Below are 40,399 nucleotides of genomic sequence, written 5' to 3'. Positions count from 1 at the left end.
GCGATCGCGAGGGGATGACCCCTACCCCCGTGCCCCGAGCCCCGAGCCCCGAGTGCAATGAGCGAACTACGACCGCGCCGGCCGCAGCACCCGCGGCAGTGCGAACACGATGGTCTCGGCTGCGGTGGTGACTTCCTCGACATCCCCGTAACCGCGCTCGGCGAGGTATGTCAGAACGTCCTGCACAAGGATCTCCGGAACAGACGCGCCGGAGGAGATGCCAACGGTCGAGACACCTTCCAGCCAGGCGTCGTCGATCTGGTGCGCGAAATCGACGAGGTGGCCGGCATCCGCCCCTGCTTCCAGCGCGACCTCAACGAGGCGTTTGGAGTTCGAGGAGTTCTGGGAACCGACGACGATCATGAGGTCGCATTTCGGGGCGATGGCCTTGACCGCTACCTGGCGGTTCTGGGTGGCGTAGCAGATGTCGTCGGACGGCGGATCCTGCAGATCCGGGAAACGGCGCTTGAGGGCGGCGACGATCTCCAGGGTCTCGTCGACCGACAGGGTGGTCTGGGACAGCCAGATGAGCGGCTGATCGGCCGGGAAGTCCGGCAACAGGTCGACTCCTTCCACCCCGTCGACGAGGTGGGTGTGATCCGGGGCCTCACCCATGGTGCCCTCGACTTCCTCGTGGCCTTCGTGGCCGATGAAGAGGATCTGGTAGCCGTCGCGAACGAAGCGTTTGACCTCGTTGTGCACTTTGGTCACCAGGGGGCAGGTGGCGTCGAGGGTCTGCAGGTTGAGGCGGGAGGCCTCCTCGTGGACGGCCGGGGACACGCCGTGAGCGGAGAACACCAGGTGGGCGCCCTCGGGGACTTCGTCGGTCTCGTCGACGAAGACGGCACCGCGCTCGGCGAGGGAGTCGACGACGTACCGGTTGTGCACGATCTCCTTGCGCACGTAGACGGGCGCGCCGTATTTCTCTAGGGCCTTCTCGACGGTCTCGACGGCCCGGTCGACGCCGGCACAGTAGCCGCGGGGGGCCGCGAGGAGGATCTTCTTAGCTGCTTCGCTCATGGCACCCACCCTAACCAACGTCGGCAATTAAGCCTAGACTTGGGACTCGTCACTGTCCCGGGAACCGATTGTCAGGAGTGTCACATGGCGGGTGGGAAGTCCACGTCCGAGGCCCCGTGGCCGGTTCGTCGACTGAACGCCGAGGTCAAGGGGTGGATCCAGCGCCTGGGCTCGGTGTGGGTGGAGGGCCAGCTCACACAGGTCAACGTTAAGCCCTCGTGGAAGCTGTCCTACCTCACGCTGCGTGATACCGAGTCCGAGACCTCCGTCCAGCTCACCGCGTCAACGTCGCTGATCCAGGGGCTGGCCTCACCGCTGCGTGACGGCGACCGCGTCGTCATCCATGGGCGCCCCGCCTTCTACGAGGGGCGCGGCTCCTTCTCCCTGTGGGTGACGGAGATCCGCCCCGTCGGCCTCGGCGAACTCCTGGCCCGTATTGAGCGCCTGCGCACCCAGCTTGCCGCCGAGGGCCTGTTCGACCCGTCGCGGAAGAAGACGCTGCCCTACCTGCCGCGCCGCGTCGGCCTGATCACCGGCCGTGGCTCGGCTGCTGAGCGTGATGTGCTCTCGGTGGCGCAGGATCGCTGGTCAGCGGTGGATTTCCACGTGATTAACACCCCTGTACAGGGTGCGACGGCGGTGCCGGAGATCATTAACGCGCTACAGATACTTGACGACGACCCTTCCGTCGACGTCATCATCATCGCCCGCGGTGGTGGGTCCGTCGAGGACCTGCTGCCATTTTCCGAGGAGGCTTTGCAGCGCGCCGTCGCCGCGGCGCGAACTCCGGTGGTGTCTGCCATTGGGCATGAGCCGGATAACCCGGTGCTGGATAATGTCGCGGACCTGCGTGCCGCCACCCCGACTGATGCCGCGAAGCGGGTGGTCCCGGATGTGGCGCAGGAACGCGCGATCCTCGCCGAGGCACGCTCCCGGATGGCCGCTGCCTTGCGCGGCTGGGTGCAGCGAGAGAGGCAGGGGTTGGCGTCGATACGCTCACGGCCGGTGTTGGCGGACCCGATGACGCCGATTACGCGGCGTCGCGAAGAAGTCACCCGTGCGGTCGCGCTCATCCGCCGGGACGTGCAGTATCTCCTGCAGACCGAAACCGCGCAGGTGTCCTCGCTGCGCGCCCAGGTCGCGGCCCTGGGACCCTCGGCGACCTTGGCCCGCGGCTATTCGGTCGTGCAGGTCATCCCACGCGACGGCACCCCACCGGAAGTGGTCATGAGCATCGAGCAGGCCCCGCCCGGCAGCCAGCTGCGCATCCGCGTGGCGGACGGATCCATCACCGCGGCCAGCATGGCCGCCACCCCGGCAGACTAGAAGGAGAGACAATGAACGACAACGTGGTCGGCAGCGGTGAGGCGGGACAGGACGCCTTCCCCGACGTGGGCACCCTCAGTTACGAGCAGGCCCGCAACGAGCTCATCGAGACGGTGAAGATCCTCGAGCTCGGCCAGATGGGGCTTGACGAGTCACTGAAGTACTGGGAACGCGGCGAGGCTCTGGCCAAGCGCTGCGAGGAGCATCTCGACGGCGCCGCCCGCCGCGTCGAGGAAGCCTTGGGAAACGCTGTGAACGACTCCTAGGTGTTGCAGGCCACACTCGTCGGTGGGAAACTCGACTGATAATAGTTTCGCTATCCAACCTATAGACGGGATCACCTCATGCCGACACCGTTCAGCCGCCGCCTCCCCGGCCTACTCGGGGCGCTCGTTCTGGGGTCGGTGTCCGCCCCCGCCGCGCTCGCCCAGGATGCACCCCGCGCTCCCTCGACGATGGTGGTCCTCGACTCCTCCGGCTCGATGATCAACAACGACGCCGGCGGGCAGACGCGTATCGACGCCGCCAAAGACGCCGCCCGCACCTTCATCGACGAGGTCGGCGGCTCCGCCGACCTCGGGCTGGTCACCTACGGCGGCAACACCGGCGAAACCGACGCCGACCGCGCAGCCGGCTGCCGCGACATCACCCTCGTCACCCCACCCGGTGACGACACCGCCGAGGACATGCTCAACCACATCGACGCCCTCGAACCCCGCGGCTACACCCCCATCGGCGACTCCCTCATCGAGGCCGCTGACGCCCTGCCGTCCCAGGGCGGCACCATCGTGCTTGTCTCAGACGGCATCGACACCTGCGCCCCACCCCCGGTGTGCGAGGTGGCCGCCGACCTCGCCGACCGCGGCGTCGACATCATCATCAACACCGTCGGCTTCAACGTCGACGCCGCCGCCCGCGCCGAACTCCAATGCATCGCCGACGCCGCCGGCGGCACCTACGCCGACGCCTCCGACGCCGACACCCTCGCCGAAGAACTCAAGAAAGCCACCACCCGCACCTACCGCGCCTACGAATCCGACCTCGAGCGTATCGACGGCGGGGCGTCGGAAAGCGAGGCTGCCGAGGTGTCCCGCGGCGTGAAGGAATTCTCCACTGCTCTACCCGCCGCCGCAGACGACGACACTGAGTCAGTCGTGCACTTCACCACCCCGGTAACCGAGGGCGAGCGCGTCATCGTCTCCGCCACGACCACTCAGGCACCGAGCATCAACAACTGGGAGGCAGGCTCCTTCATTCTCAACGTGCGTGCCGAGGAACGAGCCTGCCAGCTCGACACCGACACCATCGGTGAAATCGCGGTGAGCAACTACCAGACGACCACCCTGTTCAGCCACGTCATCGGCGAGGGCTGCGACGTCGATGATCTCGGTTTCCACCTCACCCGCCAGGGGGGCTGGAATGCCGGCGAGGAGGTGAACGTCGACGTCACCGTCACCCGCCTGGGTGTACCCGACATGGAGGGGCAGCCTGCCCCGGTCGCGGAGACATCTGATCCTCCACAGGTAAGCGGCACCGGTGAGGGCACGGAAGTCACCCCCGGCACGTGGTTCGCCGATGCCGCCGAACTCACCCCCGGCGAGACCGTCCGCGTCGACATCGTCCCCGGTGAAACCCACTTCTACCGCCTGCCCGTCGAGCACGGACAGCGGCTGGTCGGCGCCGTGACCCCGGTGGAGGAATCCGAGGACTTCTCCGGCATGGGCCCGGGTGAGAATCTCAAGGTCACTGCATACAACGAGGCGGGCGCGATCGTGCCGTTGTCGAATGGCACTGCCCGCATCCTCGCCGATCGCACGACCGACTTCGGCTACGAGGCCCCGGTCCTGTTCGCCAACCGCTATGGCGGCACCGACGAGGAGGGCTCGGCTGACAGGGACGTACGGAGAATCTGGCTCGACGGTCAGCAGTTCCTCTCCGTGCGCTATGACCGCCTGTTCTCCAGGGAGGACATCGACGCGCAGTCCCAGCTGCCCGTGCTCACCTACACACTGGTGGCCGACGCCGTTGGGGATCCGGTGCCGGGTCCGACGTTCACGCCGGTGAATGCTACGACCACCTCAGAACCGCCGACCTCCGAGGCTGCCCCTGCGCCAGAGACCGAGTCAGCTGCTGCGGACAGTGACAGTGACAGCGGCGGCATGGGCCTGTGGCTCGGCTTCGGCGCTGTTGTCCTCGTGCTGCTGGGCGCCGGAGGCTTCGCCCTCAGTCGACGAAGCTAGAGCTACTCCCCCGCCGCCGGGAGGGGGGTGACGTTGACGGTGGCGTCGATAAGCTCCTCGAACTCCGCATCCTTGCCGGCACCGCTGAACAACAGGCGGGCATCGCCCATGTCAACGACCCACAGGTCACGGACATCCGACTCCTCGGAGGTATACACCTGCACCTCATGGCCGGCGACCTGGACGGTGCGGTCGAGATCACGCGGATCCGGGTCAATGCCGCGGACGGCGTCGTCGAGCGGCTGATCCGTCTGGGTGAGCTGGATGAAACCACGATCATCGGTGACCCAACCCACGATCGGGGCAGGGGTTTGATTCACCTGGCCACGGCGGGCGGAGTTGGTCACCCAACCCTCCGGATTCTCCGGCATGCGGACCGGGAAGTTGGTGGCGCGGGCCTCCATCCCCATGAAGGTGTGGGCATCGACCTCACGGACCGGCCCGCCCTCGGGGGCGCCGGGCTCATAGGTGCACAGGCCGGTGGCGCCGACGCTGACGACCATGAGGACGACGATGAGGGCCAAGGACAAGAACATGTCCCGCCCGTCCTGGAAGATCCGGGGCTTTTCCGCTGCAGACACGCGCCCAAGTATGTCAGATCCGTACCAGCTCCCCTCTTTTGGGTGGGCAAACCCACACGCAGGCCCGCAAGTGGTGGAACAATAATTGGGAGGTAGGTGGATTCCGCAACCGCGGTACTCCCCCGCCCTTAAAGAAGCACGCTGTCACACAACCAACCCGCCCGCAGGAGGCCGTTGACCATGAATGCACCCCGTACGGAAGCACCCGACCGTAACCTCGCGATGGAGCTCGTCCGTGTCACTGAGGCGGCGGCACTCGCTTCCGGACGCTGGGTCGGCCGTGGCATGAAGGAGGAGGGCGACGGTGCTGCCGTGGACGCGATGCGTCAGCTCATCAACTCCGTGAACATGAACGGTGTCGTCGTCATCGGTGAGGGCGAAAAGGATGAGGCCCCGATGCTGTACAACGGCGAGAACGTCGGCACCGGCGAGGGCCCCGAGGTAGACATCGCCGTCGACCCGGTGGACGGCACCACCCTCATGGCCGAGGGCCGTCCCAACGCCATCTCCGTCATCGCTGCCGCTGACCGCCACTCCATGTACGACCCGTCCGCTGTGTTCTACATGGACAAGATCGCCGTCGGCCCGGAGGCCGCCGGCACCGTCGACATCGAGGCCCCGGTCGCCCACAACATCAACGCCGTCGCCAAGGCCAAGGGCATCGCCTCCTCCGATGTGACCGTCATCGTGCTGGACCGCCCGCGCCACGTCGAGCTCATCGCCGACATCCGCCGCGCCGGCGCCAAGGTCCGCCTCATCCGCGATGGTGACGTCGCCGGCGCCATCGCCGCCGCCCAGGACACCAACTCCATTGACATCGCCATGGGCATCGGCGGCACCCCGGAGGGCATCATCACCGCCTGCGCCCTCAAGTGCATGGGCGGCGAGATCCAGGGCAAGCTGTGGCCGATCGACGATGCTGAGGCGGGCCGCGCCCGCGACGCCGGCCTCGACCTCGACGGCGTCCTGGGCATCAACGACCTGGTCTCCTCCGATAACTGCTTCTTCGCCGCCACCGGCGTCACCAACGGCGACATGCTGCGCGGTGTCTCCTACCGTGCCGCCGGCGCGACGACCCGTTCCCTGGTCATGCGTTCCAAGTCCGGTACCGTCCGCTTCGTGGAGTCCCGCCACCAGCTGGCCAAGCTGCAGGAGTACTCCGTGGTGGATTACTCCAAGGATCCTTCCGCCTAAGCCGGATTTTTCGGCCATACTGTGAGGGGGACTTCCCCGGCGCCCTCTCCGCAGTATTTTCACCCCGCCGGGCCAGTTTCCCACGTCCTAACTACAAGCAAAAGGTGGTTATTCATGACCGAGCAGGAATTCCGCATCGAACACGACACCATGGGTGAGGTCAAGGTCCCGGTGAACGCACTGTGGCAGGCCCAGACCCAGCGTGCCGTGGAGAACTTCCCGATCTCCGGCCGCGGCCTGGAGTCCGCGCAGATCCGCGCCATGGGCCTGCTCAAGGCCGCGTGCGCCATCGTCAACAAGGAGCGTGGCCTTCTTCCGGCGGAGCAGGCCGACGCCATCGTCGCCGCCGCCAAGGAGATCGCCGACGGCCAGCACGACGCCGAGTTCCCGATCGATGTCTTCCAGACCGGTTCCGGTACCTCGTCCAACATGAACACCAACGAGGTCATCGCGTCCATCGCGAAGAACAACGGCGTGGAGGTCCACCCGAACGACCACGTCAACATGGGTCAGTCCTCCAACGACACCTTCCCCACCGCCACCCACGTCGCCGCCACCGAGGCTGCCGTCAACGACCTCATCCCGGGCCTGAAGGTCCTCCACGAGTCGCTGGCCAAGAAGGCCGCCGAGTGGAAGTCCATCGTCAAATCCGGCCGTACCCACCTCATGGACGCTGTCCCGGTCACCCTGGGCCAGGAGTTCGGCGGTTACGCCCGTCAGATCGAGCTGGGCATTGAGCGTGTCGAGGCCTGCGTCGAGCGTCTCGGTGAGCTGCCGATCGGCGGTACCGCCGTGGGCACCGGCCTGAACACCCCGGCTGACTTCGGTGCGAAGGTCACCGAGGAGCTCAAGTCGCTCACCGGCGTGCAGGAGCTGTCCGAAGCTAAGAACCACTTCGAGGCGCAGGCCAACCGCGACGCCCTCGTCGAGTTCTCCGGCGCGATGCGCGTCGTGGCCGTGTCCCTGTACAAGATCGCCAACGACATCCGCCTCATGGGCTCCGGCCCGCTGACCGGTTTCGCTGAGATCCACCTGCCGGACCTGCAGCCGGGTTCCTCCATCATGCCGGGCAAGGTCAACCCGGTCCTGTGTGAGACCGCCACCCAGGTCTCTGCCCAGGTCATCGGCAACGACGCCGCCGTCGCTTTCGCCGGCACCCAGGGCCAGTTCGAGCTCAACGTCTTCATCCCGGTCATGGCCCGCAACGTGCTGGAGTCCTCCCGCCTGCTGGCCAACACCGCCCGCGTCTTCGCGGAGCGTCTCGTCGACGGCATCGAGCCGAACGAGGAGCGCATGAAGACCCTGGCTGAGTCCTCCCCGTCGATCGTCACCCCGCTGAACTCGGCGATCGGTTACGAAAACGCCGCCAAGGTGGCCAAGACCGCTCTGGCTGAGGGCAAGACCATCCGCCAGACCGTCATCGACATGGGCTTCGTCGACGGTGACAAGCTCACCGAGGAGGAGCTGGACAAGCGCCTCGACGTCCTCGCGATGGCTAACACCGACCGCGACTAGTCACAACTCTTACGGGCCCGTTGCGTACTTACCGGTGGTTCAAACCACCGGTAAGTACTCAACGGGCCCGTTACTTGTGTGGGGTACATGGATCGGTTGATTCCGGCCCCGCAGCTAGGAATCCGGGGCCGGTCCAACTTAGGGTGGATTTGTATTCATCCCCCCCCGAGTTGTGGACGTGATAGACGTGAAAACCCTGTACAACCTGGCACTGACGTGGCTGATTCTCGGCCTGGTGGCCGGTGTGTTCTACCGCGAGTGGACGAAGTTCGCCGGGTTCACCGGCGATACCCAGTTGTCGACGCTGCACACCCACATGCTCACCCTCGGTGTCATCGTGCATCTGGTGCTTCTGGCCCTGGACCGTGGTTTCGCGCTCACCGGGCACAAGCTGTTCACAACATCGATCTGGGTGTTTAATGCTGGGCTGGCGGTGACGATGGTTCTCATGACGGTGCGCGGCCTGCTGCAGGTCGACGGCGGGGAGCCGCTGATCCCGGATGCGGCGATCTCGGGCATGGCGGGCCTCGGCCACATCACGATGGCGGTGGGACTGGGCATGATCTTCAAGGTGCTGGGGGATCGCGTGAAGTTTGTCGCGCGTCAGTCGTCGCCGGCGGACATGAGCTCCAGCAAATAGGGGGTGGGGGTGATCTTGAGCTCGCGGGCCTCCTGGTCGAAGGAGGTCAGCGTGGTCACTTCCCCCTCGTGCCACATGTGCAGCAGCGGGGAGACCGCGTGCGCCCCGTCCACCGCGAGTTGGGCGGCGACGGGAGCGAGTCGCCCCAGCCCCTCCAGGAGATCCTCTCCGGTGGTGATTTCCCGGACCAGCAGGATGTGGCGGGTGGGCATGGCGAAGAGTATGCCGCGGGAGTGGTCGAGTTCGGGGGCCCAGGCTTCGAGAATGTCGGGGAAGAGGACGGGGGCGGTGGCCGTGTAGTAGCTGCCGGATTCGAAGGAGCGGAAGTGGGCGCCAGGGTGGTCCTCGGAGGCGGGGTGGATGTGGGTGTGGACGTCGGCGTCGAGAAGCTCGGTGCGCAGGTTGTTGCGGGCGGCGCGGACGAGCGTATCGACGTCGTCGTGATCCCGCAGCCGGTCAAGCGGCATCGTCTGGATGGTGCGTTCGGTGTCGAGGACCAGAGTGACGGCGGTGTCGTCGGTGAAGCCACGGAGCGTGGCGGCGGTGACGATGTCCTGTTCCTCCGGCACGAGGTGTGTGGTCGCGGCGATGCGCAGGCGCAGGCCAGCGTACAGGTCTGCGGTGGTCCATTCATGGCTGGGTTCGCTGTCGAGGACGGAGCTTAAGAAAGCGCGGGCCATGGAGCGCGGCGCCTTGGGGTGCTGGGAGGCGCCGACATCGCGGATGAGGTTCTCCAGGTTGACGGCGACCCGGCCCTGGCGGGGGTGATCGATGATCGCGTGGCGGCTGTCGAACCTGACGGTGGCACCCTTCTCGGCGAGGGTGCGGCGCAGTGCCGCGCGCAGCTCACCGGCCTGCCCTCGGGTGAGTCCGGGGAAGTGCAGGTCTGGGCGGTTCCGGTCCCGGAAGCGGCGGAGTCGGCGAAGCATCATTGTCCACGAGACTACCCCACCGCACATTCCTGCACTTGAGTGCAAACATGCACCGGGTGTAAAGTTGCACCTTGTGAATGATGACACCTCTTTGCGTGAGCGTAAACGACTGGCCACCCGCCGCCGGATCGAGGACGCGGCGACCGCGCTCGTCGAGAAGCACGGTTTCGACAACGTCACCGTCGAAGACATCTGCCGTGCCGCGGACATCTCGCGACGCACCTTCTTCAACTACATGGACTCGAAGGACGAAGCGATCCTCGGCGCACCGCCCCTGACGCTCTCCGCGGCCAGGCAGCAGGACTTCATCGACACCCCCTCCGACAACCTGGTGAAATCCGCCCTCCTGCTCATCGCCGCCACCCACGACGACAACATCAGCGAGGACCTCGAGGCGGGTATCGACGCCGCGCACATCACCACCGTCCGCGAGCGACGGCACCGCATCATCGCCGCCGACCCCTCCGTGGCGCTCATGTCGATCAACCGTTTTCGGGAACAGTCGACGTTGATGCACGGGCTCGTCGTCAAGCATCTCGAACGCCACCCCGGGGACCGGAAACTGCCCACACAGCCACTCCCCCTCGAAGCCGCCATGATCGCCGGACTCATCCGCGAAGCCGTATGGATGCACATGCACCGCCCCCACCACGACGCCACCCTGGCCGGAACCGGCGAAATCCTCACCACCTTGACTAAGGAGCTTTACTGGTGACCACCCAGGCGCCGCGCCTGCGGCTCATCTTCGCTGCCCTGCTCACCACCATGCTCATGAGCTCACTGGGGCAGATGATCTTTTCCACCGCCATGCCGACCATCGTCGGCGAACTCGGCGGCGTCAACCACATGAGCTGGCTGATCTCCGGGTTCATGGTCACCATGACCATCGCCATGCCGATCTTCGGCAAAGTCGGCGACATGGTGGGGCGCAAGTGGCTCTACCTCTTCGGCATCGCCACCTTCATCGTCGGCTCCACCCTCGGCGGTTTCGCCCAGTCCATGGAGGTGCTCATCCTGGCGCGTGCCATTCAGGGCTTCGGCGCCGGAGGCATGATGGTCACCTCCCAGGCGATCGTCGCCGAGGTCGTCTCCGCCCGCGAACGCGGCAAATTCATGGGCATCATGGGTGCCACCTTCGGCCTCAGCTCCGTCCTCGGCCCCGTCCTCGGCGGCTGGTTCACCGACGGGCCCGGCTGGCGCTGGGGCCTGTGGATCAACATCCCCCTCGGCATCCTCGCCTTCACCATCTCCCTCCTCGTCCTGCGCCTGCGCACCGGCCAGTCCACCGGACGTTTCGACTGGCTGGGCACCCTGCTGCTCACCGTCACCACCGGATCGCTGGTGCTGTTCACCACCTGGGGCGGGCTGGAGTACCCGTGGGGTAGCCCCGTCATCCTGGGGCTGATCGCGGTGACGATCCTCGGTGCAATCGCATTCATCGTGGTCGAGCTCCGCGCCGCCAACCCGCTCATCCCGATGGAGTTGTTCCGCAACCGCAACATGGTGCTCACCACCGCCGCCGGCACCATCATGGGCCTGGCCATGATCGGCGCCCTGGGCTATCTGCCCACCTACCTGCAGATGGTGCACACGCTCACCCCCACCAATGCCGGCCTCATGATGATCCCCATGATGCTCGGCATGATCGGCACCTCCTCAGTCTCCGGAGCCCTGATCTCCCGATACGGCAACTACAAGTGGTACCCCGTCGCCGGCATGGGAGTGATCTCCCTGGCACTGTTCCTGCTCTCCCGCCTCACCGTGGACACCGGCCTGGTGGCACTCGGCGTACTCTTCTTCGTCTTCGGCTTCGGCCTCGGACTGGTCATGCAGGTGCTGGTGCTCATCGTGCAGAACTCCTTCCCCATCGCCATGGTCGGCACCGCCACCGCCTCCAATAACTTCTTCCGCCAGATCGGCTCCTCCCTCGGCGCCTCACTGGTCGGATCCATGTTCATCCACAACCTGCAGGGCCACCTGGCCGAGCGCCTGCCGGACGCTTTCGCCGCCATGGGCGCAGAGGGGGCGGGCTATGCCGATGCCTTCTCCGAGGGCGGCGGGGCCGCGAACTCGCTCACCCCAGCGTCCGTGGTGCAGCTGCCCGCCCCCATCCGAGATGTTGTCCTGGCAAGTTACAATGACGGTCTCACCCCCGTCTTCCTGCTCATGGTGCCACTCACGGTCTTCGCCCTGCTCCTGCTGGTGCCCGTGCGGGAGGACAAACTCAAGGAGACGATCGACTAAGCCATGCGGCCCAAGGTCCTGCTGGCTATCTTTAGCGTCGTACTGCTCATCGCCGCGCTGCTACTCGTTCCGCGCGCCACTCGCGAGATCACCTACGTCGGCTCATCCGGGGTCTCCCACGACGGGGCCGACGGCCTCACGGTGCACATCAACACCTGCGGGGAGCAAATCACCCGGGTGGATGTGGAACAGGGGGACCTCGAGGCGTCCCGGACCGCCGACGAACCCTTTTCAGGAGTCGTCGCCTTCGCCCTCGGGCACGCGGCACCGGAGGGCTGGACGCTGGAGGACAACGGGAAGGACGGGGACGCCGACAAGCGGATCGAGGTGGCAGCCACGCTGCACAACCGGGCCGCCACGCACCACTTCCGCCCCGCCGAGGTCGACGCCGCGGAAGTGCAGAACCTGGAACCGGGGCGCATCGCGACGGGGACGCCCACTGTCCACGGGGACCGGCTCATCTACCAGCCGGAGCAGTTCGCCACGGACTGCCTCGGCCCGGTCACCTACTCCCCCGGCTTGGGCAGCAGCTTCTCGTAGACGTCGGTGTCACGCCACTGGCCGGCGAGTTCACCGTAGGTCATCTTCGCCAGGTGGCGGAAGGTACCGACCTTCTCGAAGCCGCGGGACTTGTGCAGGCCCGCCGAACCCTCATTCTCCGGGAACACCCAGGCATGGATGCCCCACTTGTGCAGGGACTGGCACACCTCGATGAGCTTGTCCAGCAGCGCACCCGCCACGCCCCGCCCCGCGGCGTCGGGGTGGATGTAGATGGAGTTCTCCACCACTCCGTGGAAGACGGAACGCGAGGAGATGGGGGCGGCGGCGACCCAGCCGAGGAGCTTGTCCGGATCCTCGTTCTCGACGGCCACGAAGACGGTCTCGAGGATCTTCGCCCGGGAGAACTGCTCCCAGGTCGGCGCCTTTGTCTCATAGGTGGCGTGGCCGGATTCGAGACCCATCTCGTAGATGGCTCGCACCTGGGTGTAATCCTCAGGCCGGATGGGTCGGAGCGTGAAGGTCGCATCTGCCATGGGATGTATTGTCTCCCACGCCGCCGAGGGGCCGCAAACGGAAAGGCCCTCGGCAGTCGAGAACTACTGATCCTCGAGCAGATCGGTGACCAGTTCGGCGATGGCGGAACGCTCGGAGCGCTGGAGGGTGATGTGGGCGAACAGCTCGTGGTCCTTGAGCTTCTCGATCACCGCCTGCACCCCGTCGTGGCGCCCCACCCGCAGGTTGTCGCGCTGGGCGACGTCATGGGTGAGCACGACCCGCGAACCCCGTCCCAGGCGCGAGAGCACGGTGAGCAGCACGTTGCGCTCTAGTGACTGGGCCTCATCGACGATGACGAAGGAGTCGTGCAGCGAGCGGCCGCGGATGTGGGTGAGCGGGAGGACCTCGATGAGGTCGCGCGCCTGGATCTCCTCCATGACGTTGTCGGAGACCAGCCCGTCGAGGGTGTCAAACACGGCCTGGGCCCAGGGATTCATCTTCTCGGTCTCCGAGCCGGGGAGGTAGCCGAGGTTCTGCCCACCGACGGCGTAGAGGGGACGGAAGACGACGATGCGGCGGTGCTCATTGCGCTCCAGCACCGCCTCCAGGCCGGCGCACAGGGCGAGTGCCGACTTACCGGTGCCGGCACGGCCACCGATGGAGACGATGCCGACGTGGTTGTCCAGCAGCAGGTCGAGGGCGATGCGCTGCTCCGCGGAGCGTCCCTGCAGGCCGAAAGCGTGCTGGTCGCCGCGGACGAGGCGGATCGCGCCGTCGGCGGTGAGACGGCCGAGCGCCGACTGGGTAGAGGTGGTCAGCGTGATACCGCAGTGAACGGGCAGCTCGGCGACGTAGTCCCCGTGGTCGGTCAGCGCAGTGTCATCGAGGGTGACCTCGCCGTCGCGGTAGAGCGTGTCAATCGTCTCCGCGTCCGTGTGGACGGTGGACATCCCGGTGTAGCCGGTGAGCACTACATCCTGCGCGTGGTACTCATCCGCCTGCAGACCGACGGCACCGGCCTTGACGCGCAGCGGGACGTCCTTGGTCACCAGCGTCGTGTCATGGCCCTCGCGCTGCAGGTTAAGCGCACAGGCGAGGATGCGGTGATCGCCCTCGGTGCCGCGGAAGGCAGAGGGCAGCTGCGACTGGTCCTGGTGGTTGAGCTCGACGCGCAGGGTGCCGCCGTCGACGTTGACGGGCACCGGCTCGTCGAGGCGCTCATAGGTGGAACGCAGGTCCTCCAGCATGCGCAGGGCCTGGCGGGCGAACCAGCCCAGCTCCGGGTGGTGACGCTTGGCTTCCAGCTCCGTGATCACCACCACCGGCAGGACCACCTCATGCTCGGCGAATTTACGCAGTGCCCAGGGATCGGACAGCAGCACGGAGGTGTCGATGACGTAGGTGCGGGTGATGACGTCCCGGCGCGTGTCCAGCTCGTGCGCGGGAATGTGGGCGGTGATCGGCTCGGTCATGGCAGGGGCTCCCCATGTGCCAGGTCCCGGGTACCCGGTCCCCAGCGCTCCTGTCAGTCCAGTGGCGCCTCCCGCCGTGCCGGTACCAGCGCGGCGGGCGCGGGCCGGGTGGCGAGGAGTAGGGCTGGTGCATGTGCCGCCCGGTTGACCCGAATCTAACCCGGCGAGGTGGAAATTACATGGGTGAAAGATTAACTTCTGGTGACGTTGTCTCACCCTCACCTTGAGGTTTGATGCTTATCGACGCCGCCGTGGCCGCTGCGGCTTCTTCCCCTCCGCACGCCGTTGCCGCTTCGCCAGGGTCTTCTCCCGAGCACTGCGTTTCGGCGCCGCCTGGCGCGAGGAGTTAGGGGTGCGCCCCTTGGCGATGCCAACGAAGTCCTGGATCGCCCCCGAATCCTTCTCCTTGTCCCACACCAGGGCAATGTCCGTGGCCGGTACCTCGCCGAGGTAGTCGCGGTGGGCGATCTGCCGCCGCGAGAGCACCTTAATCAACGGGCGCGGCGCGATGAGCACGCCGACGTTGGCGGCGACCACCTGCAACCCAGCCCGCACGGCCTCGACGTCCACCTCCCCCGACTCCGGGGGGGCGTAGTTGATGATCTCGCCCTCGATATCCGCGGGACCGATCTCCTCCAGCAGGGTGAGCTCGTGGTCCTTTGGCACCGCGATGCCGGGCGCCTCGGAATAGAGAACCACGACGTGATGGGAATCGCTGAGGCGGGCGTCGGGGAGCCTGACCAGGGCGAGGTCGACGCGGGCGTCGATAAGCTCGGCAAGGGGATCGACTGCATCCATGACCGTCAGACGGTGCGTGGTGCGGTCGCGGAAGCGGGTGAACCACTTGTCGGGTTCGGTGCCGGTGACGAAGCTCAGGCGCATGGGGCTAATGCTACCGTTGGGGGCGTGAATGAAGATTCTGCACGTCAGCCGTCCGGCCGCGCGATGAAGCCGCAGACCGCGGCGAAGAAGCTCGGCATCTACCTGCCCGCCACCCCGGAAGAATTCCAGGCGAATGCGGTCACCCACGCCGAGCTCAAGCAGCTGGTAGAGAACCCGCCAGAATGGCTCGCCGAGCTGCGCCGCTCCGGCCCGCACCCGCGCCCGATTGTCGCGCAGAAGCTGGGGATCACCATCGCTGCGCTCAAGCGCAATAACATGGATCAGCCGCTGACCACCGCGGAGATCAAGGAATTACTGGAGGATCAGCCGCAGTGGCTGCGTGAGGCCCGCACCGCGCTGGCGGAAGGCCGTGAGGCCGAAGCCGAGGAAGCATCGGCCGAGTAGGCGTTCGCCCACCGCACCCCCGTTCACCCTGAACGGGGGTGGTTCTATTTATGCGCTCTCAGGCCCCTTTTAGGGTCACCACCAGCATAAGTCTAGATAATCGGACATGCACCCCTGGCAACTCCTTAGGGATCACCCCAGTATTTTGTGAACTGGAACACTTCTAAAGTTCGGTCATCCTCTCCGTCACAGAGAGTTTCCGCACAAACGAAGGACATTTCCATGAACACCACCTGGGCCTCACCGGCGCACCGGCGCACGGTATACCTGGTACTCGCCGTCGTCGGCATCTCCATCCTCTTCGACGGCTACGACCTCGTCATCTACGGCGCCGTCCTCTCCTCGCTTCTCGACGACCCCTCCCACATCGGCCAGCTCTCCCCCGCCGTCGCCGGCACCCTGGGATCCTGGGCCATGATCGGCGTCCTCATCGGCGCCCTGTCCGCCGGCGCCGTTGGTGACCGCGTCGGCCGCCGCAAGGTCATGCTCACCGCCATCGTGTGGTTCTCCGTCGGCATGGGACTGACTGCCCTGGCGAACTCCATCTTCATGTTCGGCTTCCTGCGCTTTGTCACCGGCCTCGGCGTCGGCATGATCGTCGCCACCGGCGGCGCCATCATCGCCGAGTTCGCCCCCGCCAACCGCCGCAACCTCTTCAACGCCATCGTCTACTCCGGCGTCCCCGCTGGCGGCGTCATGGCCTCCCTCTTCGCCCTCGCCTTCGAGGACGCCATCGGCTGGCGCGGCCTGTTCATGGTCGGAGCCTCCCCGCTGCTCTTCCTGCTGCCCCTGGCCTACTTCGCCCTGCCGGAGTCCCCGCGCTGGCTCGTCGCCCGCGGCCGCCAGGCCGATGCCCGCGCCGTCTGCGCCCGCCACGGTCTGCCCGAGGAGACCTTCCTCAACACCCCCGCTGTCGCCGTTCCCGCTGCCGAGGCCAAGCGCGACGTCGAGAAGACCGGTTTCGCCGGCATCTTCTCCCGCTCCTACCTGCCGGGCACCATCCTCATCGGCGTCATGTCCTTCATCGGCCTTCTGTCCACCTACGGCCTGAACACCTGGCTGCCGAAGATCATGCAGTCCAACGGCGCCTCCGCCCATGACTCCCTCTACTCCCTGCTGTTCCTCAACGGTGGTGCCGTCATCGGTGGCCTGACCGCCTCCTGGATCGCCGACAAGATCGGCGCCAAGGCCGTCATCACCTCCACCTTCGCCCTGGCCGCCGTGTCCCTGGCCATCCTGCCGATGTTCTCCACTGTCGCCCCGATGTACCCGTTCATCGTCGCCGCCGGCATCGGTGTCATCGGCACCCAGGTCCTCACCTACGGCCTGGCGTCCAACTACTACGGCACCGCCTCCCGCGCGGCCGGTGTCTCCTGGGTCGCCGGATTCGGTCGCCTCGGTGGCATCGCCGGCCCGGCCATCGGTGGCCTCATCATCGGCGCCGGTCTTGGCCCCACCGCGTCCTTCTGGATCTTCGCCGGCGCCGCCCTGATCGGTGCCGCTGCCACCGCCCTCATCCCGCGCTCCCCGGCGCAGGCGGAGATCGTCGCCGCCCAGGCTCCGGTCGCACGCGAGGAAGAGCCCGCGCTCAACTAGCTCGCACATGACGGAGAGTGACCCCCTGACCTGGTTGGTCAGGGGGTCGTTCCGATTCGCTCACGGGGCGGTGCGGGTCAGAAAATCCGACTGTCGGCAAAAGACAGCAACCGTATTTGTTATAAACGGACGCGAGCTGGGCCTATAAAGATACGTGCACTCGTACAATGTGACATATTGCCGGGCACTGTCAGATCTACCAGGCGTACTCCGCGGTCTCCCCGTCGGAGAACTCCAGCTTCGCCGTGACAGCGGGTTCCAGGGTCAGATGCACGGTCAGGGAATCAGAGCCCGCGCGCACCACATAGGAGATCGCCTCGTTGGACGTCTCGAGCACCTCGATCTCAGCGCGTACGAGCCAGGGGTGGCGGCGTCGAGAAGCAATGAGTTCCTGGTGCAGCACGTGCATCCACTCCCCTAGCGGCGCCAACTCCTCGGGCGTGGCGGGCAGCGGCGGACGGACCGGATCATCTGCCGAGAAGCCGGAGCCCTTCACGCCGGTGAAAGCCTGCTCATCGCCGTAGTAGATGCTGGGGATGCCGGGCAGGGTGAGCAGCAGGACGGCGGCGAGCGCGGCCCCGGAAGAACCGGTGACACTGGCGATGCGGTCGACGTCGTGGTTGCCCACGAAGGTCTGCATCGGGGCCTGCGCGACGAAGTCGTTGTGGCGGCCGAGGGCGTGCTCGAGTTCCCAGAAGTTGACGTCTTTGATCGACGACCAGACGGCCTTCCACAGCTCGTACTGGGTGACGGTGTCCAGGTGGCCGTCGTGCACGAGCCCCAGGTAGTCGCCGTGGATGATCTCGCCGAGGAAGACGGCGTCGGGGTGCGTCTGACGCACGCGGTCGACCACCTTCGCCCAGAACCAGGCGGGCACGGAGTAGGCGACGTCGAGGCGCCAGCCGGCGATGCCGCGGTCCAGCCAGTGGTTCATGACGTCGACGACGAGGTCCTCGGTGCGCGGGTCCTCGTGGTTGAGTAGCGCCAGGTCGCCGTGGCCCTCCCAGGGCTCGGGGCTGCCGTCGTCAAGGCGGCGGATGGGACCGTCGCCGGCGACCATGGGATGGTTGATGCCGACGTGGTTGAACACTCCGTCGAGGACCACCTCGATGCCGCGCTCCCGGCAGGCGGCCATGAGCCGGTCGAAGTCGGCGTCGTCGCCCAGGCGGGGGTCGATCTGGTAGTGGTCGAGGGTGTCGTAGCCGTGGGTACTCGAGGCGAAGATGGGCGCGAGGAGCAGACCGTTGCAGCCGAGGTCGATGAGGTAGTCGAGCCAGTTGATCAGCTCCGGCAGGCGGTGGCCTTCATCCTCGGTGGTCCAGTCGCGGATGCGCGCACCGGTCGCGCCGAGGGGGTAGACGTGCCAGAAGATGGCGTGGTCGAGCACTTCGATACTCCTATTGAGTGTGAGTCAGTAACTGTTATTGACCTTAACTCAACAACGGGTAGGGTTGTCAACCGTGAGCACCCGCAGACGACTGAGCACCGCCGAACGCCGCGCCGCCATCCTCCACGCCGCACGCGAACACTTCGCCACCACCTCCTACCCCGACGCCTCCGTCCCGGCGATCGCGGCAGCGTCCGGCAGCTCGCAGTCGCTCGTCTTCCACTACTTCTCCTCCAAGGCCGGCCTGTACGCCGCCGTCGTGGAGGACTCGCTGCGCTCGCTCATCGACGCCCCCCTCCCCCACGCCCCCTCCACCCGCGAACAGGTCTCCCTGCTGCTCCAGGGCTACCTCGATGCCCTGGCCGCCGACCACACCCTCGTCGCCGGGGTCGGCGAGCCGGAGGCCGCGGTCGCCCAGCGTCGACAAGCTGCTTCCGCACTGGTGGAAAAACTGCGTGAGATCACCGGCATCGGCGACTTCGCCCGCCATCACTGGGCGCTGTGGGGCTGGGTCGGCTTCCTGGAGGCCGGTGGGCGCCGCTGGGTCGAGGCGGGGTGCCCGGAGGAGCAGCGCTGGCCGCTCATCGACGCCGCGCTCGGCGCCCTGGAGGGCGCGTTGGGCGACTGGCGGGTGTGAGGATCAGACCCAGCCGACGACCTCGGTCCACCCGTGCAGCGCACTTCCCGCCCACACCGGGAATGTCTGCAGCTCCTCGGGCGTGATGGGCCGAGTACCGGTGAAGCTGTATGCCTCCCGGGTCGCCTGCACGGTCGTCGACGGCAGCTGCTCCGGATGTTCCGGGAACATCAGATGCCCATCCTCCCACCACGCCAATGCGCAATTCGCACCCTCCGCCACCAGGCCGTCCCCGGTCCACAGCACCGCATCATCTGCCCCTAAAGCCTGTGCCTGCGCTCGTAGCTCCCCCAACACCCCCAGATCCGGGCCCTTCACCGTGGGATTCAAGCGTGGATCCGGCGTCGGCGGCACCCACAGCACCGTCTGCGTCCGCAGCGGTGGGGCGGGTCGCACCCGCAGGTAGAGCTCTTCCCCATGCTTCTCGACGCGCGGAAACCACGCCCCCTCCGCCGGCACCCGCACCGCCGCCATGAACTCCGGATGCCCGAAACGGGCGACGTGCAGGTGCCAGTGGGCCACGTGCCCGCCCTGCACCAGCCAGGAGTCCACCACGTCCGGGGTCGTCGTCGGCTCCGCGCACTCCACCAGGCCCGCGCCGTCCCAGCGGTACATCACTGCGGGAACTCCTGCCCGAGCAGGCGCAACAGTGGCGCGGACTTGGTGATGGTCTCCTCGTACTCCGCCACCGGGTCCGAGAGCGCGATGATCGCCCCGCCGACGCCATAGCTGACGCCGTCCGAGTCGGCGACGATCGTACGGATCACCATCGACAAATCCATGCCGCCGTCGAGCGAGAAGTAGCCGATGCCGCCTGAGTAGATCCCGCGCGGCCCCGCCTCCAGCCGGTCGATGATCTCCATGGTGCGGATCTTCGGCGCGCCCGTCATCGACCCACCGGGGAACGTCGCCCGCACCGCATCCACGGCCGTACGACCCGCGGCCAGCCGGCACGACACGGTGGAGACGAGCTGGTGGACGGTGGCGTAGGACTCGACGTCGAAAAGCGGCTCGGCGCGCACGGTCCCCGGCTCCGCGACGCGCGTGAGGTCATTGCGCACGAGGTCGACGATCATGAGGTTCTCGGCGCGGTCCTTCGGATTGACGGCGAGATCGGAACGCAGACGGGCGTCCTCCCGTAGATCGACGCTACGCGGACGGGTGCCCTTGATGGGGCGCGACTCCACGACACCATCTCTGACCTGCAGGAACCGTTCCGGTGTGGAGGAGAGCACGTCCACCCCACCAATGCGCAGCAGCGATCCGAAGGGCGTCGGATTAACCGCCCGCAGCGCCCGGTACGCCGGCCACGCATCCAGCTCACCGGCCGCGCGCAGCTCGTTGGTCAGGCACACCTCGTAGGTCTCGCCCTGGCGGATCTCCTCCAGGCTCTGCTCCACTAGCCCCAGATACCCGGTCTGCGAGTGCCGCGCGGTGAGCTTATCGACGTCCCCGTACTCCCCCGCCGCGCCCACCTCCAGGTCGGTGAGCCGCTCAGCCGTCGTAGAACACCACGCGCGCTGGGCGCGGTCGTGCTCGGAGCCGATGAGGGCAATGACGTGGGTGCGCCGCTGCGCGTGGTCGATGACCACGGCCCGGTCGGCGAAGATCATGCCCAAATCCGGGTGCGGGGACTGCCACGCCGCAGAACCGCCGCACTCGGCCTTGAGCTCGTAACCGAGCCAGCCGACCCAGCCGCACGTGAAGCCGAAATCCACCTCGCCTGCGTCGATGGTGTTGGCGGCCAGGTCCGCGGCAAGATCGCTAAGAAGCGTGCCCACCCGGCCGGTCCACACCCGGGCCAGCGGGCCGGAGTCATCGCCGAGAAAGGAGAAACGGCCGGTGCCGTGGTCGGGCGTGGTGGAGTCAAGCCAGAAGGAGTTCTCCGCCCCCGCGAACAGCGCCCCATACACCGCCTCGCCGTCGGCCTCGTGCTCGACGGTGACGGTGTGCAGGCGCCAGCGCGAACGCGAACGGCGGTTGCGCTCGGCGGCCATCGACAGGAAATTCGCCACCAGCGTGTGCCCGTCGAAACCGCCGATGGACTCGGGGTGGAACTGCACACCCCACTGCGGTAGGCGGCGGTGCGCCAGCGCCATGACCAGCCCGTCCTCGGTGCGGGCGGTGACCGCCAGGGAATCGGGGACGTCGACGACGAGCAGGGAGTGGTAGCGGACGACGTCGATAAGCGGCGGAAGGGAGGCGAAGAGACCGGAGCCGTCATGACGGACCGGGAACACACGGCCGTGGACGGGCTCGGGCGCCAGGTCGACGCGGCCGCCGTGGGCGTACGCCAGGGCCTGATGCCCCAGGCAGACCCCTAAAACGGGAACGCGCCCGTCGCGCAGGACATCCAGGCAGAAGCCGATGTCCGACTCGCGCTCCGGGCGGCCGGGGCCCGGCGAGATGATGACGGCGTCGAAAGTGGCGACGCGGTCGACATCCCAGCCGGGTTCATCATTGGTGATCACCTCGGGGGTGACACCGGTGATGTCCTCGACATAGGCGACAAGATTCCAGGTGAAGGAATCGCGGTTGTCGATGACGAGGACGTCCACGGCGGCTAGTTGATCTTCCAGTCCTCGAGACCCTCATACAGCGGGTACTGGTCGGTGAGCTTGGCGACGCGACCACGCAGCGCCTCGACGTCGGCGTTCTTGCCGTCGACCAGAGCAGTGCCGATGATGTCGGCGACCTCGGTGAAGGCGGCGGCGTCGAAACCGCGGGTGGCCAGGGCCGGGGTACCGATGCGCAGGCCGGAGGTGACCATCGGCGGACGCGGGTCGTTCGGCACGGCGTTGCGGTTGACGGTGATGCCGACCTCGTGCAGGAGATCCTCGGCCTGCTGGCCGTCCATCTCGGAGTTGCGCAAGTCAGCCAGGACGAGGTGCACGTCGGTGCCACCGGTGAGCACGTCGATGCCGGCGGCCTTGGCATCCGCGGCGGTAAGACGCTCGGCGAGGATCTTCGCGCCCTCGATGGTGCGGGACTGACGGTCCTTGAACTCATCGGTGCCGGCGACCTTGAGGGCCACGGCCTTGGCGGCGATGGCGTGCATGAGCGGTCCACCCTGCTGGCCCGGGAAGACGGCGGAGTTGAGCTTCTTCGCCCACTCCTGCTTCGCGACGATCAGGCCCGAACGCGGGCCACCCAGCGTCTTGTGGACGGTGGTGGACACGACATCGGAGTGCGGCACCGGGGAGGGGTGCAGATCGGCGGCCACCAGGCCGGCGAAGTGTGCCATGTCGGTCCACAGCAGGGCGCCGACCTCATCGGCGATGGAGCGGAACGCCTCGAAGTCGAGGGTGCGCGGGTAGGCTGACCAGCCAGCGATGAGCACCTTCGGGCGCTCGGCCAGGGCCTGCTCGCGGACGCGGTCCATGTCGATGCGGTGGGTCTCGGAGTCGACCTCGTAGGCGACGACGTCGTAGAGCTTGCCGGAGAAGTTCAGCTTCATGCCGTGGGTGAGGTGGCCACCGTGCGCCAGGGACAGACCCATGATCTTGTCGCCGGCATCAGCCAGGGCGTGGAGGACAGCGGCGTTGGCCTGCGCGCCGGAGTGCGGCTGAACGTTGGCGAACTCGGCGCCGAACAGGGCCTTGGCGCGGTCACGAGCCAGATCCTCGACGACGTCGGCGTTCTCGCAGCCACCGTAGTAACGGCGGCCCGGGTAACCCTCGGCGTACTTGTTGGTGAACACGGACCCCTGCGCCTGCAGCACGGCGCGGGGCACGAAGTTCTCGGAGGCGATCATCTCGAGGAAGTCGCGCTGACGGGTGATCTCGCCACCGATGGCGGCGTGCACCTCCGGGTCGAGAACGGACAGCTCCTGGTAGCGAAGGTCAGAGGACTCAGCGGTCATGGGCGTTTACGCCAACCTTTCAAAGGGGGACACGGCATTCGACGGACAGCTTACCGCCCGCCAGCCGCCACATACCCCCGAACCCCTGGCTTGGCCGCTGCGGGTGACACAATAGAGTGCATGTCCCGGCCCAAAGATGCCACCCCGTATGTGGATTTTGACCGCGCCTCCTGGCGGGCCCTGCGTAAATCCATGCCGCAGGTGCTCACCGAGGCTGAGGTCGAGCAACTGCGCGGTATCGGTGAATCTATTGATCTGATCGAGGTCGCCGAGGTCTACCTGCCACTCTCCCGACTCATCCACCTGCAGGTCTCCGCGCGGCAAAAGCTCATCGCCGCGACCGAGACCTTCCTCGGTGCCTCCTCGGGGCACGTGCCTTTTGTCATCGGCGTCGCCGGATCCGTGGCCGTCGGCAAATCGACGACCGCCCGCCTCCTGCAGGTGCTGCTCCAGCGCTGGGATTCACACCCCCGGGTGGACCTGGTCACCACCGACGGTTTCCTCTATCCCGCGGCCGAGCTCCACGCCCGCGGGCTCATGGGGCGCAAGGGTTTCCCCGAGTCCTATGACCAGCGGGCGCTGCTGCGCTTTGTCACCGACGTCAAGTCCGGGCGCCCCGCCGTCGACGCCCCCGTCTACTCCCACAAGCTCTACGACCGGGTGCCAGATGAAACCCTGACGGTCTCCCAGCCGGACATCCTCATCGTCGAGGGCCTCAACGTCCTGCAGACCGGCCCGACGCTCATGGTTTCTGACCTCTTTGATTTCTCCGTCTATGTCGATGCCCGCACCGAGGACATCGAGCGCTGGTACATCGACCGCTTCCTCCAGCTGCGCACCACTGCTTTCCGGGAACCCGGGGCCCACTTCGGCCACTACGCCGACTATGGCGACGCCAAGGCCCGGGCCGAGGCGCGGGAGATCTGGCAGTCCATCAACCTGCCCAACCTGGTGGAAAACATCCTGCCCACCCGGGTGCGTGCCTCCCTGGTCCTGCGCAAGGGCGCGGATCACCTGGTCGAGCGGGTGCGGATGCGCAAGATCTAGCGCCCTTCTGCAAAAGTCGACGTATACATAACCCGCGAACTGGGATTATGCAGGGAATTGACCCCTGTTCAGGTCAACTTTTGCAGGACCCCGCCCCGTGCACCCACTCCACGATCGGATCCAGCTCCGACAGGTCCACCCGGTCGGTGTCCCGGTCATAGGAATCAATCATCGCCTGCTCATTGGGGCTGCGGTCGGCCTCCCGCTTGGCCTTGAGCGCTTTGATGATGCCCCACATGATCATCTTGTGCTTGCGTGACATGGTCGAATAGTTCAGCCGTCCCGGCAGATAAAAACGGGCCACGCCCTCCGGGACCTGGCCTTTGAGCTGGTCTTTGGCGCGGGCGACGTCGAGAAGCGTCATGCCGACGGCGCACACCGCGACGGGCCGGCCGCCCAGATCCTGCTTCGACACGAAAGAAGCGGCCGGGACCACGGGTCCGTGGACATAGGACAAGACGATGAGCGGGTCGTGGGGGTCGGCGGGCGCGGTGGCGTCGGCCAGCGCGATGGCCTGGGTGCCCAGCCGTTGAGCCAGCGCATCGGCGTATTCGCGGGTGGATCCGTATGCGGATTCATAGCAGACGGTGGCCATGGGGAACCTACTTTCCGAATCGACGACTACGGTGGGAATAATCCCGCAATGCCCGTAGAAAATCTATCTTACGGAAAGCCGGCCAGTACGTGTCGGTGAACCAGATCTCCGAGTACGCCGCCTGCCACAGCAGGAACCCGGACAAACGCTGCTCCCCCGAGGTGCGGATCACCAGATCCGGGTCCGGCTGACCGGAGGTGTAGAGGTGATGCGAAAGCGATTCGACGGTGACGCTGCCGGACAACGCCTCGGGAGGGGTGCCGGCTGCGACGTGTTCGTCGATAAGCTCCTGCACCGCGTCGACGATCTCCTGCCGCCCGCCATAACCGACCGCGATGTTGACCGTGATGCCCGTGCGCTCCGCGGTGCGCTGCGCCGACGTCCGCCACCGCTGCGCCACCTCGGGCGGCAACAGATCAAGGTGCCCGACCAGACGCACCCGGCAGGAATGCTCCTCCCCCGACAACTCATCGACCACATCGCCGATGATCCCGAAAAGCAGCTCCAGCTCATGCGCCTCGCGGCCCAGATTCTCCGTCGACAGCAGGTAGACGGTGACCACCTGGACGTCGGTTTCCTCGCACCAGTGGACGACCTCGCCGATCTTTTTCGCACCCGCCCGATGCCCGTGGCTGATATCCGCGTGCCCGGCTTGCCGCGCCCACCGTCGGTTTCCGTCGGCCATGATCGCGATGTGGCGCGGCTGCCGCGCGCCCTTGAGCTCACGCATGAGGCGCGACTCGTACAGGGAATACAGCAGGCTGGTCAGTTTCACGGATCTCAGTCTAGTGCCCCCTGGCATGCCGTGTCCGCACCGCAGCTGACATCTGCTTATCGACGCCGCGCTCCCCCGCCAGGAATCCCCTAGAACCAGGACTGCTTACGACGGTCGAGCAGACCGGCCTCGGCCATCGCCTTATCCACAGCCTCCTGGTCGAAAGGGTCCAGACCGTGGGCCTCGGCGAAAGCGCGGCGCCGGTTGTAGCGGGAATAGCGGCGGTGGAAGGACCAGCCGATGAACAGCACCACCACGGCGAGCACCACGAGGATGGTCATGCCGATCGGCGAGGCCTTGCCGAACTCCGGGCCAAGGGGGCCGCCCTGCTGCTGCTGGGCGAGGATCATGAGGTTGCTGAGATCAAGCATCGTTTTCTTCCGTGGTCTCGGTGGTGCCCTCCAGCTTATCCCCCGTGATGCCGGCGAAGAGATCATCCTCCGGCAAGGAGGTGGCCACGCGGGTCTGGGCCAGCTCGAACTCCTCGGTGGGCCACAGTTCCTGCTGCACCGACACCGGGGTGGCTAAAAACGCGCCGGCCGGGTCGATCTGGGTGGCGTGCGCCCGGAGGGCCTGCTCGCGGTGGGAGAAGTAGTCGGCGCACTCGACCTGGGTGGTCACGCGGGCCATAATGTCGGCCTTGTTGCGTTCCCAGCGTTCCAGCATCGGGCCGTAGGGGCTGGTGCGGCCCTCGCGCAGGAGCAGGTCGTGGAACATCTGCATGCGCTGACGGACAAATCCGTGGGTGTAGTACAGCTTCAGCGGGGTCCACGGCTCGCCGAGCTCCGGCGCAAACTCCGCGTTGCCAGCATTCTCCCAGGCCAACATCGACGCCTCATGCACCATGAGGTGATCGGGGTGAGGATAGCCGCCGTTCTCGTCGTAGGTGATGATCACATGCGGGCGGAACTCACGGATGACCGCCACGAATTCCTTGGCCACCTCGAGCGCCGGTTCCAGGGCGAAGCACCCCTCCGGCAGCGGCGGCAGGGGGTCGCCCTGCGGCAGGCCGGAGTCGACGTGCCCGAGCCAGACGTGCTCCACGCCGAGGGCGGCGGCCGCGGTAGCCATCTCCTCGCGGCGGACGGAGACGATGCTCTCCAGCACGCCGGGCTTGTCCATGGCCGGGTTGAGGATGTCCCCGCGCTCCCCGCCGGTGCAGGTGAGCACCACCACGCGGTTGCCCTCCGCGGCGTAGCGCGCGGTGGTGGCCGCGCCCTTCGAGGCTTCGTCGTCGGGGTGTGCGTGGATGGCCAGGAGCCGGAGTCCGCTCAACGTCATCACCTTCTTCACTGTAGGTGTCACGTAAACAACGTGTCTGTGTAACCTGTCCCATCCTAGTGTTGCCCGCCAGACGATGGGAAAGCAGGTCCCCGCACGCCCATCCGATAGGATGAGTCCGATACCCCACTCCGATTGACGCGCCCCGCCGCAGAGGTTGCAACTGATGAGCACTCCCGCCGATCCCCGTTCCACCGCTCGCTACGGGGATACCCGTAAGCCCGAGGCGTCGGAACGCAACCTCACCGGCAAGGCGATCGCCATCATGGCGGTGGTGCTGCTCGCTGGCCTGGCCGTGGCCATCGCCCGCTACATGGCTGCTGATGCCGAGCGCGGTGAGGTCACCATCTCGATGGTCTCGCACGAGCGCGTCGCCGATGACACCATGCGCCTGTGGGTGGATGTCACCCGCGAGGACCCGAACGTGGAGTCCTACTGCATTGTCACCGCCATGAACTATGAGATGGCGGAGGTGGGGCGCCGGGAGATCCTGGTGAAGCCGGGTGGTGACGCCGTGCAGCGTTTCACCGTGGACATCCCCTCGCGTGATCTGCCCGTTTCCGGCAGCGTGTACGGCTGCTCGACGACGATGCCGCCGTATCTGAAGGAAGGCCCCGCGCAGGTCGCTCAGTGACCCTGGTGTGATGCCGGTGTGTTAAAATTCCTTCCAATTGTTCACACCGGTGGGTGACGCGCGTGTCGGGGGCTTCCCGCCGGATCGCCGTTGCCACCGGCCCGAGGGTTAGGGAAGGCAGGGTCGCTACGTCGCTATGGCTGAGAACAGCAAGCAGTACATCACCCCGGAAATGAAGGCGAAGCTCGAGGCTGAGCTGCAGGCACTGATCGATCACCGCCCGGTGGTCGCCGCCGAGATCAATGAGCGCCGCGAGGAGGGTGACCTCAAGGAGAACGCCGGCTACGACGCCGCCCGTGAGATGCAGGACCAGGAGGAGGCCCGCATCAAGCAGATCTCCGAGCTGCTGGCCAACTCCACCACTGAGCGTGAGGGTGTCGTCGAGGGTGTCGCTCTCGTCGGTTCCGTCGTGCACGTCTACTACAACGGCGTGGAGGACGATAAGGAGACCTTCCTCATCGGTACCCGCGCCGCCGCGACGGACAATGAGCACCTGGAGACCTACTCCGAGCATTCCCCGCTCGGCGCCGCCCTGTTGGGTGCGCAGGAGGGTGAGACCCGCGAGTACACCGCCCCGAACGGGGCCACTATTTCGGTGACTCTGGAGTCCGCTAAGCCCTACGATTCCCAACTTGCCGCAACTCCGCGCTCAGCCGAGTAATCTCTTAAGCACTTCAGTGACTACCGGGAGGATCCCCACCATGAACCGCATCTTCGCCCGCAAGGGTGCCGCAGTCGCCGGCGCCGCCGCTCTCGCCCTGGCCCTGGTCGCCTGCTCCCCGCCGAATGAGCAGCCCTCTGACGTCAAGGTTGATACTGCGACCGAGTTCCAGGCCCCGGAGGCTGAGACCACCGGCACCACCACTGCCACCACCACCGCGGTGACCACCACCGCTGTCGTGGAGGAAGAGACCGGCGAGGCTGTGGTCGTCGAGGAAGCTCCGGTCCAGAACTAGCCACGACCGTGACGCACACTTTCTGCACCCGGGCCGGGTTGATCCTCGGCCTGGGTGTTTTTCTGAGCGCCTGTTCCCCGCCGAACGAGCAGCCCTCTGACGTGAAGGTCGATACCGCTACCCCCGGCCGCACGGCCCCGGTGGCGCAGTCGAAGCAAGCCACGCAGCTCCCGGGTGTCATCGAGTGCGTGGGTACCCCGGAGTTGGAGCCCTCGACGTTGGCTTTGTCGTGCACGGACGGTACTGATCGGCTCGTGCAGATCGAGTGGGACACCTGGACCACAGATTCCGCCACCGGCACCGCGGTCCGCGAGACCGGTTCCCAGCGCACCAGGGATGTCCAGGTCACCTTGTCTGAGCCCGTGCCAACCTCCCAGGGGCTGGCCTTTTCCCAGGTGGTTGTCGATGGTCGGGTGATCGTGCTGTGAACCTCCGCGAGCAGATCCCGCAGGTGACGCGTCGCGTGCTTATCGACGCCCCCTCCCACACCGTTGGCGTCGAACTCACCCGTTCCTTCGCGGCCTCCGGCCGCGAGTTGTGGGAGGCCATCACCGATCCTCATCGCCTGGAGCACTGGTTCGGCGATATTGATCCTGCCGAGCTCCAGGTGGAGGCCTGCGAGGAGGAGCGCCTCCTGCGCCTGCCGTGGGAAGGTGGCACCTTGCAGGTGACCCTCGCCGACAACGCCCTCACCCTCACCTACACCACCCCGCATGACGCGGACTGGGACACTTTCGGCCCGGCCCTGCTCGGAGTGGAGTGGGACAGCGCGCTCGCCGCCCTCAACCTGTATCTCGCGGCGGATGCCGAATCCGAGGCGGGCGAGGAAGAGGCGTTTATGCGGGCGGTGGTGGGTGAATGGAGCGTCGATAAGCAGCAGGCGCAACGCACCATCAACCTGTTCCTGGAATAGCAAAAAGGGCCCCCGCAGGGGCCCTTTTCCTTACTTCCCGCTAGTTGGAGCGGAAGTAGGACAGCAGACGCAGGATCTCGGTGTAGAGCCAGACCAGGGTGACTGCCAGGCCAAGTGCCACGCCCCAAGCCATCTTGGACGGTGCACCGGCGCGGATCATCTTGTCGGCGGCGTCGAAGTCGGACAGGAAGCTCATGGCAGCCAGGCCGATGCAGACCAGGGAGAAGACGATGGCCAGCATGCCGCCGTCACGCAGCGGGTTCATGCCGGTGAACATGGCCAGCAGCAGGTTACCCACGACCAGGACGAGGACACCGACGATCGCACCGGTGAGGATGCGGTTGAACTTCGGGGTGACCTTGACGGCACCGGTCTTGTACACGAAGAGCATGCCCAGGAAGACGCCCAGGGTGCCCAGGACCGCCTGGCCGATCATCACACCGGCATCTGCGTTGACGCCCTCGAAGGTGATGCCGGTGAACAGCAGGGAAATACCGCCGACGAACAGGCCCTCAAAAGCCGCGTAGATGAGGGTGACCGCCGCGGAGCCGTACTTCTTGCCGAAGGTGGCCACCAGCACGGTGATCAGGCCGCCGATGGCGCCGACCACGGTGAGGATGAGCGCCAACCCCGGGTTGACGAACATGAAGATGCCGAAGTTGAGCAGGGCGAAAACGACGATGACACCCAGGGTCATGCCGGTCTTGGCCACCACATCATCAACGGTCATGGGACGCTCGCCGGTGGTGGCGGGGGCCTGGCCGTAGCCGGAGTACGGGTCCTGGTAACCCTGCGGTGCACCCGCGGGGTAGGCGCCCGTCTGGATGCCACCCTTGGCGGTGGTGAGAGAATTCATGACAGGGTTGCTGCTACGCACGATAAAACCCCGGTCCTTTCTATTCGCGTGATGTTTCTACCCCGTACAACGTAGCAAAACTTGATTTAGTTCCCCGGATGAGATTTCTTCCCGACATCGCGTCTGTTCCTGTACACTGACCCTGTTTTTATCACCACACACCCGAAAGGCAGCACTCCCCTCGATGGAGCCTCCCCCTGACAGACCCGCTTTGTCCCAGCGCACACTGAGGCAGGTGATCACATGCTGAGCGCCGTCGCCCTCCTTATTCTGGGACTGGTGATCATCGGTCTGATCATCGTGGCCAACGGCTATTTCGTGGCGCAGGAATTCGCCTTCATGTCGGTTGACCGCACCGAGCTGCGCTCCCGCGCCGATGCCGGTGATGAGAAGGCCGCCGCCGCACTGAAAGTCACCCGCCGCACCTCCTTCATGCTCTCCGGCGCGCAGCTGGGTATCACAGTCACCGGCCTGATGGTCGGTTTCGTCGCAGAGCCGCTGGTCGGTGAGGCGCTGGGCAGGTTGCTCGGCGGCGCCGGGGTGTCGGTGGCCGTGGCCGTCGGCGTGGGTACCGTGCTGGCGCTAGCGATCTCCACGGTCGTGCAGATGATCTTCGGTGAACTCTTCCCGAAGAACTACACCATCGCCGCGCCGATGAAGTCTTCCCTGGCGCTGGCCCGCTCGACGAACCTCTACCTGGCGATATTCGGCTGGCTCATCCGTTTCTTCGATTTTTCCTCCAACGCCCTGTTGCGCCTGCTGCGCATCGAGCCGGTGGAGGACATCGATTCCACAGCCACCGCCGAAGACCTCGAGCACATCGTCACCTCCTCCCGGGAGAGCGGTGAGCTCGATGACCAGACCTTCCTCGTGCTGGACCGCCTGCTGGATTTCCCCGACCATGACGTCGAGCACGCCATGGTGCCGCGTTCCCGCACTGATGTCGTCGATCCGGCTACCACCATCGGCGAGGTCCGCCAGCTGATGGCCACCGCGCACACGCGCTATCCGGTCATCGACGTTGAGCACAATCCCATCGGCCTGGTCCACCTGCTGGATGTGCAGGACACCGAACTTCCCGACGCCGCGCCCGTCACCGACATCATGCGCGACATCCTGGTGGTGCCGGAACTGATGTCGTTGCCGGATGTCGTCGAGAAGCTGGAGGACGCCCAGCAGAAGCTGGCGGGCGTCATCGACGAATACGGCGGTTTCGTCGGCATTGTCACCGTGGAGGATCTGGCCGAGGAGATCCTCGGCGATGTCACCGATGAGCATGACGGTGAACACTCCGAGGAGATCACCGAAACCGATGAGGACGAGTGGCTCGTCGACGGCGACACTCCTCTCGACGAGATCGAGCGCGCCATCGGCCACGACCTGCCCCAGGGTGATTTCGAGACCATCTCAGGTCTGCTCATCTCTCATACCGGCGGCCTGGTGGAGGAGGGCGAGGTGCATGTCATCGAGCTGGAGGCCGAACCCGAGGACTTCGTCGACGGGGAGGACGCCCCCACCCGCACCCTGCGCATGAGCGTGGAGGAGGTGGACCGCCACGTGCCCTCGGAGGTCCGCATCGAATTGATCGAGGAGGAGAGGAAATGATGAACTGGTACATCGCCCTGCCGGTGACCGTCGTGGTCATCGTGTTGTCCGCGTTCTTCGTGGTCATCGAATTCTCCCTGCTCGCCGCCCGCCGCAACCGCCTGGAGGAAACCGCGGAGACCTCCGCTTCCTCCCGCGCGGCGCTGCGCAGCCTCAACGAGCTGACCCTCATGCTCGCCGGCGCCCAGCTGGGCATCACGGCAGCGACCTTCGCACTGGGTGCGATCACGAAACCGTGGGTGCACTACCTCATCGAGCCCGCCTTCGGCGCTTTGCCCGCGGGCGTGGCCTATGGCATTTCCTTCGCGTTGTCCCTGTTCATCGTCACCTTCCTGCACCTGGTGGTCGGCGAGATGGCGCCGAAATCCTGGGCTCTGGCGCACCCGGAGACCGCGGTGCGTGTCATCGCCGGGCCAGCACGCGTGTTCATCACGCTGTTCCGCCCGCTGCTCTCCTGGATCAACCGCATGGCCAACGCCCTGGTGCGCAAGGCCGGTGAGGAGCCGGTGGAGCGCGCCGCCGCCAAGGGTTATGACGCCGAAACACTGCGCCACCTCGTCGAACACTCCCGTGACACCGGCGCCCTCGACGATGCCTCCGCCACCCAGATCACCGGGCTCATCGCCCTGGAAACCATTACCCTCGGTGATGCCGTCACCCCGCGACACTCGCTGCCGGCCACCGTGACAGTCGCCGAGGTGCGTGCCCGTTCCCGTGAGATCCGCTCCATGCGGGTGCTTATCGACGCCCCCGCAGACGCCGAGCAACCCACCCCCCACCTGGTGCACGTCCGTGACACGCTCCTCGCCGGCCCCGAGGAGCTCGCCGACACCTACTCCCGCCCTGCCCTGCTGCTGCCGCAGACCACCACTTTGTCTGAGGCGCTCAACCTGATGCGCAGCAACAATGAGCAGGTCGCCGTGGTGGTTCCCGAGGATGGCGTGGCCGATTCCCCCGGCGAGGTCGTCGGCGTGATCACCTGGGACGACATCCTCTCCCGCCTGTGGCCCAGCATCGAAGAGGAGCTCGATCGCGTCACCCGCCGGTGATCTGGCACGCCTATGATGGGCGGCCATGATCACCGATATTGATCGCACCTGGCTCGCCCGCGCCGTGGACCTGGCCAGCCAGGCTCTGGAGGCCGGGGACGAGCCCTACGGTTCCGTGCTTATCGACGCCGACGGCACCGAACTCTTCGCCGACCGAAACCGCATCTCCGGCGGCGATGCCACCCGCCACCCCGAGTTCGCCATCGCCCGCTGGGCCGCGGAGAACCTCTCCCCCGAACGCCGCGCCCGCGCCATCGTCTACACCTCCGGCGAGCACTGCGCGATGTGTTCCGCCGCCCACGGCTGGGTGGGCTTGGGCCGCATCGTCTACGCTGCATCCTCACGGCAGATCGGGGCGTGGCGGGCTGCGCTCGGCCATCCCCCGGCGGCTGTCACCGCGATCCCCATCCAGGACGTCGTCCCCGGCATCGTGGTGGATGGACCCGATGAGGAGCAGGCCGCGCGGGTCAGGAAACTGGTCGAGCGGATGTAGGGGGCCCCGCGCGAATCCCCCTACGTATGGGTATTTCCCCTGTACATGTACACAGTAGAAATACCCATACCCAGTCGTTTCCGGACGGTGTGGTGCCCCCACTGGGGTTCGAACCCAGACTGTGCCGATTTTAAGTCGGCTGCCTCTGCCAATTGGGCTATGGGGGCAGGGGGTTTATCTTAGCGCAGGCTATCCCCCAGGCCAGCGACAATGCCGTCAAGAATGTCCTTTTCGCTGATGACGAAGCTATCGACCTTCGTCTGCGAGGCGATCATGTCCATGATGCCGTCGACGACGACGCTGCCCCCGCCAAGGACGTCGGCGCGCCCCGGGTGCACCACGGGGTTGAGCGCGCGGGTCTCCGCTGACTGGCGGCGGATCTCGGCGGTGAGCAGGCGGAGGGCGGAAAAGCGCAGGATAGAGCCGTGGATTTCGCGCGGGTCGTAGGTTTCCAGTCCCTGGGCCAAGGCGGAGAGCGTGGTGAAGGTGCCGGCCACACCGACGAAGGTACGCGCCTTCTCCAGCGGCACGATCTTGACCACATCGGCCAGGCGCTCCCCCACGTACTCGAGGGCGATCTCGGTTTCGGTGTCGGTGGGCGGGTCGGAGCGCATGATGCGTTCGGTGACTCGCACGCAGCCCATCTGCGCGGAGTGCGCGCCGAGGATCTGCCCATCCGCGGTGCCGACGATGAATTCCGTCGAGCCGCCACCCAGGTCAATGACACAGAAGGGGTCATCAGAGGGGTTGAGGTCGGTGATGGCACCGCGGAAGGACAGGGCGGCCTCCTCCTCGCCGGAGATGACCTCCGCTTTCGCGCCCGGGGTGATGCGTCCGAGGAGTTCGGCTGTCATGCGGAAGAAAACCTCGCGGTTGGAGGCGTCGCGGGTGGCGGAGGTAGCCACCATCCGCACGGCCTTGACCTGCTCGAACTCCATGATGTCCACGAAGCGGCTCAGCGCCTCACGGGTGCGCTCGATGGCGGCAGGGTCGAGTTCACCGGTGGCGTCCACTCCCTGCCCGAGGCGCACGATCTCCATGGTGCGGGTGATTTCGCGGGTCTGTGCTCCGGCGATGTCGCAGATGAGCAGGCGGATCGAGTTGGTGCCGCAATCCACGGCCGCGACACGGGTCACTTGGCTGCCTCCTGGTAGAGATCATCAAACTGGTGAGCGTCGAAGCCCAGCTCGGCGCAGGTCGGCCAGTCCTGCGGAATGGCGGTGCCGCGCAGTCCCCCGCGGTCGGCGGCCAGGGCGACGGCCTCGGTGCCGAAACGTACCCGCTCCGGGCCCTCCGCCAGGGCGTAGGCGATGAGCACGTGGAGGCACTTGACGCGATCGGGCATACCTCCGCCGGAGAAGTCGGTGCCCAGGTCCTCCAGGGCGTTGCGCTCGGTGAGGTAGTGCTCGTGGGCGGCCGCGTAGTCGGCCTGCAGGTCGGCGTCGGTGGCCAGCCGCTCCTCCATCCACTTCATGACGTGCGCGACCTCCAGGCGGGATGCCTCGCCGGTCAGGCGCGGGTCGGTGAGGTAGTACAGGGTGGGGAACGGGGTGCCGTCGGGAAGCTTCGGCGCGGTCTTTACCACGCCGGGGTGTCCGTCGGGGCTGCGGTAGGACACGGCGAGAACACCGCGGGGTTCCCGGCCGAGCTGCTTCTCGACGGCCGCCAGGTCTGCATCATTGACAGTCATGGCGGCTATTCTTCCATGACCGCCTGCTGAAGGTCGGCCTCGGGCGGGGTTGCGATCGAGTCCCACAGGATCTCATGCCAGGTGCGCTCTGCCGCCAGCTCCTCCGCGGAGGTGGTGACGGTGCCGTCGGACTCCATGCCGGGGTCGATGACACGGAAGGCCACCTCCCCCGGTTCGATGAGTCCGAGGCGCCGCCGCGCCTCCTCCCGGATGAAAGCTTCATCCTGGTAACGGTCTATTTCGTCGAGGAGACGTTCCTTTTCCTCTTGCTTTGCGACGATCGACTCCTCCAACCGCGCAATCTCCGAACGGCCCTGGAAGTAGTTGTTCGCCGGCGCCCAGATGGTGCCGATAATGATGATCGCCACCGCCGCGAGCATGCCGAACTCCACCGTGTTGAAACGCAAGGTGGGGCGCTTCCACTTCGGCCTCGGCGTCTCCTTGGAACGGGAGACGACCGGCACGGTGTGCCGGGAGCGGGGCGTGGGATCAGTGCTCATAGACTCCCGAGTCTAACTCAGCGCGCCGTGCGCGTGGACGAACACGGCCACCAAACAGCAACGTCCCCTCCGCTCGGCGAGCGGAGGGGACGTCGAGAAGCTCGGCGTTACTTCTGGAAACGCGGGAACGCGGAGCGGCCGGCGTAGACGGCGGCGTCGCCCAGCTCCTGCTCGATGCGCAGCAGCTGGTTGTACTTGGCGACACGCTCAGAACGCGCCGGGGCACCGGTCTTGATCTGGCCGCAGTTAAGAGCGACAGCCAGGTCAGCGATGGTGGTGTCCTCGGTCTCACCGGAACGGTGGGACATCATAGAGGTGTAACCGGCACGGTGGGCCATGTCGACGGCGTCGAAGGTCTCCGTCAGGGTACCGATCTGGTTGACCTTGACCAGGATGGAGTTCGCGGCCTTCTTCTCGATGCCCTCCTTGAGGCGGGCCGGGTTGGTGACGAAGAAGTCATCGCCGACCAGCTGAACCTTGTCGCCGATGGCAGCGGTGAGGGCGACGTAGCCGTCCCAGTCATCCTCCTGCAGCGGGTCCTCGATGGAGACGATCGGGTACTCGTTAATGAGCTCCTCGTAGACCTTGGACATCTCCTCAGCGGAGAGCTCCTTGCCCTCGAAGTGGTACTTGCCGTCCTTGAAGAACTCGGAGGAGGCGACATCCAGGGCCAGGGCGACGTCCTCGCCGACCTTGTTGCCCGACTTCTCGATGGCCTCGACGATGAGGTCCAGGGCCGCGCGGGTGGACTCGACGGAGGGAGCGAAGCCGCCCTCATCGCCGAGGCCGGTGGACAGGCCCTTCTCCTGGATAACGGACTTGAGGGTGTGGTACACCTCGGCGCCGACCTGCAGAGCCTCGGAGAAGGTCTCCGCGCCGATCGGGGCGATCATGAACTCCTGGACATCGACGCCGGAGTCAGCGTGGGCGCCACCATTGAGGATGTTCATCATCGGCACCGGCAGGACGTGGGCGTTCGGGCCGCCGACGTAGCGGTAGAGCGGCAGGCCAGCGGACTCGGCGGCGGCGCGTGCCACAGCCATGGAGACACCCAGGATGGCGTTGGCACCGAGGCGGGACTTGTTGTCCGTGCCGTCGAGCGCCAGCATGGCCTGGTCGATGGCGCGCTGGTCATCAGCCTCGTAGCCAGCCAGCTCGTCGGCGATCTCCTCGTTGACGTTCTCGACAGCCTTGAGGACACCCTTGCCCAGGTAGCGGTCGCCGCCATCGCGCAGCTCATGGGCCTCGTGGACGCCGGTGGAGGCGCCGGACGGGACACCTGCGGTGGCGAGGGTGCCGTCATCGAGGACGACGCCCGCCTCAACGGTCGGGTTACCGCGGGAATCCATGATCTCTCGGGCGAAAACGTGAATGATGTCAGCCACTTGTGGGCCTCCTATAGCCATCTAGAGGTGGGAGTTGTCATCGTCGCGCGCGCTGGACACGCGTCCGGTGACAATTCTTCCAGAAAAGTGGGCTGCGCGGGACGGTACCGGGGGTAGCCATCAGCGGGCGGGCTGGTTGAGGGCGTAGGAGGCGGCGGCGTCGCGGACGTTGATGAGGTACTCCTGCGAACGGTTGTAGGCGTAGATGGCCTTCGTCCACCCCTCCGGCGTCGAGAGATCACCGCCGTTGACGCAGAGCAAATGTGCTGCGCCGAGGGCGGCATCGTCGATCTGATGGGGGTCGGCGACCAGATCACCGCTGGCGTCGCGGCCATAACGCTTCCACGACTCCGGGATGAATTGCATGGGCCCGACTGCCCGGTCCCACTCGGTGTCCCCGTCCAGTTCACCGCCGTCGGTATCGGGGATGGCGGCGAAGCCGGGGCTACCGTCGAGCGGGATGCCGATGATCTTGGGCTCCGCCACGCCCTCGGCATTGATACTGCTGCGGTTGAAGTAGTCACCCGAGTAGGTGCCGTGGCGGGACTCCACCCAGCCGATTCCGGCGAGGGTGTTCCAACGCAGGTTGCACGTCGGCCAGGCATCGCGGGCGATGAGCTCGGCGTTGCCGTAGGCACGGATGGCCGGCTCCGGGATGCCGGTCTGCTCGGAGAGGGGCTCGGCCCAGAAGGCGAGTTTGTCGGAGGTGCGGCCCGGGGCGTGGACATCGATGAGCGGGACCTCGGCGGCGGCGGCCGGGGGCACGTTATCCGGGACCGGCTGGAGCTGGCGCGTGGGGCTGGAAATGTCGAGGAACGACAGGACCCAGCCCACCAGGGAGATGACCATGATGATCGCCAGCACCACCCCGAGGCCGCAGCCCATCGCGCGTCGCGTTCCACTCATGAGGGACGATCCTACGGCATGGGTGGGTGGGAACTTTTACCCCCGCCGCATTCACTTAAGCCACTCTAGTCACATACGTAACGTAAGATGCCTGGCGTAACGATCTTCCGTTGAAAGGCTTCCCACCATGCTCCGTCGCACCCTCGCCACCATTGCCGCCACCGCTGTCGCCGTCACCGGCCTGGCCCCCGCCGCCTCCGCACAGCTCGGCGCCATCGACGGCCTCATCAAGAACGCCGACTGCCGCATTGTCGACCCACTGCTGAAGCAGACCTTCCAGATCGACGGCAACACCACCCGCTCCGACCTCTCCCGCCAGATCCGCAACGCCGCCAAGGAGAACATCAACCTCCTCGATCCGAGCACCTACCTCGTCAGCGCGCGCTACGCCGACCAGATCGCCGACAAGGCCGTTGCCTGCGGCACCGTAAAGAAGGACCCGGAGCTCTTCCCCGGCAGCTCCATCCCCAACGTCGGCAACATGCAGGACCTGCTAGCGGACCTCTCCAGCGTTCTCAACCCCCGTTAGAGGGTAACTTCGCGCGCTTGACCAGCGGGAGGGTTACTATCCCCGGGACAACATTTCCCACCGAAAGGTTTTCTCGTGAAGCGCTTCCGTTCCGCCCTCGCCGCCGCTCTCATCGCTGGCGTCGCCCTGACCGCCACCCCGGCCGCCCAGGCCACCACCAAGGCCGAGGCTGACTTCTACATCAAAGTGAGCAATGCCACGCCCTGCACCCTCGTCAAGGAAGCCGCCAAGGAAGAAGGTCTGAAGACCCGCTCCGACGTCTACAACGGCGTCAAGAAGGAACTCAGCGCCGATGACACCACCGCCGAGCACCGCAAGCAGACCGAGCGCGTCGCCAACTCCTTTGCGGACCGTGCCGTTAAGTGCGAGGCTGTGAAGAACGACCTCTCCGGCCTGTCGAGCGGCAGCTCCTTCTCCCTGTCCAGCCGCTAAACGCTTTCGGATCGGCCCGGGATCACTCCCGGGCTTTTCCTATGGCCCACAACCGCTCCTGCTCCTCCACCGGGACCACGCCCGTCGTCCCGTCGAAGAGATAAGGCGAGCGGGAACGCAGCTTATCGACGAAACTGCCCGCCACATCGGCGAAGTCGAAGGCGGAGCGTCGAGAAGCCAGCTCCGCGTGGAAGAGCACCTGCAACAAAACATCTCCCAGTTCACGCAACAACGCCTGCTCATCCCCATCACGCTCCCAGGTGAGCACCTGGTCGGCGAACTCCTGCGCCTCCTCCGCCAGGTACGGCAACAGCGAACGGTGCGTCTGCGAAGCCTCCCACTCCCCGATCGAACAGGCCCGCTCCATCGCCAACACCGCATGCCGAATCGGATCCCGGCGGGAGGACGCGGCAATGACCTCCTCCCCCATCGACACACGCGCGCGCACGCGCGGATCGAAATAGTTCGTCGTGACCAGCACGCCGGGCCCCTCAGCGGCGACCAACGTGTCGATGTTCCACCGCACCTTCACCGGCACTTCATCCGTGAACTCTACGCGGCCACCGAGGCGGCCGAAGGCCTCGAGGGGGATGAGATCGGGCCAGCGGTCGTCGAGAAGCAGGACAGTCATGCCCCTCATACTAGGTGCCCACATTTCAGGATCCACCCCATTGTCTGGGATACTTGTCGACGTCACAACGGGTACCCAAGGAGAAAACGTGGCCACCAAGCTCACATCCCCCCTGCTCGACCAGATCGTCGAAGGCCCCGCAGGCTTCACCGGCATCGAAGCCAACGAGGAGTGGGCCGCCGAGGTCCGCCGCCTCGCCGCCGAACGCAACGCCATCATCCTCGCCCACAACTACCAGCTCCCGGAGATCCAGGACATCGCCCATTTCACCGGTGACTCCCTGGGGCTGTCGCGGATCGCCGCGGACACCGATGCCGATGTCATCATCTTCTGCGGCGTCCACTTCATGGCGGAGTCCGCGAAGATCCTCTCCCCCGAGAAAACCGTCATCATCCCTGATGAGCGCGCCGGCTGCTCCCTGGCCGACTCGATTACCGCCGAGCAGCTCGCCGAATGGAAGGCTGAGCACCCGGACGCGCTGGTGGTCTCCTACGTCAACACCACCGCCGACGTGAAGGCACTGACCGACGTGTGTTGTACCTCGTCGAATGCGGTCGACATCGTCAAGGCGCTGCCCGCCGACAAGGAGATCCTGTTCAACCCGGACCAGTTCCTCGGCGCCCACGTCAAGCGGGAGACCGGTCGCGACAACATCCGTATCTGGGCTGGCGAATGCCACGTCCACGCCGGCATCTCCGGGCCCGACCTGGTGTCCAAGACCGAGGAGAACCCTACGGCGGATCTCTACATCCACCCTGAATGCGGGTGTGCCAACTCCGCGATCTACCTCGCCGGTGAGGGGCTGGTGCCGCAGGAGCGCGTCCACATGCTCTCCACGGGCCAGATGCTCGACGAGGCCAAGAACCAGCAGACCGGCACCGTCCTCGTCGCCACCGAGGTCGGCATGTTGCACCAGCTGCGCCAGACGGCCCCGGACATCGACTTCCAGCCCGTCAACGAGCGCGCGGCCTGCGCCTACATGAAGATGATCACGCCGGCGGCCCTCATCCGGGCACTGGCCCTCGGTGAGGACGAGGTCGACGTGCCCAAGGGCATTGCCGACGCCGCCCGCGAATCCCTCGAGCGCATGATCGCGGTCGGGCAATCAGGGCTCGGCGAATAGCCCTCTGGCGGAGTGTTTCCGCAGGGGGTGGGGATTAGCTTTGGGTGGGCTGCCATCGGGTGGGTGGAAT

At 66.3% G+C, this 40,399-nt stretch carries 45 protein-coding genes and 1 tRNA gene; 24 read left to right on the top strand and 22 right to left on the bottom strand.

Going from position 1 to position 40,399, the window contains the following annotated elements; translation table 11 throughout:
• Positions 1–66: 66 nt before the first annotated feature.
• Positions 67–1,020 (bottom strand): 4-hydroxy-3-methylbut-2-enyl diphosphate reductase, encoded by a 954-nt coding sequence (locus tag Q4G50_RS01085; protein ID WP_303375787.1) that lies wholly within the window; start codon positions 1,018–1,020, stop codon positions 67–69.
• Positions 1,021–1,104: 84 nt separating this feature from the next.
• Here Q4G50_RS01085 and xseA point away from each other — a divergent pair, with 84 nt between their 5' ends.
• From xseA to Q4G50_RS01070, 3 genes are all read left to right on the top strand, one after another.
• Positions 1,105–2,346, top strand: coding sequence for an exodeoxyribonuclease VII large subunit (xseA, locus tag Q4G50_RS01080; RefSeq protein ID WP_303375786.1), 1,242 nt, complete (start codon positions 1,105–1,107; stop codon positions 2,344–2,346).
• 11 nt (positions 2,347–2,357) lie between these two features.
• Positions 2,358–2,612 (top strand): exodeoxyribonuclease VII small subunit, encoded by a 255-nt coding sequence (locus Q4G50_RS01075; RefSeq protein ID WP_303375785.1) that lies wholly within the window; start codon positions 2,358–2,360, stop codon positions 2,610–2,612.
• 78 nt (positions 2,613–2,690) lie between these two features.
• Complete coding sequence (locus Q4G50_RS01070) at positions 2,691–4,586, top strand: VWA domain-containing protein (RefSeq protein ID WP_303375784.1); 1,896 nt, start codon at positions 2,691–2,693, stop codon at positions 4,584–4,586.
• A 2-nt stretch (positions 4,587–4,588) separates the two neighbouring features.
• Here the strand turns inward: Q4G50_RS01070 and Q4G50_RS01065 are convergent, their stop codons facing one another.
• Entirely contained in the window at positions 4,589–5,167 is a 579-nt protein-coding gene (locus Q4G50_RS01065) for a DUF4245 domain-containing protein (protein WP_303375783.1), read from the bottom strand.
• A 180-nt stretch (positions 5,168–5,347) separates the two neighbouring features.
• Between Q4G50_RS01065 and glpX the strand changes: the two genes are divergently transcribed.
• The 3 genes from glpX (at position 5,348) to Q4G50_RS01050 (ending at position 8,516) form a co-directional block, all read left to right on the top strand.
• A complete protein-coding gene (glpX, locus tag Q4G50_RS01060; RefSeq protein WP_303375782.1) occupies positions 5,348–6,361 on the top strand; it encodes a class II fructose-bisphosphatase in 1,014 nt (337 codons plus the stop codon).
• Between the two features lie 114 nt (positions 6,362–6,475).
• Entirely contained in the window at positions 6,476–7,876 is a 1,401-nt protein-coding gene (locus Q4G50_RS01055; protein ID WP_303375781.1) for a class II fumarate hydratase, read from the top strand.
• Between the two features lie 178 nt (positions 7,877–8,054).
• Positions 8,055–8,516, top strand: coding sequence for a DUF2871 domain-containing protein (locus Q4G50_RS01050; protein ID WP_303375780.1), 462 nt, complete (start codon positions 8,055–8,057; stop codon positions 8,514–8,516).
• On the opposite strand, the gene Q4G50_RS01045 is transcribed toward Q4G50_RS01050, so the two are convergent.
• Entirely contained in the window at positions 8,480–9,448 is a 969-nt protein-coding gene (locus tag Q4G50_RS01045) for a hypothetical protein (RefSeq protein WP_303375779.1), read from the bottom strand. The genes Q4G50_RS01050 and Q4G50_RS01045 overlap by 37 nt on opposite strands.
• Positions 9,449–9,521: 73 nt before the next feature.
• Here Q4G50_RS01045 and Q4G50_RS01040 point away from each other — a divergent pair, with 73 nt between their 5' ends.
• Genes Q4G50_RS01040 through Q4G50_RS01030 form a run of 3 tightly spaced genes read left to right on the top strand, consistent with a single transcriptional unit; the run spans position 9,522 to position 12,232 of the window.
• Positions 9,522–10,163, top strand: coding sequence for a TetR family transcriptional regulator (locus Q4G50_RS01040; RefSeq protein WP_303375778.1), 642 nt, complete (start codon positions 9,522–9,524; stop codon positions 10,161–10,163).
• Positions 10,160–11,692, top strand: coding sequence for an MDR family MFS transporter (locus tag Q4G50_RS01035; protein ID WP_303375777.1), 1,533 nt, complete (start codon positions 10,160–10,162; stop codon positions 11,690–11,692). Before Q4G50_RS01040 ends, Q4G50_RS01035 begins: the two co-directional genes overlap by 4 nt.
• Before the next feature lie 3 nt (positions 11,693–11,695).
• Positions 11,696–12,232 (top strand): hypothetical protein, encoded by a 537-nt coding sequence (locus tag Q4G50_RS01030; RefSeq protein ID WP_303375776.1) that lies wholly within the window; start codon positions 11,696–11,698, stop codon positions 12,230–12,232.
• On the opposite strand, the gene Q4G50_RS01025 is transcribed toward Q4G50_RS01030, so the two are convergent.
• The 3 genes from Q4G50_RS01025 to Q4G50_RS01015 form a co-directional block, all read right to left on the bottom strand.
• Positions 12,199–12,726: a GNAT family N-acetyltransferase gene (locus tag Q4G50_RS01025; RefSeq protein WP_303375775.1), complete on the bottom strand. Its 528-nt coding sequence runs from the start codon at positions 12,724–12,726 to the stop codon at positions 12,199–12,201. The two genes, Q4G50_RS01030 and Q4G50_RS01025, sit on opposite strands and share 34 nt — an antisense overlap.
• A 63-nt stretch (positions 12,727–12,789) precedes the next feature.
• Positions 12,790–14,160, bottom strand: coding sequence for a PhoH family protein (locus Q4G50_RS01020; RefSeq protein WP_303375774.1), 1,371 nt, complete (start codon positions 14,158–14,160; stop codon positions 12,790–12,792).
• Between the two features lie 237 nt (positions 14,161–14,397).
• The gene (locus Q4G50_RS01015; protein WP_303375773.1) at positions 14,398–15,042 is read right to left on the bottom strand and encodes a LysR family transcriptional regulator; all 645 of its coding nucleotides are present in this window, start codon (positions 15,040–15,042) and stop codon (positions 14,398–14,400) included.
• Positions 15,043–15,105: 63 nt separating this feature from the next.
• Between Q4G50_RS01015 and Q4G50_RS01010 the strand changes: the two genes are divergently transcribed.
• The gene (locus Q4G50_RS01010; RefSeq protein WP_303375884.1) at positions 15,106–15,447 is read left to right on the top strand and encodes a DUF5997 family protein; all 342 of its coding nucleotides are present in this window, start codon (positions 15,106–15,108) and stop codon (positions 15,445–15,447) included.
• 222 nt (positions 15,448–15,669) lie between these two features.
• Positions 15,670–17,043, top strand: a complete 1,374-nt coding sequence (locus Q4G50_RS01005; protein ID WP_303375772.1) for an aromatic acid/H+ symport family MFS transporter — start codon at positions 15,670–15,672, stop codon at positions 17,041–17,043.
• 196 nt (positions 17,044–17,239) lie between these two features.
• Here Q4G50_RS01005 and Q4G50_RS01000 read toward each other — a convergent pair whose 3' ends face one another.
• Complete coding sequence (locus Q4G50_RS01000; protein ID WP_303375883.1) at positions 17,240–18,436, bottom strand: alpha-amylase family protein; 1,197 nt, start codon at positions 18,434–18,436, stop codon at positions 17,240–17,242.
• A gap of 67 nt (positions 18,437–18,503) precedes the next feature.
• Between Q4G50_RS01000 and Q4G50_RS00995 the strand changes: the two genes are divergently transcribed.
• On the top strand, positions 18,504–19,067 hold the full coding sequence (locus tag Q4G50_RS00995; protein ID WP_303375771.1) for a TetR/AcrR family transcriptional regulator: 564 nt from the start codon (positions 18,504–18,506) through the stop codon (positions 19,065–19,067).
• 3 nt (positions 19,068–19,070) lie between these two features.
• Here Q4G50_RS00995 and Q4G50_RS00990 read toward each other — a convergent pair whose 3' ends face one another.
• The 3 genes from Q4G50_RS00990 to glyA are packed head-to-tail and all read right to left on the bottom strand — an operon-like array spanning position 19,071 to position 22,929.
• Positions 19,071–19,682: an aminotransferase class IV gene (locus Q4G50_RS00990; protein ID WP_303375882.1), complete on the bottom strand. Its 612-nt coding sequence runs from the start codon at positions 19,680–19,682 to the stop codon at positions 19,071–19,073.
• Positions 19,682–21,625 carry an aminodeoxychorismate synthase component I gene (pabB, locus tag Q4G50_RS00985; protein ID WP_303375770.1) on the bottom strand — a complete coding sequence of 648 codons (1,944 nt, stop codon included), beginning with the start codon at positions 21,623–21,625 and terminating at the stop codon, positions 19,682–19,684. Before pabB ends, Q4G50_RS00990 begins: the two co-directional genes overlap by 1 nt.
• Positions 21,626–21,630: 5 nt before the next feature.
• Positions 21,631–22,929, bottom strand: a complete 1,299-nt coding sequence (gene glyA, locus Q4G50_RS00980) for a serine hydroxymethyltransferase (protein WP_303375769.1) — start codon at positions 22,927–22,929, stop codon at positions 21,631–21,633.
• 120 nt (positions 22,930–23,049) lie between these two features.
• On the opposite strand from glyA, the gene coaA reads away from it, so the two are divergent.
• Positions 23,050–23,976, top strand: coding sequence for a type I pantothenate kinase (coaA, locus tag Q4G50_RS00975; RefSeq protein ID WP_303375768.1), 927 nt, complete (start codon positions 23,050–23,052; stop codon positions 23,974–23,976).
• A 73-nt stretch (positions 23,977–24,049) separates the two neighbouring features.
• On the opposite strand, the gene Q4G50_RS00970 is transcribed toward coaA, so the two are convergent.
• From Q4G50_RS00970 to mca, 4 genes are all read right to left on the bottom strand, one after another.
• On the bottom strand, positions 24,050–24,571 hold the full coding sequence (locus Q4G50_RS00970) for a flavodoxin domain-containing protein (protein WP_303375767.1): 522 nt from the start codon (positions 24,569–24,571) through the stop codon (positions 24,050–24,052).
• A 7-nt stretch (positions 24,572–24,578) separates the two neighbouring features.
• Entirely contained in the window at positions 24,579–25,373 is a 795-nt protein-coding gene (locus Q4G50_RS00965; RefSeq protein ID WP_303375766.1) for an isoprenyl transferase, read from the bottom strand.
• Positions 25,374–25,435: 62 nt separating this feature from the next.
• Complete coding sequence (locus tag Q4G50_RS00960) at positions 25,436–25,717, bottom strand: hypothetical protein (RefSeq protein WP_303375765.1); 282 nt, start codon at positions 25,715–25,717, stop codon at positions 25,436–25,438.
• Positions 25,710–26,621 (bottom strand): mycothiol conjugate amidase Mca, encoded by a 912-nt coding sequence (gene mca, locus Q4G50_RS00955; RefSeq protein WP_303375764.1) that lies wholly within the window; start codon positions 26,619–26,621, stop codon positions 25,710–25,712. The genes Q4G50_RS00960 and mca overlap by 8 nt, the downstream gene beginning before the upstream one ends.
• Before the next feature lie 172 nt (positions 26,622–26,793).
• Here mca and Q4G50_RS00950 point away from each other — a divergent pair, with 172 nt between their 5' ends.
• The 5 genes from Q4G50_RS00950 (at position 26,794) to Q4G50_RS00930 (ending at position 29,130) form a co-directional block, all read left to right on the top strand.
• On the top strand, positions 26,794–27,261 hold the full coding sequence (locus Q4G50_RS00950) for a DUF4307 domain-containing protein (protein ID WP_303375763.1): 468 nt from the start codon (positions 26,794–26,796) through the stop codon (positions 27,259–27,261).
• Between the two features lie 136 nt (positions 27,262–27,397).
• The gene (gene greA / locus Q4G50_RS00945) at positions 27,398–27,922 is read left to right on the top strand and encodes a transcription elongation factor GreA (protein WP_303375762.1); all 525 of its coding nucleotides are present in this window, start codon (positions 27,398–27,400) and stop codon (positions 27,920–27,922) included.
• 40 nt (positions 27,923–27,962) lie between these two features.
• Complete coding sequence (locus tag Q4G50_RS00940) at positions 27,963–28,217, top strand: hypothetical protein (protein ID WP_303375761.1); 255 nt, start codon at positions 27,963–27,965, stop codon at positions 28,215–28,217.
• An 8-nt stretch (positions 28,218–28,225) separates the two neighbouring features.
• The gene (locus Q4G50_RS00935; RefSeq protein ID WP_303375760.1) at positions 28,226–28,645 is read left to right on the top strand and encodes a hypothetical protein; all 420 of its coding nucleotides are present in this window, start codon (positions 28,226–28,228) and stop codon (positions 28,643–28,645) included.
• The gene (locus tag Q4G50_RS00930) at positions 28,642–29,130 is read left to right on the top strand and encodes a hypothetical protein (protein ID WP_303375759.1); all 489 of its coding nucleotides are present in this window, start codon (positions 28,642–28,644) and stop codon (positions 29,128–29,130) included. The genes Q4G50_RS00935 and Q4G50_RS00930 overlap by 4 nt, the downstream gene beginning before the upstream one ends.
• Positions 29,131–29,170: 40 nt before the next feature.
• Here Q4G50_RS00930 and Q4G50_RS00925 read toward each other — a convergent pair whose 3' ends face one another.
• Entirely contained in the window at positions 29,171–30,007 is an 837-nt protein-coding gene (locus Q4G50_RS00925; RefSeq protein ID WP_303375758.1) for a Bax inhibitor-1/YccA family protein, read from the bottom strand.
• A 222-nt stretch (positions 30,008–30,229) separates the two neighbouring features.
• Between Q4G50_RS00925 and Q4G50_RS00920 the strand changes: the two genes are divergently transcribed.
• From Q4G50_RS00920 to Q4G50_RS00910, 3 genes are read left to right on the top strand one after another with little or no spacing between them, the layout of a single operon-like run.
• Positions 30,230–31,591, top strand: coding sequence for a hemolysin family protein (locus Q4G50_RS00920; protein WP_303375757.1), 1,362 nt, complete (start codon positions 30,230–30,232; stop codon positions 31,589–31,591).
• Positions 31,588–32,640 (top strand): CNNM domain-containing protein, encoded by a 1,053-nt coding sequence (locus Q4G50_RS00915; RefSeq protein WP_303375756.1) that lies wholly within the window; start codon positions 31,588–31,590, stop codon positions 32,638–32,640. The genes Q4G50_RS00920 and Q4G50_RS00915 overlap by 4 nt, the downstream gene beginning before the upstream one ends.
• A gap of 25 nt (positions 32,641–32,665) precedes the next feature.
• The gene (locus Q4G50_RS00910; RefSeq protein WP_303375755.1) at positions 32,666–33,133 is read left to right on the top strand and encodes a nucleoside deaminase; all 468 of its coding nucleotides are present in this window, start codon (positions 32,666–32,668) and stop codon (positions 33,131–33,133) included.
• A 90-nt stretch (positions 33,134–33,223) separates the two neighbouring features.
• Here the strand turns inward: Q4G50_RS00910 and Q4G50_RS00905 are convergent.
• The 6 genes from Q4G50_RS00905 to Q4G50_RS00880 form a co-directional block, all read right to left on the bottom strand.
• Positions 33,224–33,300, bottom strand: a tRNA-Leu gene (locus Q4G50_RS00905).
• Positions 33,301–33,312: 12 nt separating this feature from the next.
• Positions 33,313–34,269 carry a Ppx/GppA phosphatase family protein gene (locus tag Q4G50_RS00900; protein ID WP_303375754.1) on the bottom strand — a complete coding sequence of 319 codons (957 nt, stop codon included), beginning with the start codon at positions 34,267–34,269 and terminating at the stop codon, positions 33,313–33,315.
• On the bottom strand, positions 34,266–34,823 hold the full coding sequence (locus Q4G50_RS00895) for a DUF501 domain-containing protein (RefSeq protein ID WP_303375753.1): 558 nt from the start codon (positions 34,821–34,823) through the stop codon (positions 34,266–34,268). The genes Q4G50_RS00900 and Q4G50_RS00895 overlap by 4 nt, the downstream gene beginning before the upstream one ends.
• A 5-nt stretch (positions 34,824–34,828) precedes the next feature.
• A complete protein-coding gene (locus Q4G50_RS00890) occupies positions 34,829–35,323 on the bottom strand; it encodes a septum formation initiator family protein (RefSeq protein ID WP_303375752.1) in 495 nt (164 codons plus the stop codon).
• A 107-nt stretch (positions 35,324–35,430) separates the two neighbouring features.
• Entirely contained in the window at positions 35,431–36,708 is a 1,278-nt protein-coding gene (gene eno, locus Q4G50_RS00885) for a phosphopyruvate hydratase (RefSeq protein ID WP_303375751.1), read from the bottom strand.
• 120 nt (positions 36,709–36,828) lie between these two features.
• On the bottom strand, positions 36,829–37,593 hold the full coding sequence (locus tag Q4G50_RS00880; RefSeq protein ID WP_303375881.1) for a lytic transglycosylase domain-containing protein: 765 nt from the start codon (positions 37,591–37,593) through the stop codon (positions 36,829–36,831).
• A gap of 148 nt (positions 37,594–37,741) precedes the next feature.
• On the opposite strand from Q4G50_RS00880, the gene Q4G50_RS00875 reads away from it, so the two are divergent.
• Together Q4G50_RS00875 and Q4G50_RS00870 are read left to right on the top strand one after the other, a co-directional pair.
• Entirely contained in the window at positions 37,742–38,143 is a 402-nt protein-coding gene (locus tag Q4G50_RS00875) for a hypothetical protein (RefSeq protein WP_303375750.1), read from the top strand.
• Positions 38,144–38,218: 75 nt separating this feature from the next.
• Positions 38,219–38,575, top strand: coding sequence for a hypothetical protein (locus Q4G50_RS00870; protein ID WP_303375749.1), 357 nt, complete (start codon positions 38,219–38,221; stop codon positions 38,573–38,575).
• Positions 38,576–38,597: 22 nt separating this feature from the next.
• Here Q4G50_RS00870 and Q4G50_RS00865 read toward each other — a convergent pair whose 3' ends face one another.
• Positions 38,598–39,206 (bottom strand): MazG nucleotide pyrophosphohydrolase domain-containing protein, encoded by a 609-nt coding sequence (locus Q4G50_RS00865; protein WP_303375748.1) that lies wholly within the window; start codon positions 39,204–39,206, stop codon positions 38,598–38,600.
• Between the two features lie 88 nt (positions 39,207–39,294).
• Here Q4G50_RS00865 and nadA point away from each other — a divergent pair, with 88 nt between their 5' ends.
• A complete protein-coding gene (nadA, locus tag Q4G50_RS00860) occupies positions 39,295–40,329 on the top strand; it encodes a quinolinate synthase NadA (protein WP_303375747.1) in 1,035 nt (344 codons plus the stop codon).
• Positions 40,330–40,399: the final 70 nt, after the last annotated feature.

Source organism: Corynebacterium sp., assembly GCF_030538285.1.
GTDB lineage: Bacteria > Actinomycetota > Actinomycetes > Mycobacteriales > Mycobacteriaceae > Corynebacterium.
Note: the sequence above shows the minus strand (reverse complement) of the source record. Positions and strands in the feature narration are given on the sequence as shown.

Excerpts from the sequence above, each read along its gene's own strand:
- Q4G50_RS01085 (WP_303375787.1), bottom strand. The coding sequence starts at position 1,020 with ATGAGCGAAGCAGCTAAGAAGATCCTCCTCGCGGCCCCCCGCGGCTAC.
- xseA (WP_303375786.1), top strand. The coding sequence starts at position 1,105 with ATGGCGGGTGGGAAGTCCACGTCCGAGGCCCCGTGGCCGGTTCGTCGA.
- Q4G50_RS01075 (WP_303375785.1), top strand. The coding sequence starts at position 2,358 with ATGAACGACAACGTGGTCGGCAGCGGTGAGGCGGGACAGGACGCCTTC.
- Q4G50_RS01070 (WP_303375784.1), top strand. The coding sequence starts at position 2,691 with ATGCCGACACCGTTCAGCCGCCGCCTCCCCGGCCTACTCGGGGCGCTC.
- glpX (WP_303375782.1), top strand. The coding sequence starts at position 5,348 with ATGAATGCACCCCGTACGGAAGCACCCGACCGTAACCTCGCGATGGAG.
- Q4G50_RS01055 (WP_303375781.1), top strand. The coding sequence starts at position 6,476 with ATGACCGAGCAGGAATTCCGCATCGAACACGACACCATGGGTGAGGTC.
- Q4G50_RS01045 (WP_303375779.1), bottom strand. The coding sequence starts at position 9,448 with ATGATGCTTCGCCGACTCCGCCGCTTCCGGGACCGGAACCGCCCAGAC.
- Q4G50_RS01030 (WP_303375776.1), top strand. The coding sequence starts at position 11,696 with ATGCGGCCCAAGGTCCTGCTGGCTATCTTTAGCGTCGTACTGCTCATC.
- Q4G50_RS01025 (WP_303375775.1), bottom strand. The coding sequence starts at position 12,726 with ATGGCAGATGCGACCTTCACGCTCCGACCCATCCGGCCTGAGGATTAC.
- Q4G50_RS01020 (WP_303375774.1), bottom strand. The coding sequence starts at position 14,160 with ATGACCGAGCCGATCACCGCCCACATTCCCGCGCACGAGCTGGACACG.
- Q4G50_RS01015 (WP_303375773.1), bottom strand. The coding sequence starts at position 15,042 with ATGCGCCTGAGCTTCGTCACCGGCACCGAACCCGACAAGTGGTTCACC.
- Q4G50_RS01010 (WP_303375884.1), top strand. The coding sequence starts at position 15,106 with ATGAAGCCGCAGACCGCGGCGAAGAAGCTCGGCATCTACCTGCCCGCC.
- Q4G50_RS01005 (WP_303375772.1), top strand. The coding sequence starts at position 15,670 with ATGAACACCACCTGGGCCTCACCGGCGCACCGGCGCACGGTATACCTG.
- Q4G50_RS00990 (WP_303375882.1), bottom strand. The coding sequence starts at position 19,682 with ATGTACCGCTGGGACGGCGCGGGCCTGGTGGAGTGCGCGGAGCCGACG.
- glyA (WP_303375769.1), bottom strand. The coding sequence starts at position 22,929 with ATGACCGCTGAGTCCTCTGACCTTCGCTACCAGGAGCTGTCCGTTCTC.
- coaA (WP_303375768.1), top strand. The coding sequence starts at position 23,050 with ATGTCCCGGCCCAAAGATGCCACCCCGTATGTGGATTTTGACCGCGCC.
- Q4G50_RS00970 (WP_303375767.1), bottom strand. The coding sequence starts at position 24,571 with ATGGCCACCGTCTGCTATGAATCCGCATACGGATCCACCCGCGAATAC.
- Q4G50_RS00965 (WP_303375766.1), bottom strand. The coding sequence starts at position 25,373 with ATGCCAGGGGGCACTAGACTGAGATCCGTGAAACTGACCAGCCTGCTG.
- Q4G50_RS00960 (WP_303375765.1), bottom strand. The coding sequence starts at position 25,717 with ATGCTTGATCTCAGCAACCTCATGATCCTCGCCCAGCAGCAGCAGGGC.
- Q4G50_RS00950 (WP_303375763.1), top strand. The coding sequence starts at position 26,794 with ATGAGCACTCCCGCCGATCCCCGTTCCACCGCTCGCTACGGGGATACC.
- greA (WP_303375762.1), top strand. The coding sequence starts at position 27,398 with ATGGCTGAGAACAGCAAGCAGTACATCACCCCGGAAATGAAGGCGAAG.
- Q4G50_RS00940 (WP_303375761.1), top strand. The coding sequence starts at position 27,963 with ATGAACCGCATCTTCGCCCGCAAGGGTGCCGCAGTCGCCGGCGCCGCC.
- Q4G50_RS00920 (WP_303375757.1), top strand. The coding sequence starts at position 30,230 with ATGCTGAGCGCCGTCGCCCTCCTTATTCTGGGACTGGTGATCATCGGT.
- Q4G50_RS00915 (WP_303375756.1), top strand. The coding sequence starts at position 31,588 with ATGATGAACTGGTACATCGCCCTGCCGGTGACCGTCGTGGTCATCGTG.
- Q4G50_RS00910 (WP_303375755.1), top strand. The coding sequence starts at position 32,666 with ATGATCACCGATATTGATCGCACCTGGCTCGCCCGCGCCGTGGACCTG.
- Q4G50_RS00895 (WP_303375753.1), bottom strand. The coding sequence starts at position 34,823 with ATGACTGTCAATGATGCAGACCTGGCGGCCGTCGAGAAGCAGCTCGGC.
- Q4G50_RS00890 (WP_303375752.1), bottom strand. The coding sequence starts at position 35,323 with ATGAGCACTGATCCCACGCCCCGCTCCCGGCACACCGTGCCGGTCGTC.
- Q4G50_RS00880 (WP_303375881.1), bottom strand. The coding sequence starts at position 37,593 with ATGGGCTGCGGCCTCGGGGTGGTGCTGGCGATCATCATGGTCATCTCC.
- Q4G50_RS00875 (WP_303375750.1), top strand. The coding sequence starts at position 37,742 with ATGCTCCGTCGCACCCTCGCCACCATTGCCGCCACCGCTGTCGCCGTC.
- Q4G50_RS00865 (WP_303375748.1), bottom strand. The coding sequence starts at position 39,206 with ATGACTGTCCTGCTTCTCGACGACCGCTGGCCCGATCTCATCCCCCTC.